The 55,982-nt window shown below is 40.6% G+C and carries 64 protein-coding genes (1 of these 64 only partly in view); 39 read left to right on the forward strand and 25 right to left on the reverse strand.

Annotated features, from left to right (window positions below; all coding sequences use genetic code 11):
• Positions 1-6: 6 nt before the first annotated feature.
• From ACFO0S_RS01000 to mgtE, 5 genes are read left to right on the forward strand one after another with little or no spacing between them, the layout of a single operon-like run.
• Positions 7-390 carry a UPF0738 family protein gene (locus tag ACFO0S_RS01000; protein WP_378139227.1) on the forward strand — a complete coding sequence of 128 codons (384 nt, stop codon included), beginning with the start codon at positions 7-9 and terminating at the stop codon, positions 388-390.
• 14 nt (positions 391-404) lie between these two features.
• Positions 405-1,076 (forward strand): GTP diphosphokinase, encoded by a 672-nt coding sequence (gene yjbM, locus ACFO0S_RS01005; RefSeq protein WP_378139229.1) that lies wholly within the window; start codon positions 405-407, stop codon positions 1,074-1,076.
• Positions 1,073-1,879 (forward strand): NAD kinase, encoded by an 807-nt coding sequence (locus ACFO0S_RS01010; RefSeq protein ID WP_378139231.1) that lies wholly within the window; start codon positions 1,073-1,075, stop codon positions 1,877-1,879. The genes yjbM and ACFO0S_RS01010 overlap by 4 nt, the downstream gene beginning before the upstream one ends.
• Complete coding sequence (locus ACFO0S_RS01015; protein WP_378139233.1) at positions 1,845-2,792, forward strand: RluA family pseudouridine synthase; 948 nt, start codon at positions 1,845-1,847, stop codon at positions 2,790-2,792. The genes ACFO0S_RS01010 and ACFO0S_RS01015 overlap by 35 nt, the downstream gene beginning before the upstream one ends.
• Positions 2,773-4,137 carry a magnesium transporter gene (gene mgtE / locus ACFO0S_RS01020; protein WP_378139235.1) on the forward strand — a complete coding sequence of 455 codons (1,365 nt, stop codon included), beginning with the start codon at positions 2,773-2,775 and terminating at the stop codon, positions 4,135-4,137. Before ACFO0S_RS01015 ends, mgtE begins: the two co-directional genes overlap by 20 nt.
• A 57-nt stretch (positions 4,138-4,194) precedes the next feature.
• On the opposite strand, the gene ACFO0S_RS01025 is transcribed toward mgtE, so the two are convergent.
• Positions 4,195-4,713, reverse strand: coding sequence for a CotY/CotZ family spore coat protein (locus ACFO0S_RS01025; protein ID WP_378139237.1), 519 nt, complete (start codon positions 4,711-4,713; stop codon positions 4,195-4,197).
• Positions 4,714-4,845: 132 nt separating this feature from the next.
• Between ACFO0S_RS01025 and spoVAC the strand changes: the two genes are divergently transcribed.
• Genes spoVAC through ACFO0S_RS01045 form a run of 4 tightly spaced genes read left to right on the forward strand, consistent with a single transcriptional unit; the run spans position 4,846 to position 6,926 of the window.
• Entirely contained in the window at positions 4,846-5,295 is a 450-nt protein-coding gene (spoVAC, locus tag ACFO0S_RS01030; protein ID WP_378139239.1) for a stage V sporulation protein AC, read from the forward strand.
• Entirely contained in the window at positions 5,289-6,269 is a 981-nt protein-coding gene (locus ACFO0S_RS01035) for a stage V sporulation protein AD (protein WP_378139242.1), read from the forward strand. Before spoVAC ends, ACFO0S_RS01035 begins: the two co-directional genes overlap by 7 nt.
• A complete protein-coding gene (gene spoVAE, locus ACFO0S_RS01040) occupies positions 6,266-6,628 on the forward strand; it encodes a stage V sporulation protein AE (RefSeq protein ID WP_378139244.1) in 363 nt (120 codons plus the stop codon). The genes ACFO0S_RS01035 and spoVAE overlap by 4 nt, the downstream gene beginning before the upstream one ends.
• 49 nt (positions 6,629-6,677) lie before the next feature.
• Positions 6,678-6,926, forward strand: a complete 249-nt coding sequence (locus ACFO0S_RS01045) for a stage VI sporulation protein F (RefSeq protein WP_378139246.1) — start codon at positions 6,678-6,680, stop codon at positions 6,924-6,926.
• Between the two features lie 44 nt (positions 6,927-6,970).
• Here ACFO0S_RS01045 and ACFO0S_RS01050 read toward each other — a convergent pair whose 3' ends face one another.
• The 3 genes from ACFO0S_RS01050 to ACFO0S_RS01060 are packed head-to-tail and all read right to left on the reverse strand — an operon-like array spanning position 6,971 to position 8,685.
• On the reverse strand, positions 6,971-7,399 hold the full coding sequence (locus ACFO0S_RS01050) for a GNAT family N-acetyltransferase (protein ID WP_378139248.1): 429 nt from the start codon (positions 7,397-7,399) through the stop codon (positions 6,971-6,973).
• A 1-nt stretch (position 7,400) separates the two neighbouring features.
• On the reverse strand, positions 7,401-7,913 hold the full coding sequence (locus ACFO0S_RS01055) for a YjcG family protein (protein ID WP_378139250.1): 513 nt from the start codon (positions 7,911-7,913) through the stop codon (positions 7,401-7,403).
• 52 nt (positions 7,914-7,965) lie between these two features.
• Complete coding sequence (locus tag ACFO0S_RS01060) at positions 7,966-8,685, reverse strand: alpha/beta hydrolase (RefSeq protein WP_378139252.1); 720 nt, start codon at positions 8,683-8,685, stop codon at positions 7,966-7,968.
• A gap of 86 nt (positions 8,686-8,771) precedes the next feature.
• On the opposite strand from ACFO0S_RS01060, the gene ACFO0S_RS01065 reads away from it, so the two are divergent.
• Positions 8,772-9,362 (forward strand): phosphatidylglycerophosphatase A family protein, encoded by a 591-nt coding sequence (locus tag ACFO0S_RS01065; RefSeq protein ID WP_378139254.1) that lies wholly within the window; start codon positions 8,772-8,774, stop codon positions 9,360-9,362.
• Between the two features lie 23 nt (positions 9,363-9,385).
• Here ACFO0S_RS01065 and ACFO0S_RS01070 read toward each other — a convergent pair whose 3' ends face one another.
• Positions 9,386-10,075 (reverse strand): thermonuclease family protein, encoded by a 690-nt coding sequence (locus tag ACFO0S_RS01070; protein WP_378139256.1) that lies wholly within the window; start codon positions 10,073-10,075, stop codon positions 9,386-9,388.
• An 87-nt stretch (positions 10,076-10,162) separates the two neighbouring features.
• A complete protein-coding gene (locus tag ACFO0S_RS01075) occupies positions 10,163-10,306 on the reverse strand; it encodes a hypothetical protein (RefSeq protein ID WP_378139258.1) in 144 nt (47 codons plus the stop codon).
• A gap of 194 nt (positions 10,307-10,500) precedes the next feature.
• On the opposite strand from ACFO0S_RS01075, the gene ACFO0S_RS01080 reads away from it, so the two are divergent.
• Positions 10,501-11,889 carry an aldehyde dehydrogenase gene (locus ACFO0S_RS01080; protein ID WP_378139260.1) on the forward strand — a complete coding sequence of 463 codons (1,389 nt, stop codon included), beginning with the start codon at positions 10,501-10,503 and terminating at the stop codon, positions 11,887-11,889.
• A gap of 49 nt (positions 11,890-11,938) precedes the next feature.
• On the opposite strand, the gene ACFO0S_RS01085 is transcribed toward ACFO0S_RS01080, so the two are convergent.
• On the reverse strand, positions 11,939-13,543 hold the full coding sequence (locus ACFO0S_RS01085; RefSeq protein WP_378139262.1) for a two-component system sensor histidine kinase NtrB: 1,605 nt from the start codon (positions 13,541-13,543) through the stop codon (positions 11,939-11,941).
• 88 nt (positions 13,544-13,631) lie between these two features.
• On the opposite strand from ACFO0S_RS01085, the gene ACFO0S_RS01090 reads away from it, so the two are divergent.
• The 5 genes from ACFO0S_RS01090 to ACFO0S_RS01110 all read left to right on the forward strand — a co-directional run bounded on the left by ACFO0S_RS01090 (position 13,632) and on the right by ACFO0S_RS01110 (position 21,923).
• Positions 13,632-14,681 carry a M42 family metallopeptidase gene (locus ACFO0S_RS01090; RefSeq protein WP_378139373.1) on the forward strand — a complete coding sequence of 350 codons (1,050 nt, stop codon included), beginning with the start codon at positions 13,632-13,634 and terminating at the stop codon, positions 14,679-14,681.
• A gap of 61 nt (positions 14,682-14,742) precedes the next feature.
• A complete protein-coding gene (locus ACFO0S_RS01095; protein ID WP_378139264.1) occupies positions 14,743-16,311 on the forward strand; it encodes a peptide chain release factor 3 in 1,569 nt (522 codons plus the stop codon).
• A 120-nt stretch (positions 16,312-16,431) separates the two neighbouring features.
• The gene (locus ACFO0S_RS01100) at positions 16,432-19,512 is read left to right on the forward strand and encodes an efflux RND transporter permease subunit (protein ID WP_378139266.1); all 3,081 of its coding nucleotides are present in this window, start codon (positions 16,432-16,434) and stop codon (positions 19,510-19,512) included.
• 206 nt (positions 19,513-19,718) lie between these two features.
• Complete coding sequence (locus tag ACFO0S_RS01105; RefSeq protein ID WP_378139269.1) at positions 19,719-20,492, forward strand: TerC family protein; 774 nt, start codon at positions 19,719-19,721, stop codon at positions 20,490-20,492.
• Positions 20,493-20,570: 78 nt separating this feature from the next.
• Positions 20,571-21,923, forward strand: a complete 1,353-nt coding sequence (locus tag ACFO0S_RS01110) for a TrkH family potassium uptake protein (RefSeq protein WP_378139271.1) — start codon at positions 20,571-20,573, stop codon at positions 21,921-21,923.
• A gap of 35 nt (positions 21,924-21,958) precedes the next feature.
• Here the strand turns inward: ACFO0S_RS01110 and ACFO0S_RS01115 are convergent, their stop codons facing one another.
• A complete protein-coding gene (locus ACFO0S_RS01115; RefSeq protein ID WP_378139273.1) occupies positions 21,959-23,668 on the reverse strand; it encodes a B12-binding domain-containing radical SAM protein in 1,710 nt (569 codons plus the stop codon).
• Between the two features lie 145 nt (positions 23,669-23,813).
• On the opposite strand from ACFO0S_RS01115, the gene ACFO0S_RS01120 reads away from it, so the two are divergent.
• Both ACFO0S_RS01120 and ACFO0S_RS01125 read left to right on the forward strand, forming a co-directional pair.
• Positions 23,814-24,872: an ATP-binding protein gene (locus ACFO0S_RS01120; protein WP_378139275.1), complete on the forward strand. Its 1,059-nt coding sequence runs from the start codon at positions 23,814-23,816 to the stop codon at positions 24,870-24,872.
• 54 nt (positions 24,873-24,926) lie between these two features.
• Entirely contained in the window at positions 24,927-25,376 is a 450-nt protein-coding gene (locus ACFO0S_RS01125) for a MarR family winged helix-turn-helix transcriptional regulator (protein ID WP_378139277.1), read from the forward strand.
• A gap of 38 nt (positions 25,377-25,414) precedes the next feature.
• Here the strand turns inward: ACFO0S_RS01125 and ACFO0S_RS01130 are convergent, their stop codons facing one another.
• The 3 genes from ACFO0S_RS01130 to ACFO0S_RS01140 form a co-directional block, all read right to left on the reverse strand.
• Positions 25,415-26,029 (reverse strand): hypothetical protein, encoded by a 615-nt coding sequence (locus ACFO0S_RS01130; RefSeq protein ID WP_378139279.1) that lies wholly within the window; start codon positions 26,027-26,029, stop codon positions 25,415-25,417.
• A gap of 48 nt (positions 26,030-26,077) precedes the next feature.
• A complete protein-coding gene (locus tag ACFO0S_RS01135) occupies positions 26,078-26,686 on the reverse strand; it encodes a CPBP family glutamic-type intramembrane protease (protein ID WP_378139281.1) in 609 nt (202 codons plus the stop codon).
• Positions 26,687-26,787: 101 nt separating this feature from the next.
• Positions 26,788-26,979, reverse strand: coding sequence for a YkvS family protein (locus ACFO0S_RS01140; RefSeq protein ID WP_378139283.1), 192 nt, complete (start codon positions 26,977-26,979; stop codon positions 26,788-26,790).
• Between the two features lie 92 nt (positions 26,980-27,071).
• On the opposite strand from ACFO0S_RS01140, the gene ACFO0S_RS01145 reads away from it, so the two are divergent.
• The 3 genes from ACFO0S_RS01145 to ACFO0S_RS01155 all read left to right on the forward strand — a co-directional run bounded on the left by ACFO0S_RS01145 (position 27,072) and on the right by ACFO0S_RS01155 (position 28,488).
• On the forward strand, positions 27,072-27,248 hold the full coding sequence (locus tag ACFO0S_RS01145; protein ID WP_378139285.1) for a hypothetical protein: 177 nt from the start codon (positions 27,072-27,074) through the stop codon (positions 27,246-27,248).
• A 53-nt stretch (positions 27,249-27,301) separates the two neighbouring features.
• Positions 27,302-27,457 (forward strand): aspartyl-phosphate phosphatase Spo0E family protein, encoded by a 156-nt coding sequence (locus ACFO0S_RS01150; RefSeq protein ID WP_378139287.1) that lies wholly within the window; start codon positions 27,302-27,304, stop codon positions 27,455-27,457.
• A gap of 167 nt (positions 27,458-27,624) precedes the next feature.
• Entirely contained in the window at positions 27,625-28,488 is an 864-nt protein-coding gene (locus ACFO0S_RS01155; protein ID WP_378139289.1) for an NAD(P)-dependent oxidoreductase, read from the forward strand.
• Between the two features lie 23 nt (positions 28,489-28,511).
• Here ACFO0S_RS01155 and ACFO0S_RS01160 read toward each other — a convergent pair whose 3' ends face one another.
• On the reverse strand, positions 28,512-28,979 hold the full coding sequence (locus tag ACFO0S_RS01160; RefSeq protein WP_378139291.1) for a YkyB family protein: 468 nt from the start codon (positions 28,977-28,979) through the stop codon (positions 28,512-28,514).
• A 103-nt stretch (positions 28,980-29,082) separates the two neighbouring features.
• Between ACFO0S_RS01160 and fadH the strand changes: the two genes are divergently transcribed.
• The 3 genes from fadH (at position 29,083) to ACFO0S_RS01175 (ending at position 31,258) form a co-directional block, all read left to right on the forward strand.
• Positions 29,083-29,838, forward strand: a complete 756-nt coding sequence (gene fadH / locus ACFO0S_RS01165) for a 2,4-dienoyl-CoA reductase (RefSeq protein WP_378139293.1) — start codon at positions 29,083-29,085, stop codon at positions 29,836-29,838.
• Between the two features lie 65 nt (positions 29,839-29,903).
• Entirely contained in the window at positions 29,904-30,347 is a 444-nt protein-coding gene (cbpB, locus tag ACFO0S_RS01170; protein ID WP_378139295.1) for a cyclic-di-AMP-binding protein CbpB, read from the forward strand.
• A gap of 50 nt (positions 30,348-30,397) precedes the next feature.
• Positions 30,398-31,258, forward strand: coding sequence for a LysR family transcriptional regulator (locus ACFO0S_RS01175; protein ID WP_378139297.1), 861 nt, complete (start codon positions 30,398-30,400; stop codon positions 31,256-31,258).
• Positions 31,259-31,292: 34 nt separating this feature from the next.
• Here the strand turns inward: ACFO0S_RS01175 and ACFO0S_RS01180 are convergent, their stop codons facing one another.
• Genes ACFO0S_RS01180 through ACFO0S_RS01200 form a run of 5 tightly spaced genes read right to left on the reverse strand, consistent with a single transcriptional unit; the run spans position 31,293 to position 36,388 of the window.
• Positions 31,293-32,594, reverse strand: coding sequence for an MFS transporter (locus tag ACFO0S_RS01180; protein ID WP_378139299.1), 1,302 nt, complete (start codon positions 32,592-32,594; stop codon positions 31,293-31,295).
• A gap of 13 nt (positions 32,595-32,607) precedes the next feature.
• A complete protein-coding gene (locus tag ACFO0S_RS01185) occupies positions 32,608-33,687 on the reverse strand; it encodes an ABC transporter substrate-binding protein (protein ID WP_378139301.1) in 1,080 nt (359 codons plus the stop codon).
• On the reverse strand, positions 33,684-34,493 hold the full coding sequence (locus ACFO0S_RS01190; protein WP_378139303.1) for an ABC transporter permease: 810 nt from the start codon (positions 34,491-34,493) through the stop codon (positions 33,684-33,686). The genes ACFO0S_RS01185 and ACFO0S_RS01190 overlap by 4 nt, the downstream gene beginning before the upstream one ends.
• The gene (locus ACFO0S_RS01195) at positions 34,474-35,292 is read right to left on the reverse strand and encodes an ABC transporter permease (RefSeq protein ID WP_378139305.1); all 819 of its coding nucleotides are present in this window, start codon (positions 35,290-35,292) and stop codon (positions 34,474-34,476) included. Before ACFO0S_RS01195 ends, ACFO0S_RS01190 begins: the two co-directional genes overlap by 20 nt.
• Positions 35,282-36,388, reverse strand: a complete 1,107-nt coding sequence (locus ACFO0S_RS01200) for an ABC transporter ATP-binding protein (RefSeq protein WP_378139307.1) — start codon at positions 36,386-36,388, stop codon at positions 35,282-35,284. Before ACFO0S_RS01200 ends, ACFO0S_RS01195 begins: the two co-directional genes overlap by 11 nt.
• A 121-nt stretch (positions 36,389-36,509) precedes the next feature.
• On the opposite strand from ACFO0S_RS01200, the gene ACFO0S_RS01205 reads away from it, so the two are divergent.
• A complete protein-coding gene (locus tag ACFO0S_RS01205) occupies positions 36,510-37,169 on the forward strand; it encodes a potassium channel family protein (RefSeq protein ID WP_378139309.1) in 660 nt (219 codons plus the stop codon).
• A gap of 36 nt (positions 37,170-37,205) precedes the next feature.
• Here the strand turns inward: ACFO0S_RS01205 and rnjA are convergent, their stop codons facing one another.
• The 3 genes from rnjA to def form a co-directional block, all read right to left on the reverse strand.
• Complete coding sequence (rnjA, locus tag ACFO0S_RS01210; RefSeq protein ID WP_378139311.1) at positions 37,206-38,873, reverse strand: ribonuclease J1; 1,668 nt, start codon at positions 38,871-38,873, stop codon at positions 37,206-37,208.
• 5 nt (positions 38,874-38,878) lie between these two features.
• Positions 38,879-39,085: a DNA-dependent RNA polymerase subunit epsilon gene (locus ACFO0S_RS01215; RefSeq protein WP_378139313.1), complete on the reverse strand. Its 207-nt coding sequence runs from the start codon at positions 39,083-39,085 to the stop codon at positions 38,879-38,881.
• Positions 39,086-39,348: 263 nt separating this feature from the next.
• Positions 39,349-39,924, reverse strand: a complete 576-nt coding sequence (def, locus tag ACFO0S_RS01220) for a peptide deformylase (protein WP_378139315.1) — start codon at positions 39,922-39,924, stop codon at positions 39,349-39,351.
• Positions 39,925-40,031: 107 nt separating this feature from the next.
• Between def and ACFO0S_RS01225 the strand changes: the two genes are divergently transcribed.
• The 6 genes from ACFO0S_RS01225 to ACFO0S_RS01250 all read left to right on the forward strand — a co-directional run bounded on the left by ACFO0S_RS01225 (position 40,032) and on the right by ACFO0S_RS01250 (position 46,718).
• Positions 40,032-40,661 carry a YkyA family protein gene (locus ACFO0S_RS01225; protein ID WP_378139317.1) on the forward strand — a complete coding sequence of 210 codons (630 nt, stop codon included), beginning with the start codon at positions 40,032-40,034 and terminating at the stop codon, positions 40,659-40,661.
• A 258-nt stretch (positions 40,662-40,919) separates the two neighbouring features.
• On the forward strand, positions 40,920-42,032 hold the full coding sequence (pdhA, locus tag ACFO0S_RS01230) for a pyruvate dehydrogenase (acetyl-transferring) E1 component subunit alpha (protein WP_378139319.1): 1,113 nt from the start codon (positions 40,920-40,922) through the stop codon (positions 42,030-42,032).
• Positions 42,033-42,035: 3 nt separating this feature from the next.
• Positions 42,036-43,013 (forward strand): alpha-ketoacid dehydrogenase subunit beta, encoded by a 978-nt coding sequence (locus ACFO0S_RS01235; protein WP_378139322.1) that lies wholly within the window; start codon positions 42,036-42,038, stop codon positions 43,011-43,013.
• A 19-nt stretch (positions 43,014-43,032) separates the two neighbouring features.
• Positions 43,033-44,409, forward strand: coding sequence for a dihydrolipoamide acetyltransferase family protein (locus ACFO0S_RS01240; RefSeq protein ID WP_378139324.1), 1,377 nt, complete (start codon positions 43,033-43,035; stop codon positions 44,407-44,409).
• Between the two features lie 4 nt (positions 44,410-44,413).
• Positions 44,414-45,826 (forward strand): dihydrolipoyl dehydrogenase, encoded by a 1,413-nt coding sequence (lpdA, locus tag ACFO0S_RS01245; RefSeq protein WP_378139326.1) that lies wholly within the window; start codon positions 44,414-44,416, stop codon positions 45,824-45,826.
• Between the two features lie 85 nt (positions 45,827-45,911).
• Complete coding sequence (locus tag ACFO0S_RS01250) at positions 45,912-46,718, forward strand: polysaccharide deacetylase family protein (RefSeq protein WP_378139328.1); 807 nt, start codon at positions 45,912-45,914, stop codon at positions 46,716-46,718.
• Between the two features lie 25 nt (positions 46,719-46,743).
• On the opposite strand, the gene ACFO0S_RS01255 is transcribed toward ACFO0S_RS01250, so the two are convergent.
• The gene (locus tag ACFO0S_RS01255) at positions 46,744-48,213 is read right to left on the reverse strand and encodes an aminotransferase class I/II-fold pyridoxal phosphate-dependent enzyme (RefSeq protein WP_378139330.1); all 1,470 of its coding nucleotides are present in this window, start codon (positions 48,211-48,213) and stop codon (positions 46,744-46,746) included.
• Positions 48,214-48,320: 107 nt separating this feature from the next.
• Between ACFO0S_RS01255 and ACFO0S_RS01260 the strand changes: the two genes are divergently transcribed.
• The gene (locus tag ACFO0S_RS01260) at positions 48,321-49,280 is read left to right on the forward strand and encodes an NAD(P)H-dependent flavin oxidoreductase (RefSeq protein ID WP_378139332.1); all 960 of its coding nucleotides are present in this window, start codon (positions 48,321-48,323) and stop codon (positions 49,278-49,280) included.
• Entirely contained in the window at positions 49,273-49,548 is a 276-nt protein-coding gene (locus ACFO0S_RS01265; RefSeq protein ID WP_378139334.1) for a UPF0223 family protein, read from the forward strand. Before ACFO0S_RS01260 ends, ACFO0S_RS01265 begins: the two co-directional genes overlap by 8 nt.
• Positions 49,549-49,595: 47 nt before the next feature.
• On the opposite strand, the gene ACFO0S_RS01270 is transcribed toward ACFO0S_RS01265, so the two are convergent.
• The gene (locus ACFO0S_RS01270) at positions 49,596-50,207 is read right to left on the reverse strand and encodes a YktB family protein (protein ID WP_378139336.1); all 612 of its coding nucleotides are present in this window, start codon (positions 50,205-50,207) and stop codon (positions 49,596-49,598) included.
• Positions 50,208-50,294: 87 nt separating this feature from the next.
• Between ACFO0S_RS01270 and ACFO0S_RS01275 the strand changes: the two genes are divergently transcribed.
• Both ACFO0S_RS01275 and ACFO0S_RS01280 read left to right on the forward strand, forming a co-directional pair.
• Positions 50,295-50,486, forward strand: a complete 192-nt coding sequence (locus ACFO0S_RS01275; RefSeq protein WP_378139338.1) for a hypothetical protein — start codon at positions 50,295-50,297, stop codon at positions 50,484-50,486.
• 100 nt (positions 50,487-50,586) lie between these two features.
• Positions 50,587-51,375, forward strand: coding sequence for an inositol monophosphatase family protein (locus tag ACFO0S_RS01280; RefSeq protein WP_378139340.1), 789 nt, complete (start codon positions 50,587-50,589; stop codon positions 51,373-51,375).
• A 22-nt stretch (positions 51,376-51,397) separates the two neighbouring features.
• On the opposite strand, the gene ACFO0S_RS01285 is transcribed toward ACFO0S_RS01280, so the two are convergent.
• Positions 51,398-51,586: a YlaF family protein gene (locus ACFO0S_RS01285; protein ID WP_378139342.1), complete on the reverse strand. Its 189-nt coding sequence runs from the start codon at positions 51,584-51,586 to the stop codon at positions 51,398-51,400.
• Between the two features lie 105 nt (positions 51,587-51,691).
• Here ACFO0S_RS01285 and typA point away from each other — a divergent pair, with 105 nt between their 5' ends.
• Both typA and ACFO0S_RS01295 read left to right on the forward strand, forming a co-directional pair.
• Complete coding sequence (gene typA / locus ACFO0S_RS01290) at positions 51,692-53,539, forward strand: translational GTPase TypA (RefSeq protein ID WP_378139344.1); 1,848 nt, start codon at positions 51,692-51,694, stop codon at positions 53,537-53,539.
• 15 nt (positions 53,540-53,554) lie between these two features.
• Complete coding sequence (locus tag ACFO0S_RS01295) at positions 53,555-53,878, forward strand: YlaH-like family protein (protein ID WP_378139346.1); 324 nt, start codon at positions 53,555-53,557, stop codon at positions 53,876-53,878.
• A gap of 34 nt (positions 53,879-53,912) precedes the next feature.
• Here the strand turns inward: ACFO0S_RS01295 and ACFO0S_RS01300 are convergent, their stop codons facing one another.
• Positions 53,913-54,116 carry a YlaI family protein gene (locus tag ACFO0S_RS01300; RefSeq protein WP_378139348.1) on the reverse strand — a complete coding sequence of 68 codons (204 nt, stop codon included), beginning with the start codon at positions 54,114-54,116 and terminating at the stop codon, positions 53,913-53,915.
• Position 54,117: 1 nt separating this feature from the next.
• Entirely contained in the window at positions 54,118-54,612 is a 495-nt protein-coding gene (locus ACFO0S_RS01305) for a peptidyl-prolyl cis-trans isomerase (protein WP_378139351.1), read from the reverse strand.
• Positions 54,613-54,776: 164 nt separating this feature from the next.
• Here ACFO0S_RS01305 and ACFO0S_RS01310 point away from each other — a divergent pair, with 164 nt between their 5' ends.
• Positions 54,777-55,061 carry an Fpa/YlaN family protein gene (locus ACFO0S_RS01310; RefSeq protein ID WP_378139353.1) on the forward strand — a complete coding sequence of 95 codons (285 nt, stop codon included), beginning with the start codon at positions 54,777-54,779 and terminating at the stop codon, positions 55,059-55,061.
• An 83-nt stretch (positions 55,062-55,144) separates the two neighbouring features.
• Positions 55,145-55,982: the 5' portion of an FtsW/RodA/SpoVE family cell cycle protein gene (locus ACFO0S_RS01315; RefSeq protein WP_378139355.1), read on the forward strand. 329 nt of this gene lie beyond the right edge of the window; only the first 838 of its 1,167 coding nucleotides appear in the window; its start codon is at positions 55,145-55,147; the stop codon falls past the right edge of the window.

Raw genomic sequence — 55,982 nt, forward strand, 5'->3', positions numbered from 1 at the left:
ATAAGGATGAATACTTTAGACGTTTTGGCCATTATTCATGAAGACACCAAATGGACAGTTACTGTAGAACATCTTGAGGCGGCGATGACTGCCAGTAGTCGCATGATTACCGATACAGATCGAATGAGTTTTGTTTATTTAATTGAAAATGGAGATCAGTATACATATCTTCATTTTGATTATAAAGATTGGGGTGCGCTCAGCCTTATCGCAAAAGAGCCTGGCCCTGTTTTTCTGAGTGATGGAAGTCATAAGATTGAACTTCTCGACTTTAACAATGAGTTGACTATGCTGCTGACGAATATTGAAGGCAATGACAATTATGGGCAACATTTTATTGAAGAAGTGGAAAAAACATTTAAGACCTTTTATGAGAAGACTGAAGAGTAAGGTGGTGAGTGGAAGTGGGTCAATGGGAACAATTTTTAGATCCCTATAAACAAGCGGTTAGTGAGTTGAAAGTAAAGCTAAAGGGAGTGCGTGCGCAATATACCGTACATAATGCGACTTCCCCGATTGAATTTGTTACCGGTCGTTTGAAGCCACTCGCAAGTATATATGACAAGACATTAGAGAAAAAGATCCCTTTCATTCCATCTCCTCAACTTGCTGCAGAAATTCCAGATATCGCAGGACTTCGACTTATGTGTCAATTTGTAGATGATATTGAATCTGTTGTTGCTCTTATTCGAGAACGTCAAGATATGAGGATTGTTGAGGAAAGGGACTATATTTCAAACAAAAAACAAAGTGGCTATCGTTCGTATCATTTGATTGTGGAATATCCCGTTCAAACGATTAACGGAGAAATAAAGATTCTTGCAGAAATTCAAATTCGAACACTTGCCATGAATTTTTGGTCATCGATTGAGCATTCATTAAATTATAAATACAAAGGTGACTTTCCTGAAAATATCAAGAAACGTTTACAATCTGCCGCTGAAGCAGCATTCCGTTTAGATGAAGAAATGTCTCTAATACGGCATGAGATTCAAGAAGCACAAGTGTACTTCACCGAATTTAAAGAACAATCAACACCAGGATGGAGAGATCAGAGGGAGGAGGGAGATTCATGAGATTTGCGATTCAATCACGTGGGGACGAGTTATCCAACCGATTAAGCGAAACGGCCCGAAAATATTTAGAGAGCTTTGAGCTGGTTTACGATGAAAAGGCACCAGACGTCGTTTTATCTATCGGGGGAGATGGGACCCTACTTCACGCGTTTCATAAATATAAAGACAGTTCATCCAAAGTAGCTTTTGTGGGACTTCACACAGGACATCTTGGGTTTTATGCGGACTGGAAGCCAAATGAAATAGAAAAGCTTGTCATTAGCATAGCGAAAGAGGAGTTCAATTTTATTGAATACCCACTCCTTGAAGTAACCGTTCATTATCAATCGAATGAGGATCATGCGACCTACTTAGCTTTAAATGAATCTACTGTAAAATCTCCGGATGTGACACTTGTTATGGACGTCTTTTTAAATGATATGCACTTTGAAACATTCCGTGGGGACGGATTATGTATGTCTACACCTTCCGGGTCAACAGCTTACAACAAAGCACTTGGTGGCGCTATCGTCCACCCTTCACTGGATGCTATGCAGCTTTCTGAGATTGCATCGATTAATAACCGTGTTTTCCGAACTGTAGGATCACCTTTGGTCTTGCCAAAGCATCATACGTGTACATTAAAACCAGTAAAAGCTGTTGATTTCATGGTAACTGTTGATCATCTGCAACTCTTACATAAGGATGTATCCTCCATCAGTTACAAAGTGGCGGAAGAGAAAATTCGATTTGCCCGTTTCCGTCCCTTCCCGTTTTGGAAAAGAGTACATGATTCATTCATCGATTCGGATCATGAAGAATAACTTTGAATTTCGTCTTGTTCATAGAGGGCCCGATCAACTTCTTAGAGAAGTCGTACGGCAAGCAGGTATCTCTAAACGCGCATTGACAGATATTAAATTTCAAGGGGGAACGCTTCTTGTCAATGGGCAAGAGCATACCGTACGTAAGCGAATTACTGATGGGGACGTGGTGACAATCGTCTTTCCTCCAGAAAAAATGAGTGATGGATTAATTACAGTAAATAAACCGCTGGTAATTGTATATGAAGATGATCATTTACTGATTGTGGATAAGCCTCCGGGATTACCATCAATTCCTTCAAAGGACCATCCTCACGATTCTCTCGCCAATCGAATCGCTGGGTATTATATAAAGAAGGAATATCTAGCGACCGTCCATATGGTGACTCGACTTGACCGTGATACATCAGGTCTTGTTCTCGTGGCGAAACATCGGCATGCTCACCATCAGTTAAGTCTACAATTACAAAATCATCGGATTGATAAACGCTATTATGCGGTTGTGGAAGGTCATGTAAAAAAAGAAACGGATGTCTTGATTGCGCCTATAGCTAGAAAGGGCGATTCTATCATTGAACGACATGTTTCTCCCGATGGGAAATTTGCGAAAACGGAATATCGAGTGAAGATGAGGTTATCTGGTGATTTCCAAGCTACGCTTGTCGATATTAAACTTTGGACAGGAAGGACACATCAGATTCGAGTTCATATGGCATATATGGGCCACCCTTTACTTGGAGATGATTTGTACGGGGGGTCTATGAAGTGGCTGAATAGACAAGCGTTGCATGCCTATTCATTGATGTTTCAACATCCCCTCACACTAGAAACTTGTCTGTTTACGAGCCCGTTTCCACCTGACATAGAAAACGTTGTGAAAGGAGGCTACTTCCATGGCAGAAGAGAAAATTGAATTAGAACAGCGAGAAGAGCTTTTATTTCACTATCTAGAATCCCAGCAGATTGATGCCTTCCGTGATAAATTCATGGAGCTTCATCCCTACGATCAGTCTGTCTTTTTTGATAAGGCGACTCCAGAACAGCGTAAGACCATTTTCACGTTTCTGTCACCTGAAGAAGTAGCTGATATTTTTGAAGCGAATAATTTTGATGATGAAGAGTATCAGGGACTTCTTGAGGAAATGGACCCGTCTTACGCAGCAGATATGTTAGCTAACATGTACGCGGATAATGCAGTAGATGTCTTGAATGAATTAGACAAAGATCAAGTAGTCAGTTACTTAAGTATGATGGATGCGGAATCTGCTCAGGAAATCAAAGACTTGCTTCATTACGAAGAGTACACGGCTGGCTCAATAATGACTACGGAATATGTTTCTATTCCACAAAGCTCGACGGTGCGCTCGGCTATGACAATTTTAAGAAATGAAGCGCCTAAAGCGGAAACCATTTATTATCTCTTTGTAGTTGATGATGACCATTTCTTGACTGGCGTTATTTCGTTACGCGATTTAATTATTGCAGAAGAAGATACATTAATTAAAGACATCATGAATGACCGAGTCGTCAGTGTTCTCGTATCAGAAGACCAAGAAGAAGTCGCACGCATGATGAAAGACTATGACTTTTTAGCACTTCCCGTCGTAGATCATAGAAAGTATTTACTCGGAATCATTACAGTGGATGACATCATTGACGTGCTAGACGAAGAGGCATCTGACGATTACTCCAAGTTAGCTGCAGTCTCGGACATGGACACATTCGATAAAAGCCCATTCCAAGCTGCAAAAAAACGATTGCCATGGTTATTGATCCTATTATTTCTCGGCATGTTTACAGCAAACATTATCGGTGTTTTCGAAGAGACGCTAGATCAAGTCGCTCTGCTCGCTGTCTTTATCCCGCTCATTGCTGGGATGGCTGGAAATAGCGGAACGCAAGCGCTCGCGGTAGCGGTACGGGGAATTGCGACGGGTGATATTGAAGAAGAGTCCAAATTAAAACTGTTATTCCGTGAAGCGGGAACAGGTCTAATCACTGGGGTGACCAGTGGAATACTAGTTGTCTTCTTAGTTTATTTTTGGAAAGGTGATTTCCTAATTGGACTTCTTGTCGGCGCTGCAATCTCGTCATCGATTATCGTAGCGACAATCGCTGGATCATTTATTCCGCTCCTTATTCATCGCATGAACATTGATCCTGCGGTCGCCTCAGGACCCTTTATCACAACCATCAATGACATCATCAGTATCTTAATTTATTTAGGCTTAGCAACCATGTTTATTTCAGGGCTATAGGAAAAGGGCACGCCACAATTGGCGTGCCCTGTTTAGAAGCAATCATCTGCGCATGGATTAATCACACACATCTAAGAAAACGTCTGCGATACAGTTGATTCCGCAGAAACAACGAAGGTCAACCGTGATACACGTACCTGTCAGCTCAAAGTGACGTACTTTACACAATTTTCTTAAATTTAAGCCAGTACCGTATTCATTGAGTAAATCAACTTCCTGTTTTTGGGTATTTAGTGGACGTAATACAGATAATGTGACGCAACAATCATCAACGAAATCATTGACACGGAAAAATACAGACACACAGTCACAATCCGGACCATTTTCATCTAGGAATGTTGAGAAAAATGGCGTGCCGTCTTTAGTAAGCAATGTAAAAACCCGTGTATCGGCTTGATTTCGTGTAGGGCTCACTAATCCGCCAAGTGGTTCTGAGAAACATGTGAACCCACAAGGGTTGCAGTCGTTATTCGTAGCAGCATCTTGAATTCTCTTGATTTCTCGAACAACTTCACATACACAATTTCTGTGTCCTCCTCCGAAGGACTCGACATCTGAACAATTTGAACAACTCATATTTTCACCTCCTCTACGCTTAAGATATGCATGTATTTTTAATGCGACAGGGCACTTTTTAACGCAAAGAAATAATTATGTTTATGAAATACTTCATCTATCCATACTGACGGGTAAAAGGGAGGTAGAATGATGCAACGTTATCAGCAAGTAGTAGACCAAGTCATACCGAAACCACCCTATCTCAAAAATGTCATCAAGGCTTTTTTGGTAGGAGGAACGATTTGTTTGATAGGACAATGTATGCAATGGGGATATATGAAGTGGTTTGGCTTCACAGAAAAAGAAGCGGGAGATCCCGTTGTCGCCACATTAGTGTTTCTGTCGATGATTGCCACAGGTCTTGGCTACTATAAAAAACTCGGTCAATTTGGAGGAGCAGGTTCTGCCGTACCTGTAACTGGCTTCGGGAATGCCATGATTTCTGCTGCTATTGAACATCGAACAGAAGGATATGTATTAGGAACAGCAGCAAACATGTTCAAACTTGCCGGGTCGGTCATCGCTTTTGGGGTTTTGGCAGCATTTATCGTAGGGATTGTTAAAACGACACTGGTTACATTTGGGTGGATTGAATGGTAGAAACCTTATATTTTCCTAAGATGATGGGAGTGCTCGCCGCATCTGTCACGGCAGGTCCAATGGAAAAGAATAGTGCATTTGCTTCTTATTTTGATGAATTTTTACATGAAGAAAATAATAAAAAGTTTTCGTATGAAGATCTTCATCAAGTTTTATTTGATAAATCACGACATCGAGCTCTTGAAAAAGCTGAATTGCAAGCGAATGAAATTGCCTATGCGGTCGGAGGGGATCTCATTAATCAAATGACGCCAACGACATTTTCAGCAGCAGGTCATGGTATACCGATGTATCCTTTGTTTTCAGCGTGCGCGACAAGCGTACAAGCTTCTATTCAAGCAGCTATTTTTGGTCAACTTACCCAATCTCCTATCTTGATGACAACAGGAAGCTTCCATGCAGCTGTCGAACGCCAATTTCGCTATCCAATTGAATATGGGTCTCAAAAACCAGATACAGCCCAGTGGACAGTGACGGCAGGAGTTTCTGCCATCTGGGGGAGAGTTGAAAAGGGTCCTTATCTTTCCCATGCGACAATCGGCAAAGTAATGGATGCCAATCAATCGAATCCTTATGACATGGGTTCTGCAATGGCTCCTGCTGCCATTGATACGATAGAGCGGCACCTTAAAGGAATGAACGCCGAACTCTCAGATTACGATGCCATTATTACTGGTGATCTTGGGAAATACGGTTTAGAGATTGTAAAGACTCTTCTTTCAGATCAAGAAGGCGTGATACGAGATGCAGGGGCGTTGTTTTACGGAAAAGAAACATTTTGTAATGCTGGGGGAAGTGGAGCGGGGTGCAGTGCAGCTGTTTACTTTACCCATGTACTCGACAATATGCAGAAGGAAAAATGGAAGCGAGTATTACTTGTTGCAACAGGCGCATTATTGTCTCCACTTACTTTTCAACAAGGCAAAACAATTCCGTCAATCGCACATGCGATGGAATGGAGAGTGAAACCATGACATTTTTATGGGCATTTTTAATTGGAGGAGCAATCTGTGTCATTGGACAACTGTTATTAGACGTTGGTAAAATGACTCCGGCACATATGTTAACGACATTAGTTGTGTCTGGTGCGATTCTAGATGGCCTTGGCCTCTATGAACCGCTGATTGATTTCGCTGGAGCTGGTGCAACTGTTCCTATTACGTCTTTTGGCAACGCACTTGTTCATGGTGTTTTAACAGAAGCAAAGGAAAATGGCTATATTGGTGTTTTGACAGGCATGTTTCAAGTCACGAGTGCAGGGATTAGTTCCGCAATTCTTTTCGGTATGATAGGAGCCATTATCTTTAAAAACCGTCCAGTCCACTATGATTGACCTAGACGCTCTCTCTTCTCGTACATAAGATACAGAAGAGGAGGAGAATATGAATTCAAAACTTTGGCGTATGATTGAGTCGCGAACTGGCTTGACTATGGATCAGATTATTGAGGTTGTTCATTCGGTGTCAGCAGCTGATTTTACGAACGAACGACATGTCCGGAAAGTTATTCGTAAAGTGGGCAGATTGACAGGCAAACCAATTTCTCAAAAAGTAGAAGATGAATTAACACAGTCCATCCTGAAGTCCGGAAATGGACTCACCATGGAACATATTGAAAAAATGCTCAATTAAAAAAAGACGGATCGCTTCTTTTATGGGAGCGATTCGTCTTTTTATTAAAGTTCTTTATTCATAACGCGGTGCGGAATGCCAGCGTCCATAAACTCAGGTGACGTGATGGTATATCCACGCTTTTCATAAAATGGAATGGCATTACTTTGTGAGTTGAGACGGACACTTGCATAGTCTTGCTGTTTCGCTATACGTTCGATTTCATTCATCAATAGATTACCAAGATGACGTCCCCTGAAGTCAGGTAGTATACAAATTCGTTCCACTTTTGCTACATGATCTGCATACTTCCGGAACCGCCCCGCCCCTATTGGATGGTCTTCTTCATAAACGACAAAGTGTACGGCGTCTTCTTCAAATTCATCAAGTTCCAGATGCGGGGGAACCCCTTGCTCGAAGGTAAAGACTCTACGTCGTATGGCGAGCGCATCCTGATATTCCTGTTCAGTAGAGACTTGCTTTGCTTGTATCATTTTATTTTCCAGAAAGACGGAAAGTTTCATGGACAGTCCATGAGCCATCTTCTAATTGGTAGAGTAAATGGATGCGATCAATGATTTCTTCAAAAGAAGCACCAATCATTTTTAATTGTGGATAAATGTCGTCATGTTCACTCGAAGTTAATTTTTGGGCAATCGTAATGTGTGGAACAAAGGCATATTGCTCGGAATCTTTATAGTCAACGTCTGCTAATTTCTTATGCAAGGATAACAATTCATTTGTTGCTTCCACTTTGAAATAAATGGCATTTGTTACAGGTGCAAACGAACTGATTCCTGTAGTTTTAAGAGTAAAAGGCTTTTGAGATGAAGCGACATCTGCTACTTTCGCAGCGATGGTCTTAATTTCTTGATCATCAGCTTCGAACACACCTTTCAACGTCATATGTGGTGTGATGAGCGCATAATGTGGATCATAGCGTTTGCGATACGAGTTCGCAAAATCTTGAACAGTTTTTGATGGAAATGCAACAATACCAAACTTCATGTCAAATCCCTCCATATCTTTTCTTTCTTTTCTTAGTATACCAAAAATACAGTTATTTCGTGTAATTATCGTGTAAAGCCCGCGTCATATCTTTTTGCCAAGTTTTCCATGTATGGTTACCATCTACTTCGAGGTAGGTGTACTGAAATCCTTTTTCTTGAAACACCAAAGACAATTCACGATTTTCTTCCAAGAAGTTTTTGTTCACCCCATCACCTGTTGGAACGTCCGTTTCTGCTAGACCGATGACATGATCTACACTAAATGAATGCGCTGGAACTTTTTTAACGGCTTCCATCACTTTTAAATTGACATAAGGTGAATGTAAGATTACTTTTCCAAAGGTATGAGGGTAACGGCTAGCTGTCATCAAAGAAATGGTCCCTGCCAACGAATCTCCAATTAATCCTCGGCCCATCCCAATTTGATACGTAGGAAACTCGGCGTCTAAATAAGGAACGAGTTCTTGAGCTAAAAAACGCATATACGCATCAAACTTCGTTCCTTCTGGATGGTACTTTGAACGACGATCTTTGACGTTTTCATAAGGGACCCCGACAATAATTACGTTTTCAATTTTTTCTTCATCAAGCAACTCATCTGCGACACGTGATAGTCGTCCTAATTGGAAGTAATCTCTTCCGTCGGAAGCAATGAGCAATGAGTATTTATACAAAGGAGAAAAAGTAGCTGGCAAGTATATGAGGAGCGTAATTTCTTCATCGAGTGCTGTACTATAAAATTTGCGTTCTTCTATTTTCCCACGGATCATGCAGTTCACCTCAATCGTAGTAGTATTCAAATTGTATCAAATCATCTACAATTAGACTAATGCAGAAAAGTCAGGAGGAATCATTTATGGATTCAAATACAACAAAAAGTCGTGTCCACTCCGATACGGTGTACCAAGCAACAAAAAGTGCGTTAGAGCGAAGAGGCGTTACGCTTGAAGATATAGCTAGTATTGTTTATGAAATGCAAGTTCCCTATAACGATGGACTGACTATGGAACACTGTGAAGAGTCCGTGAAATCGGTCTTGAAAAAACGTGAAATGCAACATGCGATTCTGGTTGGAATTGAACTCGATGAGCTGGCTGAGAAGAAAAAGTTATCAGAACCACTCCAATCAATTGTCGAAAGTGATGAAGGATTATTCGGTGTAGATGAGACCATTGCTTTAGGTTCAGTCTTCACATATGGAAGTATCGCAGTGACGACTTTTGGCCACTTAGACAAAAATAAAATTGGCATCATCTCGAAACTGGATACAAAAGCAGGGGAACAGGTTCATACATTCTTAGATGACTTGGCAGCTAGCATTGCAGCTAGTGCTGCATCGCGTATCGCTCACCGTACAAGAGACTTAGAGGAGCAAAATGAAACGTTTCACGATATCTCTCCAGAAGAGACAGCACCAGAAACCAATGTGGAAGGCGCAACTACTTAAAAAAACCTCCGGCTGGAGGTTTTTTATTGTCCTGATTTCCGGAAGCCCGCATCTCGGGCCTGTCTTTCAGAGCAAAACCATTCTTCTGGATTCGTCTGACTGTAGTATCGACCTTCGGGAACATGATAAATTTTTTCACCTTGTCTATTAATATTTCCTTTGATAGTACATTCTGGATTATCACTCTCTTGCAAATCATAGCTGGCCGCATCAAACCCTCGATCTGTTACATAATAGTCGTAAGCCCAGACACCCAACTGTTGACCTTTCGCTAATTTTTGCGCTTCTTCTAATTCATCTAAATAGCGTGTATTTGGTGGATAGACATATGCTACTCTTGCCACCCCAGCAGCCACCAGTTGATCCTGTACTCGTTCACCATCCGCATAAACATAAGCAAGGAGTCGTCCGTAATCATCGTATCGTTCTCCAATGTCAAACTCGATAGATACGGATGCATTCTTCAATAACTCCTCATTTAAAGCCTTTGCTTCTTCTCCAAAAGGTTGTTTCCCTAGACGAGGGTGATTCGTTTCGGGCGTATCAATTAAGAGATAACGTACAAGTTTATTATCACCTTGCCATTTGATGCGAATCGTATCCCCGTCTACGACCTCTACGATTTCTACTTCTTCGGAAGAAGTGGAGGTCTCAAATAGTTGGCACCCTGAAAGTAGGGCGACAATTACAAGCAATCCTATCCATGTTTTCATTTTCATCACCTGCTCTAGCATAGCACACACTACTATCTACATGAAAAAAGACACTACGAGAGTGTCTAGATAGTTATTTTACAATTATCAAGATGGTTTATCTTCAGTAATATTGTCCGTTTGGAAATAAATGAATGATTCTTCTTCAAGTTCCGCTAAGCGTTCTTTATTGATGCCAAGTGCCATTGGTCCAGTAAAAACTTCATCCCACCATTTTGTTGTTTCATTCATGTCGTTTCCTCCTCCGATAATCATTACTTTTTATTTGTATATGTAGTTATCTGAAAATTACCCCTAAAAGTTACAAAGAAAACCTACTATCTTTAAAAATGAGTCCAAAGTTGGAGGAGTGAATAGCTATTCATTGTGAAACATTCGTAAAGCCCGTATACTTTTAATTAGATAGTGAGGGAGGGAAGTATGGGATGAATTTTACAGATGAGCAATTGGATGTATGGATACGTACACAAAAATATTTTGTTTATAGTGGGGAAACGAAATCACTTGAATTTCGATTACAACACTTAGATGTTTTGAAATCAGCCATTAAAAAGTATGAGTCTGCCATACTGGAAGCACTGTATAAAGATCTTCGAAAAGGGGAATTTGAAGCGTTTACAACGGAAGTGGGCATAATTTACGAATCAATTAATTATATGAAAAAGCACTTGGCCGATTGGGTGAAACCAGAGAGCAAAAAGACACCTCCTTATTTACAACCGGCAAAAAGCTATATTGTTTCTGAGCCGTATGGAAGCTGTTTGATTATTGCTCCTTACAATTATCCATTCCAGCTTGTCATGGAACCATTGATTGGAGCCATCATTGGAGGAAATGCAGCGATTGTTAAGCCATCTGAAGCAACACCACATGTGGCAGCTATTGTGAAAGAATTAATTGAAGAGACGTTCCCACCGGAATATGTCCGAGTAGTAGAAGGCGAAAAAGAAGAAACATCGACATTAATCCATGCGCCGTTTGATTTTATCTTCTTCACAGGAAGTGTTGCTGTTGGAAAAATCGTCATGAAAGCAGCTGCAGAACGACTCACGCCCATCGCGCTCGAGCTTGGGGGGAAATCCCCTGCAGTCATTGACCACACAGCAAACTTAGAAGTTGCTGCCAAACGTATTGCTTGGGGAAAATTTTCTAATGCTGGCCAGACGTGTGTCGCACCAGATTATGTAATGGTCCATGAAGATGTCAAAGAAGAGTTTATCCAACGTTTAGGACAGACAATCGAAGAATTCTATGGAGCTAATCGTCAACAGAGTCCAGATTTTGCACGAATCGTGAGTGACAAACAATTTGACCGGTTAGCTAAATTAATGGACCGTTCTCAAACTGAATTAATATTTGGAGGAGAAAAAGACAAAGTTGATCTTTTTGTCGAACCATCTATCTACGAGATTGAAAGTTTTGATCACCCTCTCATGGAAGATGAAATTTTTGGACCGATTCTTCCTATATTAGCTTATAAAGATTTAAGTCAAGCCATCTATCAAATTCGTAAACTACCAAAACCGCTCGCAGCCTACTTCTTCAGTGAACATGAAAAGGCTCAAGATTACTTTATTGAATCTCTTCCATACGGAGGTGGCTGTATCAATGATACGGTCAGTCACGTTGGTAGTGTTGGTTTGCCGTTTGGTGGTGTAGGACCTTCCGGACAAGGGGCTTATCACGGAAAAGCGAGTTTTGATCAATTTACTCATAAAAAATCTGTATTACGAAAGAATACAAAACTTCCTGTCAAACTACTATTTCCGCCATACAAATCAAAAGCTAAACTAGTCCGTACCGTCTTTCGTTGATAACAAGAGAGCTCACCCTTGAACTGCCCCATAAAAGTTAGACACTAGTCTAACTTTTTTGGTTCAGTTCACCTGAGCTCTCTTTTGCTTTCTTAAAATGGAGATATACAGTTGTTCCTTTACCAGGTTGAGATTGTACTTCGATTCGCCCACCTACATCTGCCATGATTTTTTGACAAATCATCATACCTAGGCCAAAGCCTTCTGCTTTCGTCGTATAGAAAGGTTTAAAGAGATTTTCAATGACTTCTTCTGTCATTCCTGTGCCTGTGTCGCGAATGACAACAATGTAGTCAACGTGATTTTTTGAATAGCTATATAGATGCAGCTCTCTTTGCGATGACATGGATTCAATAGCATTTTTTACAAGGTTGATGACTACTTGTTTGATATGCGCGGCATCTCCTTGCAACCAACTATTGTGCGCATTCCACTCGTGATGTAACTTGATGTCATTTGCTTTAATTTGATGCTCAAAGAGGGTCAGAACATCATTCAATATATCTCGTAGCAAAAATTTATCTTCAGGCGAAGGTGTTGGTTTTGATAATAATAGAAACTCACTGATAATGTATTCGATTCTTTTAATTTCACTTTCAATCAGGGAGGTATAACGGTAAGAAGGAGAGTCTTTGTGTTCATTCATCATTTGAATAAAACCAGAAATGATAGTCATTGGATTCCGAATCTCATGTGCTACCCCAGCGGCAATTTCGCCGGCAAGATGTAGCTTTTCTGTTTCTAGTTTCAATCGCTCCGCTTCTTTTTGTAAGCTGATGTCACGAGAAATCACAGACATCGCAATTATGTCCCCCTTTTTATTGTGTATAGGGGACAGCGTTAGTTGGACATCGATTAATGTGCCATCTTTTCTCATATCTTGGGTTTGCAGGTGATTGAAACTCTCGCCCGCACGAATACGGTTGGTCAGCTCGATTGCTTCGTTTACCCTGTGCGGGGGAAAAAAGAAGACTTGTTTCCCAATGACTTCCTGACGTTTGTAGCCATATAATTCTTCAAAAGCGGGATTTAAATCGATTAATCTATTGTCTAAATCAAACACGGCAATTCCATCACGGGCTGTATCAAAAAATAAACGTAAATAGCCTTCTTTCGAAAGAAGCTGACTCTTCATCAGTTGGTTTTGTGATTGTATAAAAGTCATTACTCGTCTTTCTATCCAAATGTGTAGTATTGTTGTACTTAGCAACAAGAAGAAGAAGAAGAGCAGTAGTTCCATATCACCTTTAGTTAACCGGGTGGAAAAAGAACCAGATATGAAAGCTAAAATAAAGAAGAGTTCAATATACGTGGCGACCATAACCACAAAGATTAAAGGCAAAAGTTGGAAATAAGCAGCTAATAAAATAGGGTAGGCTAAGAAGATTATGTAAATGTACGTACTGCTCACAGAGTATTCATAAACAACATAGAAATTGATACCTAATACAAACAGGTAGACCGACCAGCTTGGTAAATCCCGCATTAGATAGAAGAATAAAAATCCAAGGACAAAGAGAATGTTCACTATATAAAATGTCAGACCATATATATTCGGGTGAAGGCTAGCATACATCATATGAAGTGCAATATAAAGGATGATCAAAAGTGAAAAATACTTCATACGCATTTGTGTGGGGATTCGATTTCCCATAACATCATCCTTTCCAAACAAACATCGGACTCTTTCTAAAGTTTAGCAGGAATGATACAGATTGACTATAACTTCTGCTATGATAAGGATGGAAAGGGGTTATTATATGAAAGAAATCATTCATGTAGTGGAAAAATTAGTGAATAAACCAAGTCCAACGGGATATACAACTCAAATCATGAAGTGGGTGCAAGGTTACATAGAAAATTTAGACTATACGGTTGAAAAAACGAACAAAGGATCCGTCCTATTTAAACTAGCTGGCAAGTCCTCATCTTCCGCACGACTTTTGACAGCTCACGTAGATACACTCGGAGCGATGGTTCGAGAAGTGAAAGCGGATGGCCGACTAAAATTAAATCGAGTAGGCGGATTTACATGGAATGCAGTGGAGAATGAAGGGTGTTCAATTCATACTCGCGATGGTCGTACATACAGAGGAACCATTCTCATGCATCAGTCTTCCGTCCATGTCTATGCAAAGTCAGGAACAATAGACCGTTCCGACGAACATATTGAAGTTCGTATAGATGAAAAGACCACCTCAAAAGATCAAACGTCTGCACTTGGAATTAGCGTAGGTGATGTTGTGAGTTTTGATGCACGCTTTGAACATACAGCTTCTGGGTTCATCAAATCCCGCCACCTAGATGACAAATTGAGTGTAGCTCTTTTACTATCTTTAGCGAAAAAGGTAAAAGATGAATCTCTATCACTGCCAGTAGATACGTATATCTATATTTCAAATAATGAAGAAATCGGCTATGGGGGTAATTCCTCCATTCCGTCGAACGTCTCCGAATACTTAGCTGTTGACATGGGAGCACTCGGAGATGGCCAAGCGTCCAATGAATACACCGTGTCTATCTGTGCGAAAGACGGGTCTGGACCTTATCACTATGAATTGACATCACATTTGATATCGCTAGCAAAAGAACACGACATCCCACATGCTGTCGATATTTACCCTTATTACGCTTCAGATGCTTCTGCAGCAGTGAAAGCGGGAGCAGATGTAAAACATGCATTATGTGGAGCAGGGATAGAATCTTCTCACGCATATGAACGAACGCATGAAGATTCGATGAACGCTACGTATCGCTTACTTGAGAAATATATATTGTCTCCGCTTGTCTAACTTGCCTTGAGACGTAAAAATACGTATGATTAGATAGGCAAAAATGAAGGAGATTAAATGAATGACGACAATAGATGAAATTCAAAAACGAAGAACTTTTGCTATCATCTCTCACCCAGATGCCGGTAAAACAACCATGACAGAAAAGCTTCTATACTTCGGTGGAGCCATTCGTGATGCAGGGACAGTCAAAGGAAAAAAGACAGGTAAATTCGCAACATCTGACTGGATGGAAATTGAGAAACAGCGGGGAATTTCTGTTACTTCGTCTGTGATGCAATTTGATTACAGAGGAAACCGTATTAATATCCTAGATACACCTGGGCACCAAGATTTCAGTGAAGATACATACCGCACACTGATGGCAGTAGATAGTGCAGTTATGATCGTAGATGCCGCGAAAGGAATTGAAGCACAGACGCTTAAACTGTTTAAAGTCTGTCGTATGCGTGGTATTCCAATATTCACATTTATTAACAAATTGGACCGGCAAGGGAAAGAACCTCTGGAACTAATGGAAGAGATTGAAGAGGTTCTTGAAATTGAATCATACGCAATGAACTGGCCGATTGGAATGGGGAAAGAGTTTCTTGGAATATATGATCGATACAACAACCGAATTGAGCAGTTCCGGACAGAAGAACAAGACCGCTTCTTAGAAATTGACGAAGAGGGGAACTTGGTACAAGATCATCCTATGAAAGCGACATCCTATTATCAGCAGGCACTAGAAGACATTCAACTGCTAAGTGAAGCAGGGAATGATTTTGATGTCGAGCGCGTGAAAAAAGGGGAGCTTACTCCTGTATTCTTTGGGAGTGCCTTAACCAACTTCGGTGTACAAACTTTCTTAGAAACCTATCTCGACTTTGCGCCAAAGCCACAGCCACGGATGACTGCAGATGGTGAAATCGTAGACCCAGCGACAAATGAATTTGCTGGGTTTATCTTTAAGATTCAAGCCAATATGAACCCGGCTCACCGAGACCGTATCGCCTTTGTTCGTATTGTTTCTGGAGAATTTAATCGTGGAATGAACATTACACTTGCACGTACCGGGAAGTCATTTAAAGTTACTTCTTCCACACAGTTCTTAGCAGATGATCGTGAAACGGTAGAATCAGCAGTAGCTGGAGACATTATCGGACTTTATGACGTGGGGAATTATCAAATTGGAGACACGGTAGTTGGAGGGAAAAAAGCATTCGAATTTGAGAAGCTTCCTCAGTTCACACCGGAATTGTTTATGAAAGTCACAGCCAAAAATGTCATGAAGTCTAAGCATTTCCACAAAGGGATCTTGCAGCTTGTACAAGAAGGCGCAATTCAATATTATAAGACTCTTCACACGGAAGATGTCATTCTCGGTGCGGTTGGTCAACTTCAGTTCGAGGTTTTTGAGCATCGCATGAAAAACGAATACAATGTGGAGGTACGTATGGAGCCGATTGGCTCTAAAGTGGCTCGCTGGATTGAAAATGAAGAAGATGTGAAAGAATCTATGACAAGCCCACGAAGTATGCTGGTGCGTGACCGCTACGATCGTTATGTTTTCTTATTTGAAAATGATTTTGCGATGCGTTGGTTCCAGGACAAATATGAGCATATGAAACTCTATAACTTGCTTTAATATAAACTTGAACAACTTTTGACGAAGTTGTTCTTTTTAATTCCATTTGGTTTCTGTCATTTGTATTCTTATGTTCGACTCTCTATGATTAAAGTAATGCACGTGGAAGGAGCCACATTAATGAACTTAAGCCGTTTTTCTATTCGCCGGCCTGTATTTACAGTTGTGACGATGCTCGTCATTTTGATACTTGGCGGTGTGTCTTTAACAAAAATACCGGTCACTTTAATTCCAAATTTAAATCCACCCATTGGTGTTGTTGTCACGAACTATTCCGGTGCATCACCGCTGGAAGTAAATGAAAAAATCACCAAACCGTTAGAATCACAATTTAGTACATTACCAGGAATTGAAACGGTTAGCAGCACTTCACAAGAGGGAGCGAATTTTATTCTCCTCCAATTTGACTGGTCAACAAATATTGAAGATGTACAACTCGACATCCTTCAACGCATCGATCTAATTCCTCTTCCTGAAGGTGCGCAGGAACCTCGCTTTTTAAAATTTGATCCATCTCAATTTCCAATCATTCAATTAGCCATTAACTCGGAGGGGCAAGAAAATATTGTAGACTTGGCGGACGAGATCGAACAACAACTGCTCCGAACAGAAGGAGTCGCCAGTGTGAGTATCTCTGGTACGATGATTGAGGATGTCATTATTGAAACAGATCCCAATGCACTTGAAGAACGTGGGTTAACGCTGACTGATGTCGTTCAATCGATTCAAGCTTCTAACGTCTCACTTCCCGGTGATCCGATTGAGACCGAAGACAATCAATTATTAACCACACGTGTCATCTCTAATCTCCAATCAACGGAGGAGATTTCTCAACTTGCCATTACTGTGAATCCGCTAACAGGTGAATCTGTAACCATTGGGGATGTCGCAGAAGTGACAATTGGCGAACGAAATCAAAGTACGATTACACGTGCAAATGATGAGCCAGCCATCCTTGTTTCCGTATTCCAAGAGTCGAGCGCCAACACTGCCAGCGTATCGACAAACTTCCAGAACAATCTCAATGAATTGTTGGACGAAGAACGATTTCAAGACGTCCATGCATCCACCCTTTTTGATCAAGGTGACTATGTAAAGCTTGCTATCAATAACATAGGACAATCCTTATTGTTTGGTGCCCTTTTTGCAATGATTGTGCTGTTTTTATTCCTTCGTGGCATCCGTAGTCCAATTATAGTCGGAGCTGCAATTCCGTATTCTGTTGTTGTGACTTTCGTTCTTATGTACTTTACGGGCTTTTCCTTGAACATCATGACATTAGGTGCTCTTGCACTAGGAATTGGAATGCTTGTGGATAATTCCATTGTGGTAATTGAGAACATTGAGCGTCATATGGGGCTAGGTAAAGAAAAAAAAGAAGCTGCACTCATCGGAACGAAAGAAATGGCGGGTGCCATTACGGCGTCCACACTTACGACGATAGCTGTATTTGTACCCGTTATCTTTTTGTCAGGGCTCATTGGGCAGCTGTTCACAGAATTTGCTATGACCATCTCATTTAGTTTATTTGCTTCTCTAGTTGTTGCTTTAACCATTATTCCGATGGCTGCAAGTATTTTCTTAAAGAAGCCAAAAGGCAATATCGAAGCGCGTCGCAAACGCTCAAAGGCGTATAACAATTATGAACGATCCATTCGTTGGGCACTTGGTCATCGTCTTGTTGTCATGCTAATTACAACTGTCTTGATCGGTGTATCTGCCTTCGGATTATTCCGTGTTGGAACAGAGTTTTTGCCGCCGACGGATGAAGGCTTTGTCACGGTACGGGCAGAATTACCAAACGGGGCATCTCTAAATGCTACAGAAGAAGTGGTTACAGATATTGAAGACCTTTTCCGTAACCAACCGGATGTCGATGTCTATACTTCGCTCATCGGCAGCACACAGCAGGGTCAGAACCAAGGTTCGGGATCACAAAATCAAGCGGAAATCTATGTCAAACTAAAAGATCTTGGAGACCGTGAACGTTCTGTCTTTGAATTTGTCGATGAATTAAAACCAGAGGTTGAAGAAAAGATAGGGGAACGAGCGGAAATTGAGTTTGCCTTACAAACAGCAGCAGGATCTACGCCGAACACGTTAACCTTTACTATGACTTCTACGAACAACGACGAACTTGAAGCAGCCGTAAAAGATATCGAAGAGCGGATTGCTTTACTAGATTATGTAACGGAAGTGACAAGTGATCTGTCTGATACGATTGAAGAAGTCATTATCGAAGTAGACAGGGAAAAAGCATTAGAGTATGGATTTGTTCCTGCACAGTTAGCTCAGTCCGTTACAGAGGCAACACGAGGAGTATTGTCAACTCAAATCGTTACCCCAGAAGATGATGTATATAGTGTATACGTTCAGTATCCAAAGGATCTGTATACTTCTGTCAGTGATCTTGTACAGTTCAAGCTCCGTGCCCCTTCAGGAAGTTTTGTAGCGCTTAATGAAGTCGCAACTGTAGATATCGCAGATTCACCTGTTTCAATACGCCAAGTAGACCAGCAACGTGCCGTGACTGTCGAACTTGCATATGAATCCAGCCAAACCTTAGGGGACATGTCTACGCGCGTGGATGAGGTCATTGAACAAGCCAATATGCCTGAAACTGTAGAGATTACATTTGGTGGAGATCGTGAACTTTTAGAAGATGCTGCTGGAGATATGGCACTTGCTGTTGTATTAGCCATAGTTTTAGTCTACCTGGTCATGGCCGCACAATTTGAATCATTCAAATATCCATTTGTCATCATCTTCACTGTTCCGCTCATTATTATCGGGATTGGAATTGGTTTATTTGCAACGAGTACCCCGGTTAGTATTCCTGCCGTGATTGGAATCTTGATTCTAGTGGGAATTGTGGTGAATAACGGAATCGTTCTTGTGGACACCATCAATAGCCGCAAGGCACAAGGCATGGGGTCGTATGATGCAATTATTTCGACTTCTCGAGACCGGATTCGACCGATTCTCATGACAGCTTTAACAACGATTCTAGGTCTAATTCCACTGGCCCTTGGACTTGGGGAAGGAACTGAGATCAATCAGCCAATGGCGATTGCAGTCATTGGCGGACTGACATCGAGTACATTTTTAACACTCTTTATTGTACCTATCATCTACAGCCTACTTGATAAAGAAACCCGTACAGCTGCGAAACCTACAAGTGGAAAAACTGGTTTACAATAGATACGTTTGTGGTATACTATTTTCATAATAAAATAGACCTTGACTCGCGTCAAAGGGGAGTAGCTTTAGGGTAGACCCTATTTCATAGTCGTCAAGACATGGCTTAGCCATCGGTTATGATTGGTAGAAATGATTCTGCTTAGCAAGACCTTTGCCTTTTTTAGGCATAGGTCTTTTTTTGTGTTCAAAATTGGAGGAGTGAGAAAATGGAAGCAATAATATTGGAATATGGTTGGGTGTTACTTGTCCTCATCATACTAGAAGGCTTGTTGGCTGCTGATAACGCAGTCGTAATGGCCGTCATGGTAAAACATTTACCTAAAGAACAGCAAAAGAAAGCCTTGTTTTATGGATTAATGGGTGCTTTTGTATTCCGGTTGGCAGCCCTATTCTTAATTACATTCTTAGTTAACATTTGGCAAGTACAAGCACTCGGAGCCGCCTATTTGCTCTTTATTTCCATAAAGCATTTATGGGACCAGCGAAAACATAAAGAAGAGCTCGCTGATACACATCAGATTGAAACAAAAGGTTCAAGTTTTTGGGTGACAGTACTTAAAATAGAGCTAGCGGATATTGCCTTTGCTATTGACTCGATGCTTGCTGCCGTAGCAATTGCTGTAACGCTTCCTGAAGTAGGAAATTTTGATGTAGGTGGAATTAATGGTGGTCAGTTTGCTGTCATGTTCTTTGGTGGTGTGGTTGGTCTGATCATTATGCGATTTGCAGCTCATAAATTTGTCCAATTACTTGCAAAATATCCATCTCTTGAAACAGCAGCCTTTTTAATTGTTGGATGGGTAGGGGTAAAGCTGTTGGTTCTTACATTATCACACCCAGGTGTTGGTATCCTAGATGAACATTTCCCGCACTCAACTGTGTGGAAATCCATTTTCTGGTCTGTTCTTATTATCATTGCAGTCGGCGCATATTTCATAGGTGTTCTTCAGAATAAAAAGATTGAAGGGTCTAAGATGTAAAAAAGGTAGGAGAAATCCTATCTTTTTTTTCGTATGTTTTCTATACTGAAATGTATAGAAATTGAGGAGACTGGTGATATGAAACAAGTTCCAATCCCATCCACAAAGAAATTTACACCCGCACAGATAATTGTATCGTATTATTTTATTGCGATTGCCATTTCTGTGGGTTTGCTATCGCTTCCTGGTGTAAAAGAACAAGACGTCCAAATTTCATTTATCGATACGATATTTATAGCAGTGAGTGCAGTAAGCGTAACCGGCCTATCCCCCGTAAATATAGCGGATACTTACACCGCTTTCGGATATATAATCATCATTGTGATTCTGCAATTGGGTGGAATTGGAATTATGTCAATCGGAACATTTATTTGGCTAATTGCAGGTAAAAAGATAGGTCTACGTGAGCGTCAATTGATTATGATTGACCATAACCAGCCCAATTTATCTGGGGTTGTAAAACTGATTCGAGAAATTGTGAAAATCCTGTTGCTTATTCAACTAATTGGTGCGACCATTCTTTCCTTATACTATTTACAGTTTTATGAAAATCCTCGATTTGCCATTTTGAATGGAGTCTTCTCGACGGTATCCGCAACCACAAATGGCGGGTTCGATATTAATGGAAACTCCCTCCAATCGTTTCATCAAGATTACTTTGTTCAAGTGATTCATATGATTTTAATTGTTATGGGAGCCATTGGCTTTCCTGTATTGATTGAAGTGAAAGAATTTTTATCGAATAAAAATAAAGCGTTCCGTTTTTCATTGTTCACCAAAATCACAACGGTTACATATGGATTGTTGCTCATAATTGGCGCAATCGGTATTTATGTTCTTGAATACTTTAATACGTTTCGCTATTTGCCATGGCACGAGGCTATTTTTGGTGCTCTCTTTCATTCAGTATCGTCTCGTTCAGGTGGATTGACGACAATGAATGTGGAGATGTTTGACCAAGGAACTAATTTTTTCATGTCTTTCCTGATGTTTATTGGTGCGTCTCCCAGCTCAGTTGGTGGAGGAATCCGAACAACTACCTTGGCGATTGCCCTATTATTCTTAATCAATTTTTCTCGAGGTAAAAATCAAATCCAAATCTTTGGGCGAGAAATTCATTTAATTGATGTGTTCAGGTCCTACGCTGTTATTTTACTCGCTGCTTTAATGGTGATTTTTTCTGCTATCCTTTTAACGGTGACAGAGCCTACCATTCCCATTACAGCACTTATCTTTGAAATCACTTCCGCTTTCGGTACATGTGGAATGTCACTAGGTGTAACAGACGATTTGTCTGGTATAGGAAAAGTGACCATTATGATTCTCATGTTTATCGGACGAGTCGGATTAATATCATTCCTCTTTACATTAGGTGGGAAGTCCAATTCAACGAACTATCATTATCCGAAAGAACGTGTCATTATAGGATAAAGAAAATCGGGGTCTCAGATGAGATCCCGATTTTTTTATGCATCAAGCGAGAGGATAGTTTGGTCCTTGTCGAATAGATACAGGACAGGGACAGGGCCCTGTTCTTTCCCTACAACTCGTCCATCCATTTCAGTTACATACGCTTTTTTAAATAAATCTCGCTCTAGTAAGCCTTGTTTGGATAATTCTGGGTAGTGTTTGATGGATTGAAGTACTTCTTTTAATAGCACTGTTCGCAACTCCGGTGTCACAGTCTCTGTCCACCAAACATTACGTGGGATGAACTTTTGATGAGATAAGTAGTCTAGTTTCATATACGATAGTGCAAGATCTGTATTTATTCCACATGATGCAAGAAAAGCTTGAAGGCGAATAAATAGATCATCGAACTGATGACCAATTCGTGACCAATTATGGGAATCCCAATAGGTGCCATACTCTTGGAAGAAATCAAACGGTGTCTCAAATAAATCGGTGACGATATATTCGATAGAGCGAGTGAATTTTTGACTATTCCAGTATTTCTCTAAAATATCTTCTACTTGTTTGATGCGGACGATATCTTCAAATGAGAGAACGGAATTCCCTACAATTTCATAAGGAGCTTGATCTACAAATTGATAGCCATATTTCTCCGCATCGATCCGAAGCCCCGTCCCTCTAAGCAGTTTTAAAAATCCGAGTTGTAACTCTTCAGGTCTCATTGCAAATACGTCATTAAACGTTTTCTTGAACGATTGATAGTCTTCTTCCGGTAGCCCTGCGATTAAATCCAGATGCTGATCTATTTTTCCACCTTCTTTTACCATCGTGACCGTGCGTTTCAACTTTTCAAAATTCTGTCGGCGTTTAACGAGGTCATTCGTTAAATCATTGGTGGATTGCACGCCAATTTCAAATCGGAATAATCCCGGAGGTGCATGTGTATTCAAGTACTCAATCACTTCAGGACGCATAATATCTGCCGTAATTTCAAATTGAAAGACGACACCGGGTTGGTGCTCATTGATTAAGAATTCAAACATTTCCATTGCATAGCTCCGTGAAATATTAAACGTCCGATCAACAAATTTAATGACACGTGCTCCGTTATCCATTAAGTAGCGAATGTCTTCTTTCACATGTTCTCTAGCAAAGTATCGAACACCCACTTCGATAGAAGATAGACAGAATTGACAGGAAAACGGGCAGCCACGACTTGTCTCAATGTATGTGATTCGTTTGGCAAAAGAGTCTTTATCCTGTTCGAAGAGGTAGGGAGAGGGGCTAGTACGTAAATCAAGTTTAGGTGGCAACATGTGAATTTTATATGCCCCTTCAAGAAGGTAGGCAATACCAGCAACTTCATTTAATTCCCGCTCACCAGCTCTATATTCTAAAAACTGTTTAAAAGCTTCTTCGCCTTCCCCTACTACAATAAAATCGATTTCGGGATAGTCTTTTATCCACTTGTCAGTGTCGTAAGAAACTTCTGGGCCACCTAATACAATCGTTGTTTGAGGAGAAATCGTTTTATAAAGTCGAATCACTTTAATCGTCTCTTCAATATTCCAGATATAACAGCTAAAGCCTAAAATGGCAGGCTTATGTTGATAGATGTCGCTTACTATCGATAGTGTGGGATCTTTAATGGTGAATTCTTTAATGGCTATGTCAAAATAAGTACCAACATAAGCAGCTAAATGACGAATAGCTAAATTCGTATGAATGTATTTTGCGTTTAAAGTGGTCAAAAGTGTATTCATGTCATCTTCCTTTCACATTTTTATTTTAGCAGGAGAAACCTGTCGACAATATAGGTAAAATAGACTATGCCAAAATGTCCGTAAATATGGAATAATCAGAATATGGAGAATTATTTTAGTTATAATGGGAAGGGGATCGGGTATAGTGATTGTAGAAGGAGCTTTTCAACGGAAGTATGAATACATTTTTGATAAATTTTCAATGGGTATTCTGGTCATAGATGCAAACGGTTGCATCCGTGAAGTAAATGAGAACGCGTTAACTCTCTTAGGCGTTTTGAAAAGTGATATCCAAGATCAATTCATTCGATATCTTACAACTAAATTTAAAATCGAAACTACTATAGTAAATCAAGTAGCAAGACATTTAAAAAATACACAATTAGCAACTGAAGTATTTCCAGTTATGAACGGAAAAGGAGTCTTTAAATCTCTGAAAATAACTATCCATTGGATGATAACTGATCAAATGTATTTCATCCTAATAGAAGATTTGACAGAACAACTCTCGTTAAAAGAACGGCTAGCCCAATCTGAGTCATTAAATAATCTCGGGCAACTTGCCGCGAGTATTGCTCATGAAATCCGAAATCCAATGACATCTTTAAAAGGATTTGCTCAATTAATGGAAACCGAAACGTCAGACCGTGGCACCAGATATATACGTATTATTGAACAAGAATTAGATCGGATTGATAAGATCTTAAATGAGTTTTTAACGCTATCTAAGCCCAAACCGTTAAATATCGAAGTGATTGAGGCAAATGAACTAATTCAATGTATTATCGATTTTATGAGTCCGCAAGCATTACTAACAGGGGTTATAATTGATTTTGATCATAAAGAACCGATTTACTTCGAAGCAGACCGCCTTCTTACCAAACAGCTACTTATCAATAGTATCAAAAATGCCTTGGAAGCCATGCATGATGGAGGTACCATTTGTGTATCCCTTTCAAAGAGAGATAATGAAGTCCTCATTAGTGTGCAAGATCAAGGGACTGGCTTAGACTTAGAAAATCTACCTATGTATTTTGAAGCGTTTTATACAACAAAAGAAAATGGCACTGGTCTAGGTCTAGCTCATGCTGCTCAAGTGATGAAAGATTTAAACGGTCGAATCGAAATTGATAACAATCTATCTGGCGGAGCTAGTTTTTACTATTATTTCCCAATTAAGCATCGCTCATGTGTTTTGACATAACATTTCATTCCTACTATAATTATAGCATTGTATAGGAGATGGGTGGGCGGAAGTATGGCTTCTGAAAAAGAACGGCTTGAAGCACTCAAACTATTTATAGTGCTTTCACGGTCACATAAAGTATTACATGAAGCAACGAATCAATTTTTTCAAGATAATGGATTAAATCCGACAGAATTTGCAGTGCTTGAACTTCTTTTTCATAAGGGGAGACAACCGCTTCAAAAAATCGGTAACAAAATTTTATTAGCCAGTGGGTCCATCACATATGTAGTCGATAAACTTGAAAGACGTGGATTTATTCGACGGATTGCTAGCGAAGAGGATCGTAGAGTAACGTATGCAGAGATTTCTGAAGAGGGAAAGGCATACATGGATGAACTGTTTCCACGTCATGAACTTCAGTTAGTTGAACTACTAAACGTTTTGGATGACAAGGAAAAGGCTACCTTAACAGAGCTACTTAAAAAGCTTGGTTTATCTATAAAAAATTTATCGAATTAAAAGGAGAGAGCCTGTTTATCTCTCTCCTTTTTTGTGAATTATTCCGTTTCTAGTGTTTCTAACATCATTAAGAATTCCCCGGTCTTTGGTGTGTCTGTAGAATCATAAATCATAGCACGCACGATATGTCCTTCTGTTTCAAAGACATATCCAGATACTTTTCCATTTTCGAAATCCATCTCATATCCTTGTGCCATATCTTGGTTCGGTAATTTGGTAGGAGAAGAAATCTCCATCACTGTGGCTCCTGACTCAGATGCTTGAATCGTATCTTGCAAAGTCTGGACAAGTTGCGTGCGGTCTGTGCCTTCTTTAGCAAATGTCTCGATTCGCATAAATAAACCATCGTTTTCTTTGAAAAAAACCACATCTTTGTTTGGTTCTTCGCCTGTCAACTCATACCCTTCCATTAATTCAAGAGAAAATGGTTGATTGTCACTGGCAATTCGTTCCCCTAAAGCTTCATTTGTTTCCTCTGTTTCTTCTGTATTCTCTTCATTTGTTTCTTCCGTTTCCGTTGTATCTGTATCTTCTACTAGATTCGTATCAGATCCCGAAACTTGTTCTTCTGATTCTTCCGATGTGGTCGTGCCACAAGCAGATAACAATAAAATAAGTGCAGATGAAGTTGTAAGATGTTTCCATTTGTTCATTCTAACATCACTCCTTTTCATAGTAGACGATTATAAGCATAAAACGTTTCACTCGATGGGCAAGATGAGGAATAGAAGGGCGAGAGCTGTGATATGCGTCACAATCAAAAGTGGCATGCTTTTTTTCCACTCATATAACAATCCCCATAAAGTACCTACGACGAAACCTGCAATTGCCCCGTAAAAGAATCCTCCTACACCAAGAGAAATGGCAAAAAGAGCAGCGGCGGCTAGTACAGCATAAAATGTCGGTAAATATTTCTTTAAATATTGCTGTACAAACCCTCTCCAAAAAATTTCTTCTGCAGGTGCAATAAGAAAGAACAATAAGAGATAATGCCAAATTGTAGAAGGTCCATAACTTACTAAAAATGAGTGGATGGACTGAACGGACAGGAAAGGTAGCCAATCGATTATCCAATAGCTTGCTGCAAAGATAGCATACGTGATTGTTCCATACCCCACGCCAAGAAGCAAATATTCAAGTGTTTGGACGTCATCTTCAAGGGAAGCGAAGAAAAACGAGACCCCCATGAGAAATAAGATAGCAAACGTATAGAAATACCAAAAAGTAGAGCTACTTTGGAACGTGAAAAAAAATAATAAATAGGCTATAGCCAATATTGCGAAAAATTTATAAAATTGTAATGATTGCATTCTGGTCGCCTCCTTACCTTCATAGTATACTATGTTGTACAGGTCAAGGGGAGAGAAGTTGAAGAGAAAGAAAAAATCGCAAAACCTAAAGGTTCTGCGACTTATTCCGAGTCACTGCCATGAATAATTGTATAGCGTTTATGGTTGATGACTGTTTTTTCTTCCATCTCGAGTTCATCAAAATTCTCCATAAAAGTTAAATCCACGATAACGGAGTTTTCATTTACTTTTTCAACAATTCCTTGCAAACCGTCTTTAAATTCGACGATATTACCTACTTCTGCAATTTTCAATGGTTATGTCCCCCTTCTCTATAAAGACATTTTGCATGAATTTTGCAATTTCGTAAAGTGAAATCTACTAAAATAAGTCTTGAGGTATAGGTATGAATCCATTTGATGCACTAAAAAGAGGCGAGTTAAGAGAAATCGTCATGAGTAGTAAAGAATTTTTACTTGTTCGTGACGAATTAACAAAGCGACCAGATTTTAAACACTTTATTGGAACCGCCAGAAAAGGCGGAGAAGTATGTTTTATTTGGAGTGAAGAAGCTAGGACATAATTCGTAAACTATGGGGAAATAGGATATACTGTTAAATAGTGGGGGGGTGCACAGTGACTGATAATTTAATCGAAGAATTAGAAGAGGCGCGCAAACGGATGATTCAATGTGCATCTGAAAAAGGCCTCTCCGATCAATCTACTATTCAATTGAGTAAGGAACTCGACCAACTTTTGAATCAATATTATAAAGAATATCAAAAAAAATAATTTTTTCAATAAAGTAGGTTTAACTTTTTGACGGTGGGAAATACTAAATATGAACACAGCAATATTCTCATTTCCCCCTTTTTAAGAATCATTCAATTCGTTGAATGGTTCTCTTTTTTTGCCCTCATTCTTCTCTCATGTATACTAAAGAAAAGGGGGAATTGAGAATGCAGATAGGATTTATTGGAACAGGCGTCATGGGGAAAAGTATAGTTAGACATTTACGCAACGGTGGACACAACGTACATATATACACACGGACAAAATCAAAAGCACTCGATTTAATTGAAGAAGGTGCCATTTGGCAAGATTGCCCACGTGCTGTAGCCGATCACTCTGAAGTAGTTTTTACAATGGTAGGCTACCCGAATGACGTAGAAGAAGTTTATTTGAGCCAAGAAGGCATACTGGAATCATCTGCCCCTTCCTATTTCGTAGACTTAACTACTTCTACTCCTGAACTTGCCCAGCGTTTGGCTAAAGTGGCTGAACAAAAAGGAAAGACGTGTTTAGATGCTCCCGTATCTGGTGGAGATATCGGTGCTCAAAATGGAGTGTTGTCGATCATGATTGGTGGAGATGAAGAGGCAGTAATCGATTTAATGCCTCTATTTCAGTTATTTGGTAAAAATATCGTCTATCAGGGTCTTCCTGGTACGGGCCAACATACAAAGATGTGTAATCAAATTGCCATTGCTTCGACTATGGTTGCAGTTTGTGAATCACTCACATATGGTAGACGGGCGGGCCTCGATTTATCAAAGGTTTTACAGTCAATTACTCAAGGAGCAGCAGGGTCTTGGTCACTTTCCAATTTAGGACCTAAAATGATTGATGAGGATTATGCACCAGGTTTCTTTATCAAACACTTTATAAAAGATATGGGAATTGCGCTGGATGAAGCCAGCCGAATGGGGATACAATTACCAGGTTTAGAGGGAGCAAAACAATTGTACGATGAACTACTGGAAGAGGGATATGGAGAAGAAGGAACTCAAGCTATTGTGAGAAGCTACAAAAAGTATTGGTAAGAATAGGCAGACAATGTGTCTGCCTATTTTTTATAGGGATTTTTTTGCGAGCGTCGATATTCGGACGGAGAAGGAGTTGAGGTGAGGGATTGGAAACGAGGTTTTTTTCCCGTTTGAGATGATTGAAAATAGACATGAACATACTTTGCAATGATCCTTTTTGCTGTGGTGAGATTCATATAAGTAGAAGGATTTGCATAGGAAAAGTCCAGCTTTCCAAGATGAGGAAGCTGTTTGTCTTCCGGTGTCACAGGTAAGTGAAACAAATAGCCATGGAATTCAACAAGAGTAGTCGAGTGCTGTTTGCTATTAGACGGATTTTCAGAAAAATGAAGACCGATTTTTTTTGCGTATCCAGAGTCAATTAGTTTCTCTAAGGTTTCCTTTTTTGCTTGGTATAATGGTTTTTTATCAAGTGCTGTCTTTGCATGTCGATTGATTGAATAAAGAGCTTGAGCAATTTCTATGCACTGAGATTTTGTTAATTTCATTGGTGACCCCTTTTTTATTCAGTATACCAAATTATTCTCGCACGAAGAAGTAGAATACGGTATGATATGAGTGAATATTCATTCAACTTTAGGGGGTTATGACTTGAAAACGTTTATTATTACAGGTGGTTCATCAGGAATGGGAAAATATATGGCGAAAAAGTTTCTACAAGAAGGAAACAATGTAGTCGTTACAGGGAGAGATTTAGAGAAGTTACATCATGTTAAAGCTGAGTTTGAGTCACTCGGACCGATTGAAATATTTCAAATGGATGTTCGAGAGCCTGAGCATTGCGCAGCTATGGCAGCGTTTACCATTAAAAAGTTCGGCACGATCGATGGGCTCATCAATAATGCAGCAGGAAACTTTATCGTTGCTGCAGAGAAATTAAGTCCCAATGGATGGAAAGCAGTAATCGATATCGTGTTAAATGGTTCCTTTTACTGTTCACAAGCTGTGGGGAAGTATTGGATTGAAAATGACAAAAAAGGATGTATTCTCAATATGCTTGCAACGTATGCGTGGGGGGCAGGGGCAGGGGTTATCCATTCTGCAGCTGCTAAAGCTGGTGTCATGTCTCTGACGCGTACGCTAGCTGTAGAGTGGGGTTCTCAATATGGTATACGTGTAAATGCTATTGCTCCAGGTCCTATTGAGCGGACAGGAGGAGCAGACAAGCTATGGGAGTCAGAAGAAGCTGCTGAGCGTACTTTAAAATCTGTGCCGCTAGGACGGTTAGGAAAGCCCGAGGAAATTGCAGAGCTTGCTTATTTTATCTTATCTGACAAAGCGTCCTATATGAACGGGGAAATTGTTACACTTGATGGAGGACAATGGTTAAATAGTCACCCTTTCTGATGTATGTTTCGTTTTCATGAAATATCTGTGATATGATGAAAAAGTAGAAAAAGGAGTAGATTGCTATGCTTTCAGTTAGCTCGAAAGAGTTTTTGAAACTTCCTATTACTGACTTCATCATCTCAGCAGATAAGGTAGCTCACGTTCAATTAGGAAATTACGCAGAACATGCATTACTAGTATTAACAAAGACCGGTTATTCTTCCATTCCCGTCTTGGATATGAGTTATCGGATGCACGGTATGATATCGGTCCAACAAATTACAGATGAGATTCTTGGTCTTGATCGAATCGAATACGAGCGCTTAGCGGAAATTAAAGTGGATTCCATTATGTCGAAAGAATTTGTGAAAATCCATATTAATGATACGTTTCAAAAAGGGTTAGATCTCTTAATTAATCATCCATACATCTGTGTTGTCGATGATCAACAAACTTTCTTAGGCATTTTAACGCGACGTGTCGTGATGAAGCAACTGAAAAAACATTTATATGTCTCCATGGTGTAAGACCCTTTCTTTGAAGGGTCTTTTCTTACGAGGTGAAAGGGGGGTGCGTGATGTATTCGGATGAAGAAGTTCTCATCACGCTTCACGATGAACAAAATATGAGAAAGGCGGCAGAGCGTTTATTCTTAACACAACCAGCCCTGTCACTCCGATTACAGGCTATTGAAAAACAATGGGGAGCTCAGCTCTTCATTCGTTCTCAAAAAGGGTTACTGCCGACTCCCGAAGGAGAGCTGGTCATTTCGTTTAGTCGCGATATTCTCCAGAAGAAAGAACATACACTTGATCAATTGCAACTGTTATCTTCTAAAGTGCATGGAACACTGAAAATAGCATGTGCCTCGATTGTCGGACAAAACTGGTTACCTTCCGTACTAAAGAAATATGTAGAGTTGTTCCCTGATGCGAAGATTTCGTTGCATACAGGGTGGAGTTCGGAAATTGTTCGGTCGATTTCTGATGGAGATGCTCAAATCGGAATCGTACGAGGGCAAACCGATTGGAAAGGTAAAAAGATTCATTTATTCCGTGATACATTGTATTTGGTTGATCAAGAGCTTACTTCTGTGGAAGATTTACAACAGACAAGTAAACCATTCATCCAATTTAAAAGTGATTCCAGTTATTATCAAGAGATTCAAAAGTGGTGGCAAAAAAACTTTTCTGTTACACCAAAACAACAAATTGTGGTGGATCAAATTGAAACGTGTAAACAGATGGCTTTAAACGGACTAGGCTATGCGATTTTACCAGCAATCACCTTGTCTGAATATGATCACATCAATAAAATACCACTTCTCCATGATGATGCAACGTTTGAATTAACAAGAGACACATGGCTGATTGGCTATGATGCAGCTTTTGAACTTCCACAAGTTGCCGCTTTTGTCGATGTAGCAACTGAAAAGTAAAAGGATGATCCCTCAGGTGAAGGGATCATCCTTTTTAAGTGTTTACAGAAGTTGAGTGCAAGTCGAGCTGCTTGCGTCGCATCCAAATAGCTGTTAAGAAAAATGTGCCAAGTAAGACGAGTGAGCCGACGACGAAAGGTAAATTGTAATTCCAGTCGAAAAGCAATCCAGCGAGAGCTGGTCCCACCATATTACCCAAACTCATATACGCATTATTCATACCTGCGGCAAAGCCCTGTTCTGTACCTGCAAGCTTGGAAACGACCGTGTTCACAGCCGGACGGATTAATGTAACAGCAATTGAGAAAAGTGTCGCGACGAGTAGGATGCTAAAGAATTGATGGACAAACAACATCCCAAATAACGTAACAGCCGCAAAGACTAGGCTACTAAGAATGATTTGCATCTCTCCAAAACGTTTAAACAAACGGTCAATCATAAACATTTGGATCACGACGCCAACAAAACCACCGGCTGTTAAGACAATCGCAATTTGTTCAGGTGAAAAACTAAACTTATAGTTCATATAGAGGGCAAATGTTGCTTGGAAATTAGCGATTCCAAATGAAAAGACAAAAATAATCAGAAGCATCATGAAATACGGTGTATAAAAGGATCTTCGCATCTGCTGAACAATATTTTCTCGCGATTTCGTCGGATCGACAATTTCTTTATTTCGTATGTCAGGCAAGACGAAGAGAGAGAACACCATGGCAAGTAGCGCTGTCGCGGATGAGACATAAAAAGGGAAATTTAAACTGATCGCAGAAAATAATCCACCAATACCAGGTCCAATCATGAACCCAAGTGACATGGCGGCTCCAATATACCCCATTCCTTTTCCACGATCTTCATATGTTGTAATATCTGCCACAAAAGCCATCGTTGGAGGAATTAAAAAAGCTCCACCAATTCCGCTGACGAAACGTGCAGCGTATAACATCCATTCGTGTGTCGCTGTTCCAAACCAGAGCTGAGATAGTCCGAATAATGCAAGGCCAATGACAATCAATTTTTTTCTGCCGTATTTGTCGGATAAATCACCAGCTATTGGAGAAAACACAAATTGGGCAAATGCAAACGCTGCAATGATAAGACCTAACGCTTGACCTGCCGCTCCAAACGTCTCCAAATACTTTGGCATGATGGGCACGATGAGCCCGATACCTGCCATGATGATGAACATATTGAACATTAATAAATAAATGATGAATGGATTTGATTTCTTCATCTGACTCCTGCTTTCTGCGTGTGTTCGATGAAAGAAGTATAGCATAATTACATGAGAATAAATAATTCGGACGTTCAATAGAAAACGTGCATGCGATACCCGCATGCACGTCAAACGATTAATTCGAATTCATACTCATTTTAAATTCAAGGAACAACTCATTATACTTACCGAGCATTTTTGGCCCTAAATTTTGATAGACTTCTAAACGGTCACGCATTTCTTCAGTTGGGTAGAAGCGATCGTCACCCGTCACTTCGGGGTCCATCAAATCAATAGCACTAAGATTCGGAGTGGAATAACCGACATAATCTGCATTTTGCGCAGCAACTTCAGGGTCCAACATAAAGTTGATAAATTTGTGAGCACCTTCCACATTCCCAGCTGTCTTAGGAATAATCATATTATCAAACCATAAGTTCGAACCTTCTTCAGGAACGCTGTAATCAATATCTTCATTCACCCACATAATATCTGCTGCCTGACCAGACCAAACGAGTGCAATTGCAGCTTCACCGCGACGCATCGTTTCCACGATTTCATCACCAATAATTGCTTTTACATTCGGGCCAAGTTCAATGAGACGGTCCGTTGCTTCACGTAATTCCTCTTCATCAGTGGAGTTAAGTGAATATCCTTGTGAATTTAACCCCATCCCAATCACTTCACGTGCACCATCGACTAAAATAACTTGTTGCTTTAATTCAGGAGACCATAAGTCATTCCAACTTTCAAAAGTTTGTCCATCTAAAAGAGTTGGATTGAATGCAATTCCTACCGTACCCCAAAAGTAGGGGATGGAGTATTGATTTCCGGGATCAAATGGTAAATCAAGAAAGTACGGATCAATATGATCTAAGTTCGTAAGCTTCGATTGATCGATGGGATGTAATAAATCTTCTTCTCTCATTTTTTCAATCATATACTCCGAAGGCATCGCTACATCAAATCGTGTCCCACCTTGTTGAATTTTTGTTAGCATCGCTTCGTTCGAATCAAAAGTCTCATAAATAACACGAATGCCTGTTTCTTCTTCGAATCGATCGACTAGCTCAGGGTCAATATATTCCCCCCAGTTAAAGACGGTAATCGTATCAGAGCTTGCTCGGCTCGAAGTATCCGTTAATTGAGTGTTGATATAAAATAACACAACTACGACGGCAAGTAAGCCACTCGTCATTTGAATAATTGATTTCATTTAGGCACCCCCGCTTGGAAAGGTGTCTTTGCCCGGCTGACCACAAAGTAGTAACCTAGCACAAGAACCATCGTAACAATAAACAGTAATCCTGATAATGCATTGATTGTTAATGTAATTCCTGAACGAGCCATCGAGTAGATCTCGACAGAAAGAGTAGCGAAGCCATTCCCAGTCACGAAGAACGTAACAGCAAAGTCATCAAGAGAATATGTGAGGGCTAAGAAAAAGCCTGCAAAGATTCCGGGCTTGATGTATGGAATGATGACTCGTGTAAAGACGTCTCGGCGAGTTGCGCCAAGATCTCGCGCGGCATCCACCAGTGTTGCACTCATTTCTTGAAGTTTTGGAAGTACCATGATGACGACGATCGGCACACTGAATGCGATATGCGAAATCAGTACGGATGCAAATCCTAATCGTATCCCAATCATCGTAAAGAGAATTAAGAAAGATGCTCCAATAATGACGTCTGGTGACACGATTAATACATTGTTTAACGAAAGTAAAGATTGGCGTAATCGTTTATTCGTTACATAAACTATACCCACTGCTCCTAGAACACCAATGGCTGTTGAAATGAGAGCTGATAATAATGCAATAATCAATGTATTAACAACAATGGTTAGTAAACGCGTATCTTGGAAGACTGCCGCATAGTGTTCCCAAGTAAATCCTTCAAAGTTTGACATGTTGCCTGCACTATTGAAGGAATAAAAGATTAAGTAAAAAATAGGCGCATATAGGACAATAAACACTAAAGCTAAATATACTTTTGCGAATTTACTAGTAGTTCCCACGGCCATTCACTCCTTTCTCACGGTCACCCGTCAGAATCATAATAATGACCATGAACACGATGAGGAACACAGCAATGGTAGATCCCATTCCCCAGTTTTGTGTCACAAGGAATTGTTGTTCAATCGCTGTTCCAAGTGTAATGACTTTGTTACCAGCAATCAGTCGCGTAATCATGAAGAGTGAGAGGGCAGGAATAAATGTGGCTTGAATACCTGCTTTAACTCCGCCAATTGCGAGCGGCCAAATCACTTTACGAAACGTTACCCACGAGGAAGCGCCTAAATCTTTCGAAGCATCAAGTAGGGCGGGATTTAATTTATCCAATGAATTGAAAATCGGTAACAACATAAATGGAATGAAAATATAGACAGAAACAAACACAAAACTAAAGTCTGTATAAAGAATCTGTTGTCTTTCAAGGCCTAAAAAGGATAAGAAATTGTTAACGGATCCATTCATTCCAAAAATTCCAATGAATGCATACGTTTTTAATAACAAGTTGATCCAAGATGGAATGATAATCATCAGTAACCACAGTTGTTTCTGCTTCGTCTTCGTAATAAAATACGCAGCAGGATAGGCAATTAATAACGTAAAGAATGTGATAAGAAATGCATACCAAAAAGAACTTAGAGTTAATGAGAGATACGTTCCACTAAAAAAGTTTTGATAATTCTCTAAAGTGAAGTTGCCTTGGATATCAAAGAACGAGTAATATCCTACTAAGACGAGTGGAGCGAGTACAAAAAGCACCATCCATATGTAGTACGGAATCATGAGAAATGTGCGTGATTTAGTTTCCATGGCCTTCAACCCCGTACGACTCCAGTCGGCGATCAAAATCTTCTTCCGATTCATTTAAACGCATAATGTGAATCGCTTCTGGATCGAAATCAAGACCTATGGTTGCACCGACTTCTGCTTTTCTCGTTGAATGAACCAGCCACTCGTTGCCTTCATCATCGTAAGTGGATAGTTCGTAGTGAACGCCACGGAATAATTGTGTATCCACGCGAACATTCATCTTTCCTTGATCAACGAAAGTAATTTCTAAATCTTCTGGACGAATAACGACGTCGACTTTTTCACCAGGCGTTAATCCTTTATCGACACATTCGAATTCTTTCGTACCGATTTGAACTCGGTAATCTGCAATCATCAGGCCTTCGACAATATTTGATTCCCCAATAAAATCGGCAACAAAACGGTTGATTGGCTCGTCATAGATATCGAGTGGTGTACCACTTTGGATTATCTGACCTGCGTCCATAACAAAAATCTCATCGGACATAGCGAGTGCTTCTTCTTGATCGTGCGTTACAAAAATAAATGTCTTTCCGAGACGTTGTTGAAGTTCGCGTAATTCGTATTGCATTTCTGTACGTAATTTTAAATCCAGTGCGGATAGTGGTTCATCGAGTAGAATGATTTCAGGGTCATTGACTATAGCGCGAGCTATGGCCACACGTTGCTTTTGACCTCCAGACATTTCACTGATTTCTCTTTTTTCATAGCCACTCAAATTGACAAATTTAAGAGCTTCATTGACTTTTTGATCGATTTCAGTCGATTTCATTTTTTTTATACGCAATCCAAACGCAATATTCTCATACACATTCAAGTGCGGGAACAAAGCATAGTCTTGAAAGACGGTATTGACTTGACGATGGTTCGCTGGAACGTCATTGATCAATTTTCCATTTAAGTAAATGGAACCGGAAGAAGGTTGGATAAATCCAGCAATTAATCGCAAGATGGTCGTTTTTCCACAACCAGATGGGCCTAGTAGGGTATAAAATTTACCGCGTTCTAGTTCGAAATTAATTGTATGTAAAACGGGCTGTGCATTTGCATACGCCTTGCTCACATTTTCAAAGCGAATAATGGGTTCATTCGACACGTTTCTACCTCCATAAGTTGACAAAGATTAGAATTTATTTTATCACAACTTTCCTTCGATATCGAAAGTATTTTCATGTATGATTACTATAGCAGCAAGAAATGGGATTGGGGGAGAGAGTATGAAGCAAGAATTCGTTGTCATTGGTCTGGGTCGCTTTGGGGGGAGTATCGTTAAAGAGCTCATCGAACAGGGTGCTGACGTCATGGCGATTGATATAGAAAGTGAACGAGTAGATGAGTTTGCTCCGATTGCAACACAAGCAGTCGTTGCAGATACGACGGATGAAGCTGTGTTGAAATCGTTAGGTATTCGCAATTTTGATCACGTGATTGTTGCGATAGGAGACAATATTCAATCGAGTATTTTGACAACATTGATGTTAAAAGAACTTGGTGTGAAACGAATCACAGTAAAAGCGCAAAATGATTACCATGAAAAAGTCTTAAGTAAAATTGGGGCAGATAATGTTGTTCACCCTGAACGAGATATGGGTATTCGAATTGCGAATAATATTTTGTCGAACAATGTCCTCGATTATTTAGAAATATCCGATGAACATTCCATCATGGAATTGATCGTGAATTCGAAGCTAGCTGGTAACTCTTTAATTGACTTAGATATCCGAGCAAAATATGGAATTAATATTGTTGCCATTAAACGAGGTAAATCCATTATTGTATCTCCACAGGCAGATGAAAAATTGCAGTTGAATGACATTATGATCATTATCGGAGCGGACGTAGATATTAACCGTTTCGAGAAAAAAGTATTTAATTAATGAAAAGAAGCACCCTTCCAAAGAAAGGTGCTTTTCTTATATTTCCATGATGATGGGTAAAATCATCGGTTTACGTTTTGTTTTTTCATACAGATGTGGTCCCAAAACATTGCTGATTTCTGACTTAAGGTCATCCCATCCTTCCGGGTTCTCTTTTACCAGACTCTTTAAATGTCGATTTAACATCTGCTGAGCTTCATTGATCATCATCCCAGACTCACGCATGTAGACAAACCCACGTGAAATAAGGTCAGGACCCGAAACGATTCGTTTTTTCTTCATGTCTGCTGTCACAACGACAATGACAAGTCCTTCTTCTGAAAGAACACGTCGATCGCGTAGCACGATATTACCGATGTCACCAATTCCGCTTCCGTCAATATAAACATCTCCAGAAGGAACGCGTCCTGCAACTGTTGCATCTTCAGCCGTCAGTGCAAGTACGTCTCCATTTTCCATGATAAATGTATTTTCTTCCGGCACATCACAATCGACTGCAAGCTCACTGTGTAGCTTCAACATACGATATTCCCCGTGGATTGGCATAAAGAATTTTGGTTTCATCAAACGAAGCATTAGTTTTTGTTCTTCTTGCGAACCATGCCCTGAAGTATGAATATTGTTTAGCGAACCATGAATCACTTCGGCTCCAGCTCGGTACAACAAGTTGATTGTTCGGTTTACACTTCCTCGGTTCCCCGGAATCGGAGAAGAAGAGAAGATGACCGTGTCGCCAGGCTGAATTTGAATTTGTCGGTGCGTTCCATTGGCAATGCGAGATAGGGCAGCCATTGGTTCACCTTGTGATCCTGTACAAAGAATGAGCACTTCATTCGCCGGTAGACGGTTCAAAGTGTTGGTATCAACAAATGTTTCTTTTGGTGCTGTGATATACCCAAGTTCGCGCCCAATCGTTATAGCGTTATCCATACTACGACCAAACACAGCAATTTTTCTGCCGTATCGTACCGCTGCATCCGTCACTTGTTGGAGACGGTGAATATTAGATGCAAATGTTGCGAAAATAATGCGGGCATCTACACGACGGAAAATGCTGTCCATGCTATCGCCGACTTTACGCTCAGACATAGTGAAGTTTGGAACCTCTGCATTCGTTGAGTCTGAGAGTAGGCATAATACGCCTTCTTTACCGATTTCAGCCATTTTCGTTAAATTTGCCGGTGCCCCTACAGGTGTGAAATCAAATTTGAAATCTCCCGTGTGGACAATATTCCCAGACGGTGTTTTTACGACCATGCCGTAAGCATCCGGGATACTGTGTGTCGTTAAATAGAAGGAAACCGATGTTTTTCGAAATTTGATGACGTCATCTTCTGAGATTTCCGTCATCTTTGTTTGACGTAGTATGCCGTGTTCTTCTAATTTATTGCGAAGAAGGCCAAGCGCAAGTTTACCGCCATAAACAGGCATATTTACTTGTTTTAAGAGATAGGGTATGCCACCAATATGGTCTTCGTGACCGTGTGTGATGAAAAGCCCTTTAATTTTGTCTTGATTCCGTACAAGGTACGTATAGTCTGGAATGACATAATCAATGCCAAGTAAATCGTCTTCAGGAAACTTAATTCCTGCATCAATCACAATGATTTCATCTTGGAATTGTACCGCATACGTGTTTTTTCCGATTTCGCCCAGTCCGCCTAGTGCGAAAACCGCTGTTTGATCATTACGTACAAATTTCATAGGCTCTATTCTTCAACCTTATAGTTTTCACTTGCTTGTTCGTAGGCTAAGTGAGCACCTTCAAGCAATTGGACAAATTCAATCATCACTGGGCGGTCTTTTAACTTCGCACGTACGGCTTGTTCTGATTCTGCCTCTACATATATACTCTTTGTGTTTTCGCGGACGGGTACTTCTGTAGCGTTTTCTTGATAAAATACTTTGTAAATCATTTTTTCTTCTCCTTTTTCACGTTCAGATTCAATCAATTCTCTTTATCTTAGCATGTGCACCTTCTAAAATAAAGAAAACCCCTCCAAAAAATATTTGAGGGGCAATTTGGCTATGCAACTGATTTTTTTCCGAGGATTTCGCCGAGACGTTTGAGCATTTTTCTTCGTAAACGTTTTAACATACGACTCACTCCTTAACATCCATTATAAACGAAAATTAATAAATAGTAAAGTAATTATTCCGAAAAGTCAAATAAAAACACTTAAGATTCAGCATCCATTCGTGGTGCCCTTTCATAAGGGATTGCATTCGGTATCGGAGAGAAGGGGTCATTTTTATTAATATGGTCATAGAACATGATTCCGTTTAAATGATCCAGTTCGTGCTGAAACGCAATCGCTTTTAACCCTTTCAATCGCATCGTGAAATCTTCTCCGTCTATATTCTGTGCACTGATGGTAATTCGAGCATAGCGCGGTACATATCCTTCTATCACTTCATCTACGGATAAACATCCTTCGCCCGCAGTAATGTAAGTCTTCTCGACCGAATGACTTTTGATTTTGGGATTAATAAAGATCTCACTAAGTTTGGAGCCGTCTTCTTCTAAATGGAGAGCAAAAATTCGTTTGGGTTTATTGACTTGAGGCGCAGCAATCCCAATACCGGGTCGAAGATCGTATTCTAAGGATAATTCAGGATTTTGACTGTTCTTCACATACTCTAATAAATCTTTAGCAAGGGTAGCATCTTCTTTTGATAGGGGAAACGGTACTTCGCTAGCTACTGAACGAAGGCCCGGGTGACCATCGCGTATAATATCTTTCATCTTAATCATTCTTATCATCCTCTCTCACTCTTAGTATAACAAATTCTATACCAATGTCTTATTGAAATGAGCCAGTAAAATAGGTATAGTGAGGAAGACTTGGGAGGTACATAGATATGAAAAAATGGCTCGCAGTAACATTATTATCAGTCTTCGTCTTAACTGGCTGTACATTTGGAGATTCTGCAGAACAACAAATCTCCGGTGTCCTTCAGTCGATGCATGATGCAGAAGAACCGTATCGTTCCGTACAAAGTGAAATGAATAAGGCGGAGCAACAAGAAGTACAATTATTTGAAGAGATTCTTGCTCTTACACAAGAACAACAATCCGAACTTCAACAAAAAGTGACAGAGTTGCAGGAGCTAACTGCTAACCGAAAAGACTATCTGGCTAATGAACGCGAAAGCTTAGAAGAGGCACTGGCCAAAAGTGACTTTTCCGCTCTAGATTTATCAGAGGTAGAACGTGCACTTGCTGATCGAGTGGATAAAGCCTACGATGCTCGATATGAAAGTTATGAAGATGTATATACGAAATATGAGGAATTGATTCGTTTACAAGATGCGCTTTATGTGGAAATGCTTGTAGAGGATGTCTCAATTGAAACTGTGCGAGAATTGATTCAACAAGTAAATGCACAGAATGAAGTGGTCCAAGCAGCCGTAGCTACTATGAATGAAAAAACGGAACAGTTCAATTCCATTACATCAGATGTGTTTGAAACACTTCAATCAGAGGAATAATAAGAAATAGCATATTAAAGCAGCTCTCCAGAGGGCTGCTTTTGTGTTATATAGAGAAGTATCAATTATCTTCCTGATATAATACAGTATGCAAATTACGATTAATACAGTTTTTAATTCATGGTTAATTCTGAACTTTTAATGCGATGTTCAAACGATTGACCACTGGAAATGACTAAGATATACTTAATATCGAGACTTTTGTGTATCACTCGACAACAAAATTATTCTAATACAGAACTAAAGGAGAGTTGTTTTATGGCGGAAAGTAAAAACACGCAATTCGATCCAATGAAAGTACTTCATGAAATCGAAGAAAAATTTGAAATGGTACAAGTTTTAGATGAAGAAGGAAACGTGGTAAATGAGGATTTAATGCCAGACTTAACTGACGAACAATTGGTCGAATTAATGTCTCGTATGGTGTACACACGTATCCTTGATCAACGCTCAATTTCTTTAAACCGCCAAGGCCGCCTCGGATTCTATGCACCCACTGCTGGTCAAGAAGCGTCTCAACTTGCTTCTCAATTCGCTCTTGAGAAAGAAGATTTCATATTACCTGGATACAGAGACGTACCACAAATTGTTTGGCACGGACTGCCGTTGTATCAAGCCTTCCTATTTAGCCGTGGGCACTTTATGGGGAACCAAATTCCTGAAGGTGTAAATGTTTTCCCACCACAAATCATCATTGGGGCGCAGTTTATCCAGGCTGCAGGAGTAGCTATGGGCTTCCAGAAAAAAGGAACAAAAGCTGTTGCTGTAACGTACACGGGAGATGGTGGTTCATCGCAAGGTGATTTCTATGAGGGGTTAAACTTTGCGGGTGCTTTTAAAGTTCCTGCTATCTTCTTCGTTCAAAACAATCAGTTTGCAATTTCTACACCACGCTCATTACAAACAGCTGCGAAAACAATTGCACAAAAAGGAGTCGCTGCAGGTATGCCTTCCGTTTTAGTGGATGGAATGGATGCACTAGCTGTATATGCAGTAACGAAAGAAGCCCGCGACCGCGCGATTGCTGGAGATGGCCCGACATTTATTGAAGCACTCTGCTACCGCTATGGTCCACATACGATGGCTGGAGATGACCCAACTCGTTACCGCACATCAGATACGGATTCAGAGTGGGAAAAGCGTGATCCATTAATTCGTTTCCGTACCTTCTTAACGAACAAAGGGTTATGGACAGAAGAGAAAGAAAACGAAGTGATTGAACGTGCAAAAGAAGAGATTAAAGAAGCGGTTAAGAAAGCCGATGCTGCTCCAAAACAAAAAGTAACAGACTTGATTAATATTATGTATGAAGAAAACCCATTTAACCTAGAAGAGCAAAAAACGTACTACTCAGAAAAGGAGTCGAACTAAACAATGGCACAAATGACCATGATTCAAGCAATCACAGACGCATTACGCTGTGAATTAAAAGATGACGAAAACGTTCTTGTATTTGGAGAAGACGTTGGCGTAAATGGTGGAGTATTCCGTGCAACTGAAGGACTCCAAAAAGAATTCGGTGTAGACCGTGTATTTGACACGCCTCTTGCAGAGTCGGGTATCGGTGGGCTTGCTGTAGGTCTTTCGCTGACAGGTTTCCGTCCGGTACCTGAAATTCAGTTCTTCGGTTTCGTATTTGAAGTAATGGATTCAATTAGTGGGCAACTTGCTCGTATGCGTTTCCGTACAGGCGGAAGCTTTAATGCACCCGTGACAATTCGTTCACCATTTGGTGGAGGTGTACACACACCTGAGATGCACGCAGATAGCTTAGAGTTACTCATGACATCTACTCCAGGTGTAAAAGTAGTTATTCCATCGACACCATACGATGCGAAAGGATTGTTGATTTCCTCAATTCGTGATAACGATCCGGTAATTTTTTTAGAGCATATGAAACTTTACCGTTCGTTCCGCGGAGAAGTACCTGAAGAGTCCTATACGATTCCACTTGGAAAAGCAGATGTGAAACGTGAAGGTACAGATATTACAATTATTGCGTACGGAGCAATGGTACACGAAGCTCTAAAAGCAGCAGATGAACTAGAAAAAGAGGGTAAGTCGGCTGAAGTCATCGACTTGCGTACAGTTCAACCATTAGACATCGAAACAATTATTGCCTCTGTTGAAAAAACAAACCGTGCAATGGTTGTACAAGAAGCTCAAAAGCAAGCAGGAATTGCAGCAAACGTTGTTGCTGAAATCACAGAGCGTGCAATCTTAAGTCTAGACGCACCTGTCCTACGTGTTACAGCGCCGGATACCGTTTTCCCATTCTCACAAGCTGAAAATGTATGGCTTCCAAATTATAAAGATGTACTTGCAACAGCGAAAAAAGTATTAGAATTTTAATTCGAAAGGGTGAGGCATAGTGGCATTTGAATTTCGTTTACCAGATATCGGTGAAGGTATTCACGAAGGAGAAATCGTAAAGTGGTTCGTAAAAGCGGGCGATGAGATCAACGAAGACGACATCCTTTGTGAAGTACAAAATGATAAAGCTGTCGTAGAGATTCCTTCTCCAGTAAAAGGGAAAGTCGAAGAAGTTTTAGTCGAGGAAGGTACAGTTGCTGTCGTAGGTGATGTACTTGTTCGCATCGACGCACCAGGTTATGAAGATTTGAAATTCAAGGGAGACGACAAAGACGACGCCCCTGCTAAAAAAGAAGAAGCATCTAAAACAGAAGAACAAGTTCAAGCAACGGCTGAAGCTGGCCAAGATATTGACAAGAAGGAAGCACCTGCAGAAGAAAAAGACACTTCAGTAGACGTGCCAGATGACACCACTTCACAGGAGAAACCTAAAGGTTCAGAGCGTATTATAGCAATGCCGTCTGTACGCAAATTCGCACGTGACAACGATGTTGCGATTACGGAAGTAACAGGCAGCGGAAAAAATGGCCGCATCATGAAAGAAGATGTGGAAAGTTTTATGAATGGAGAGCAGAAATCTCCTGCGTCTGAAACAACAGAAGCCCCAAAAGAAGCTTCACAAGAATCAAGCGCGACAGAGAAAAAATCATCGCCACAAGTTTCTGAAGGTGAGTTCCCAGAAACACGTGAGAAAATCTCAGGTATTCGTAAAGCAATCGCAAAAGCAATGGTGCACTCAAAACATACAGCTCCACATGTTACGTTAATGGACGAAGTGGATGTAACGGAACTTGTTGCACACCGCAAGAAATTTAAAGAGATTGCAGCTGAGAAAGAAGTCAAATTGACGTACCTTCCATATGTAGTGAAAGCACTTGTGAGCACGCTTCGTGAATTCCCAGCGCTAAATGTTTCCTATGATGATGATTCACAAGAAATCGTTCACAAGCACTACTACAACATCGGAATTGCAGCAGATACTGAGAGAGGGCTCCTAGTCCCAGTTATCAAAAATGCAGATCGCAAATCGATGTTTGCAATTTCTGACGAAATCAATACATTAGCAACGAAAGCACGTGACGGAAAATTAAGTCCACAGGAGATGAAAGGTGCCTCTTGTTCAATTACGAATATCGGATCAGCAGGTGGCCAGTGGTTCACTCCGGTTATCAATCATCCAGAAGTAGCTATTCTCGGAATTGGTCGAATTTCTGAGAAGCCTGTCATTAAAAATGGTGAAATTGTAGCAGCACCTGTGTTAGCATTATCATTGAGCTTTGATCACCGTATGGTGGATGGTGCAACTGCCCAACATGCGCTGAATCATATCAAACGATTACTGGGTAACCCAGAACATCTATTAATGGAGGCGTAAAACTATGGTAGTAGGAGATTTCCCAATCGAAGTAGATACACTGGTCATTGGATCAGGCCCTGGAGGATACGTAGCGGCAATTCGTGCAGCGCAAACTGGACAAAAGGTTACAGTTGTAGAGAAAGAACATATTGGTGGCGTTTGTTTAAACGTTGGTTGTATTCCATCTAAAGCATTGATTTCTGTCGGTCACCGCTTCGAACAAGCAAAACACTCCGACAACATGGGGATTACAGCTTCTGACGTTAAAATTGATTTCTCAAAAGCACAAGAATTCAAAAATAGCGTTGTGAAAAAGTTAACTGGCGGTGTATCAGGTCTTCTTAAAGGTAATGGTGTAGAAGTTGTGGAAGGCGAAGCTTACTTTGTGGATGCCAACACAGTTCGCATCATGAAAGAGGACAGTGCGCAAACATATAAATTTAAAAACGCGATTATCGCAACAGGATCACGTCCGGTTGAGATTCCATCATTTAAATATTCGAAACGTGTCATCAACTCTACAGGTGCCCTCGCACTTGAAGAAGTTCCAGCGAAACTCGTTGTTATCGGCGGTGGGTACATCGGTACTGAATTAGGTACTGCGTATGCAAACCTCGGTTCAGAAGTAACCATCATCGAAGGTGGAAATGATATCTTAGCTGGTTTCGAAAAACAAATGACACAAATCGTAAAAAAAGGCTTGAAGAAAAAAGGCGTTGAAGTCGTTGTCAAAGCATCTGCTAAAGGTGTAGTAGAAACAGACTCTGGCGTTACTGTCACATATGAAGTAGGCGGAGAAGAAAAAACAGTAGAAGCAGACTATGCTTTAGTCACTGTTGGTCGCCGTCCAAACACAGATGAAATCGGACTGGAAGAAGTGGGTATCAAATTCGGTGAGCGTGGACTGATCGAAGTTGACAACCAGTGCCGTACAAGTGTAGATAACATCTATGCAATTGGAGATATCGTGGCAGGACCTCAGCTTGCACACAAGGCTTCTTATGAAGGTAAAGTGGCAGCTGAAGCGATCGCTGGAGAAAAATCAGTTGTTGATTACCTAGCGATTCCTGCTGTATGTTTCACAGATCCAGAACTTGCGACAGTTGGTTTATCTGAAGAGCAGGCAAAAGCAGAAGGTTATGAAGTACAAGCAGGGAAATTCCCGTTCGGTGCAAATGGCCGTGCGCTTGCACTCGACGCTACAGAAGGTTTCGTGAAACTTGTTTCACGTAAAGAAGATGGCTTGTTATTAGGTGCACAAATCGTAGGTCAAGGGGCATCTGATATGATTGCTGAACTTGGTCTGGCAATCGAAGCTGGCATGACAGTTGAAGACATCGCTATGACAATCCATGCTCACCCAACGCTTGGTGAGATTTCAATGGAAGCTGCAGAAGTGGTTATGGGTCACCCAATCCACATCTTAAGTAAATAAGTTCTTTTTTGTCCTGCCCGATGTGGCAGGACTTTTTTTGTGCTACAGTAAGAAGTGGAATCTTAACTTTTGGAGGAATACATCTATGAAAAAGCATCTTGTCTCATCCGCTGCGCTCGTGCTATTCCTAGCAGCTTGTGGAAATGAAGAAGGACAACAATTAGAAGAGCAGCAAAAAGTGGAAGAAGTAGAAGAAGCGGTGGAAGATACAGAAGAAGCGCCGGAACCAGAAGAGCAAGTTGAAGAAGAGCCACAAGCACCACTCTATGAGATTTCAGAAGCGAACTGGACGCTAAAGCCGATTGCGGATGCAAATGAAAAAGTGGTTTTACTTACAATTGATGATGCACCTGATACATATAGCGTTGAGATGGCTGAAACATTGAAGCAATTGGATGTACCTGCAATCTTCTTTGTCAATGGTCATTTTATAGACACAGATGAAGAAAAAGAACGATTGAAAGCCATTCATGAAATGGGATTTGCAATTGGTAACCATACACAAACACATGCCAATTTAAAAGATAGTAGTGAAGAACAGCAACAACAAGAAATTCTTGTTCTCAATCAAACAATTGAAGAGGTCCTTGGTGAAAAACCTAAATTCTTCCGTGCGCCATTTGGAGTTAACACGGACTTCAGTCGAGCACTTGTGCAGCAAGAAGGAATGCTACTGATGAACTGGACTTACGGGTATGACTGGGAAAAATACTACCGGGACCCTAAAGCACTAGCGGATATTATGGTAAATACACCTTACTTAACAAATGGTGCCAACCTCTTGATGCATGATCGTGAATGGACGGCTGCTGCACTAGAAACCATCGTAACTGGATTAAAAGAACAAGGGTATTCCTTCGTCGATCCAACTACAATTTCAGTACCTGAATAAAAAAGAACCCGGAGGGGTTCTTTTTTTAGTAGATAGCTTTCGCTTCTTTAATAACATGAATGGTTTTTAAAGTATCATCTTCCGGGCCTTGGACAGGAAGGCCTGCTTCGATATTCATATGGATATAGTCAATATTGTCTTGTGTAATGATTTCCCCTGGAATGAATATTGGAATCCCAGGTGGGTAGACCATGACGAACTCTGCAGAAATTCTACCAGCACTCTCTGTCAGTTCAATGGTTTCTGTTTCAGCATAGAAAGCATCGCGTGGAGACATTGCAAGTGCAGGAATCTCAGGAATGGTGACAAGTGATTCTTTGACTGTTGCTTCTGACTCATAGGCATCTGCCATACGTTTAAGTGCATTGACTAAAAGATTCACCTCTTTGCGTGTATCTCCCAGTGTAATTAAACAAAGAATATTATATAGGTCGGAAAGTTCAACTTCAATATTCGCTTTTTCGCGTAACCATTTCTCTGCTTCATATCCAGTGATGCCTAAATCTTTCACACTAATTAAGATTTTTGTCGGATCCATATCGTACGTAGCTGAGGTTGTTAACTTTTCAGTTCCTGCACAATATAGGTGAGGAATGAGATTGATTCGCTTGCGTGCATCTTTCGCAATGCGGACAGCTTGTTCCAACAAATCATGACCGTGGATGGCCAGTTGGCGCCTTGCTGTATCGAGTGATGCAAGTAACGGGTAAGAAGTCGATGTAGTCGTTAACATGGATAGGATGGATTGCACACGTTTCGATGACACAAGACCTTCTCGTACATTCAATACCGAGGTCTGCGTCATTGAACCACCAAGTTTATGCACAGACGTTGCTGCCATATCGGCACCTGCTGCCATGGCGGAAATCGGCAATTTATCGTAAAAGTGTATGTGGACACCATGTGCTTCATCCACGACTACCGGAACGCCGCGGCTATGCGCAAGATCTACAATCCGCTTTAAGTCTGCTGCAAATCCAAAATAAGTTGGATTGATCACCAGTAATCCACTCGCGTCTGGGTGGGCATTTAAGGCCTTTTCCACAGATTCAGCAGAAATTCCGTGCGAAATACCTAGTTCTGTATCCACTTCTGGGTGAATGAAAATAGGAATTGCTCCGGCAAAAACAATGGCGGACATGATGGATTTGTGTACGTTTCTAGGGACAAGAATTTTATCTCCAGGACCGCAGATCGTTAAAATCATCGTCATAATGGCACCGCTTGTTCCTTGGACAGAGAAAAATGTAGCATCTGCCCCAAAGGCTTCAGCTGCAAGGTGTTGTGCTTTTTTAATTGCCCCTTTTGGCGAGTGAAGATCATCTAAAGGGGCAATATTAATTAAATCGATCGACAATACATTATCGCCAACGAACTCTCGAAAAGCCGGGTCAATTCCCTGCCCCTTTTTATGGCCAGGAATGTGGAACTGAATCGGATGCCTGTTACGGTGCTTGAGAAGTGCATCGAACAAGGGAGTTTCTAATTGTGACAACGTGCTAACCACCTAACTTGTTAGAATTGAAAACAAGTGAAGTATAGCATTTCCAAGCTATTATTGAAAGAAAAAAATTGATAGACTGAGGAAAAGGAGGGGATGTCATGAAGACACGTATAACGGATTTATTATCTATCAAATTGCCGATTATCCAAGGAGGACTTGCCTATTTAGCCTACTCCGATTTATGTGGTGCTGTATCCAATGCGGGAGGCCTTGGACAGATTACTGCGATGAGTTTACCGAGCCCGGAAGCATTGCGCGATGAGATTCAACGTGTGCGTACGTTGACCAATCAACCGTTCGGTGTTAATTTTGCGATTGGTCAACATGGTCGTCCGTTTGAGCATATGGTGCAAGTGGCGATTGATGAGGATGTTCCTGTCGTCACGATGACTGGAGGAAATCCTGCGCCAATTTTTGAGATGCTAGAAGGGACTTCGATAAAGAAGCTGGTTCTTGTGGCTGCTGTTCGACAAGCAATAAAAGCGGAATCATTGGGCGCAGATGCAGTTATGGTTGTCGGACAAGAAGGTGGTGGCCATTTAGGACGAGATGATGTGGGCACACAAGTTCTGATTCGAAAAGTCGCCCAATCTGTCTCCATTCCTGTGATTGCTTCAGGTGGCATAGCGGACGGTTACGGGGTAATGGCTGCACTTGCATTAGGAGCAGAAGGGGTTGAGATGGGGACGCGGTTTATTGCGACCAAAGAGTGTGTTCATGCGTCAGAAGCGTATAAAGAAGCAATCCTTCAAGCGTCTGAACAGGACACGGTTGTTATTAAAAGGTCCATTGGTGCACCAGCTCGTGTATTAAAATCCTCTTTTACAGAACGCATACTTGAGATAGAAAAAGTATCGCCAACGTATGAAGCATTAAAAGACTTTATAAGTGGAGAAGCGAATAAACAATTTATTTATGAGGGAAATGAAGAAAAAGGATTTGGTTGGGCAGGGCAGGTAGTTGGTTTAATTGATGATTGTCCAACCGTTGCAGACTTGTTTGCTCAGTTTACAGAAGAAATCAACGAAGTGAAAAGAAAGTGGTGTGAACATGAGTAAAGAATATAGTTATCCTCTTGATTTTGATTGGACAACCGAAGAAATTATCAAAGTGGTCAGCTTTTATGAGACCATCGAAAAAGTGTATGAACAAGGTGTGACTGGAGAAACATTTATGAAGAAGTATCGGGATTTTAAAACGGTGGTGCGATCGATTGCCGAAGAAAAGACTGTGTTTCGAGAGTTTGAAGAAGTCAGTGGGTACGCTGCATATCCTGCTGTGAAAGCTGCGAAAGAGGGACAAACCCCGATTAAGTTGAGAAAATAAACGAACTTCGCTTTCAAGAGATGAGTCTCTTTTGAAAGCGAAGCTTTTTAGACTTCCGTCATTTTTTGATAGAGAGGAAGCAACTCTTCAAATGTATCACTTACAAGTTGTTTAAACTCTTTCTTTGATAGTTTAACCGCCTCTTCACGGGCAATGTGTCTTCCTATGACAAGTTCCGCCTTTTTCACTGTAGAAAGCCCTGTGAGGTAATGAGCGACATGATCTTTCGTGATGCTCTCCGCATCCGGTTTCATATGGTCGCCAGATATCACGAAGTCACCTGGTAGATTAGTTACTAAGGAAGTTTGTTTCATCAGTTTGTCAGCAATGGCTGTCTTAGAGGGCACTTCATAAATGACAGCTAGAACGATGAACAGATGACTTTCCCATAATCCAATTTGGAAGTGGGGAAGTGCTTTATAGCCTCTTTTATAAGGAGCGAACGCGACCCAACTATCCTTAGGTGGGTTGACTGTTCGACGGGCATGTTTTGCTACATGGGGAAACATCTCACGGCCAAGCTTTGCCGCCAGTTCTTCGGAAAATTCTTCGCCAAGCTCATGAAATTTTGGACGGATTTGCATATCCAAGCCTTCCATGCGTGCGTCGAGCCCTTCTTTCTTAAATACATTAAAATCTTTCGTTGTCCAATATCCCATAAAAAAACTCCTTTCCACTAGGTTTAGTGTAAATCAAATGCGGGTAAAAATCCTGTAATAAGAACTTCGAGAAGAGGGGGGAGTAAAATGCGCCAAGTCATTCACATCGTCAGAAAAGATGAAATGGACCGTGAACGTAAATATCTGTTAGAACTTGACTTAGATTATTTCCTGGCTACTCTTCATGACGCAATGTCTCGAAACGATGTCGCTGAGATCGAAGGGGTCAAACATAAATTAAGAGACATCACAAATGAAATTCAGGAGCTATCGGTGTAAAATGAACATATGTCATCTATAAAGTACTCGCTGACATGCAGATGCCAGAGAGTGCTTTTTTTGTTTCATAGAAACGAGAAGAGATTGAGGAGGGAAGTTTGTGGATGTTCACGCAATTGATCAATTTGCTCAAAAAACCATTCGAGAAGCGGGAGAGCGAATTAAACACTCCCTAAACGAAACTATAAAGGTCATGGAAAAATCATCGTCCTCTGACCTCGTGACAAATATGGATATGGAAATTGAACAATTTTTCGTTAAGGAAGTAAATGAAGCTTATCCGGAACATCGCATTTTAGGGGAAGAAGGGTTTGGTGATTCGATCCAACATTTAAATGGAGTGGTTTGGATTGTCGATCCAATTGACGGGACTACAAATTTTATTAATCAGCACCGAAACTTCTGTATTACGTTAGGGGTTTATGTGGACGGTATGGGTATGCTCGGGTATATCTATCAAGTGATGACAGGAGAAATGATTGCTGCAGTACAAGGGCAAGGGGCTACCATCAATGGACAACCGATTCCAAAACTTCCACCTGTGCGATTTGAAGACGCGCTAATTGGGGTCAATGCTTCGTGGGTAGCTCCGAATCGGCATATTGACCATGAGCGGGTTACGAAACTCATTCAGCGAGTTCGGGGAACACGTTCCTACGGTTCAGCTGCTTTAGAAATCAGTTATGTCGTGACAGGTCGGCTTGATGCTTATTTCTCGATGCGATTGTCCGCATGGGATGTGGCAGGAGGTATGGTGATTGCACAAGAAGTAGGGGCGATTTGTGGAACACTTCACGGGAAGCCGTTTGATTTGATGAAAAAACAACCTTTTATTATAGCGAACGCTTCGCTATATAAGGAACTTATCGAGGACTATTTGGTAAAATAAAAAGCTGCCATCGGCAGCTTTTTTAATCGAGTAATCCTTTTTCGCGGTACTCTTTTTTCTTTTTAAAGCCCATGCCCATTACAGCAACAAGCAAGAGGATTGCAAGTAGAATAAACGGTACACTACGGAAAGAAACAGCAACCCCAATGGATGCCATCGCAAAGATGGCAAGGAATGAATACATAACAAATATCCATTTGACGTTTTTCATGGATGTTTTCCTCCTTATAGGAAAAACTCTAAGGGTGTTTTTCTCTATTCATCTGTGCTATAATATCACAGTTATGGACTCGAAAAAAGAATATGGAGTGGAAAAATGACTAATACTCGTCAAGATTTACGTAATATCGCTATTATTGCTCACGTTGACCATGGTAAAACAACGTTAGTAGACCAATTGTTAAAACAATCAGGTACGTTTCGTTCAAATGAACATGTGGAAGAGCGTGCAATGGACTCAAATGACATCGAGAGAGAGCGCGGAATTACGATTTTAGCTAAAAATACCGCGATTCAGTATAAAGATACGAAAATTAACATTCTAGATACACCTGGTCACGCTGACTTTGGTGGAGAAGTAGAACGTATCATGAAAATGGTAGATGGTGTTCTATTAATTGTTGATGCATACGAAGGTTGTATGCCACAAACACGTTTCGTATTGAAAAAAGCTTTAGAACAAAACCTACAGCCTATCGTTGTTGTTAATAAAATTGACCGTGATTTCGCGCGTCCTGAAGAAGTAGTTGACGAAGTTCTTGAATTATTTATTGAACTTGATGCGAACGATGACCAATTAGAATTCCCTGTTATCTATGCATCTGGAATCAACGGTACAGCTAGTCTTTCTTCTGACCCTGCAGATCAAGAAGAAAACATGCAGGTCATCTATGACGCTATTGTAGAAAAAATCCCAGCACCAATCGATAACAGCGACGAAGGACTTCAGTTCCAAGTTGCTTTACTTGATTATAATGATTACGTGGGGCGTATTGGTATCGGACGTGTGTTCCGTGGAACGATGACAGTGGGTCAACAAGTTTCACTTATGAAACTTGATGGCACGGTGAAGAATTTCCGAGTAACCAAAATGTTTGGTTTCATGGGTCTTAAACGTATTGAAATCCAAGAAGCGAAAGCTGGAGATTTGATTGCAGTTTCAGGAATGGAAGACATTAACGTAGGAGAAACCGTGTGTCCAATCGAACATCCGGAGGCATTGCCAATTCTTCGTATTGATGAGCCAACTCTTCAAATGACGTTCCTAGTGAACAATAGTCCATTTGCAGGCCGCGAAGGGAAATGGGTAACTGCTCGTAAGATTGAAGAGCGTCTTCTTGCACAACTTGAAACAGATGTTTCTTTACGTGTAGAAGAGACAGACTCTCCAGACGCATGGGTCGTTTCAGGACGCGGAGAGCTTCACTTATCCATCTTGATTGAGAACATGCGCCGTGAAGGATTTGAAATCCAAGTTTCAAAACCAGAAGTTATCGTTCGTTTGATTGACGGCGTTCGTATGGAGCCAGTTGAACGTGTACAAATTGATATTCCAGAAGAACATACAGGTTCAATTATTGAATCGATGGGTGAGCGTAAAGGTGAAATGCTCGATATGGTTAACAATGGATCAGGTCAAGTGCGTTTGATCTTCATGGTACCTGCTCGTGGATTGATTGGGTACACAACTGATTTCCTTACACTGACACGTGGATACGGAATCATCAACCACACATTCGATAGCTACCAGCCAATGGCTTCAGGTCGTGTAGGTGGACGTTCGAAAGGTGTTCTTGTTTCTATGGAGACAGGAAAAGCTTCAGAATATGGAATTCTAGGTGTAGAAGACCGTGGTACCATCTTTGTTGAGCCAGGTACAGACATTTATGAAGGGATGATTGTTGGGGAGCACACGCGTGACAACGACTTAACTGTTAACATCACGAAAGTGAAAGCTGCGAACAACATTCGTTCAGCCAATAAAGAAGCTACAACAACGCGTAAAAAGCCACGTATCATGACTCTTGAAGAAGCTCTTGAATACTTAAATGACGATGAGTACTGTGAAATCACACCTCAATCGATCCGTTTACGTAAAAAGCTACTTGATAAGAATGAACGTGAGCGCATTGCAAAGAAACAAAAGTACGCTGAGCAATCCTAGAAAGGAGTGACTCCTGTGGAAGAACAAGAATTTGTCTTTGGCCGGATGTCCGCACTTTCCCGGTTTATCTATGAGCAGATGCCCAATTTTGATGTTGCAGGATATGTTTTGTTTCTCATCATATTTGCATTGTCCGTGCTCGTATACAAACTTGGGTTTGCCAAACGTTTACGTTTAGGTCAAAACATTGTGATTTACTTGTTTTTGTTCATCGGTTGTTTAGTTCTCACATTTTTGGCATTTTTCTTGCCAATTGTAGAAGGGCTGATCGTCGCCGCTATGATTTTAATTATTTATAAAGTGCGTATGCGTCTTGAGAAACGAGGCAGTGCGGCATAAAGAAATCCCAAGAGACTCGGTCTCTTGGGATTTTTTAAAACTCTGATTCAGCTGGATGCGAACTTCTATAAAAGTGAAAATTTCCTGTGGCAAGTCGTGCTTCTGTACGTTCTCTAATACGTTCCGAACATGTCGGGCACATGTACGTATGAATGGGCCGATTGCGAAGCTTTTTGGCAAGCGGCAAGTTATCATCTAGGCGTCCTATCTCATCACAAATCACACATTTTACTCTCATATCATTCTACCCGGAATGCACGGACGTGTTTTAATGGAGCAGTTAAATTGCTCCCATCTTTATGAAGCAGATAAACAGGCCCGTCTTCTTTTAGTGGTTTTCCTTTTTCACTGAATTGAACAAGGAGAGAAGCTATCTCACTAAGTGGATAGCGAACTTCCTCTTCTCCTTCGACGACTAAATAAGTTGCTGAAGATAGGGGCTCTGCATTTTGGATGAATGGTTGAATGGCCATCGCATATGAGTTTGTTAAGAGTTTCGTCCGCTCATATTTTTTTTCGGATTTGAGTGTCGGAGGAAACACAGCGCCTTCGGTGATTTCGCGTGACCATTGCTTAGAAGTCACGTCTGTATACTCCTCTTCTGCATTCACTTCTTTATATTGTTCGCTGAAAAATTCATCTAAATCTACTTTGCGATCATCAAAAATCCATACTGTTGGATCAATTGTGATTGGAAATTTAACGTTACCTTTTACCGGAATAATCATTTCCATTTTAATACCCTCCAAATTTCATGTCTTTTGTAAGTATACCTTGAAAAAGAGATGTGACAAAGTATTTTTCCTTCCAAGCAACTTATCCTTACTTGCAATTTTACTGCTAGAAAGATACACTTTAATAAGTTAAACTAGAAATTTTATGATGGGGGCGTCCTCATATGGATATACAAATGGAGCAATCATATCGTGAAAAAGCACTCGAACTTTTACAAGGTGACGCGGATAAAATTGCTCAATTGATTCGAGTACAGCTGGACAATTTAACGATGCCACAATGTCCTCTCTATGAAGAGGTTTTAGATACCCAAATGTTTGGGTTATCCAGAGAAATTGATTTTGCCGTAAAACTCGGCTTAATTCAACGTGAAGAAGGAAAAGTCATTCTCGATTGCCTTGAGAAAGAAATGTCACTGCTTCATGAAACGTATACGGATCGTAAATGAACTCAAACACCATTGTTTGAGTTTTTTTACTATGCAAAACCTTACCCATACTACTCAATCCAACAAGATAAGGTGAATAAATGATGAAAACTTATTTGAAACGATATTTTGCGAATGCCGATTTTTCAATCGCATTTGTCTACATACTTCTCTGTGCATTTGGCCTCGTGATGATCTATAGCTCTTCTTATTTTTGGGCTGTCGACCGGTATGATCGAAGTCCAGATTTTTTCTATCAGCAGCAAAAAATGAATTTATTTATCGCAGTTCCTGTGTTCTTTCTAATGTCCCTTTTTCCATATAAACATTACAAGAATAAATGGATGATGCTGTTGATGTTGACTGTGATGTTTTCGCTACTGGTTCTCGTTCATTTGATTGGAAGTGGTGGAGCGAGTGGGTCGCAGAGTTGGCTATATCTCGGACCGTTGAATTTACAGCCTTCTGAAGTCGCTAAGATTGTTCTGATACTTTATTTTTCTGGCTTGTTCGCTAAAAAAATTCAAAAAGGGACGTTAAACAGTTTAAAAGATTCCATTTATCCTCCGATTATTGTGATGGCACTCGCTGTGATGTCCATTATGTTAGAGACGGATGTTGGGAATTCTATCATTATCATTTTCACTTGTATTACAGTGATTATTGCCAGTGGAGTTCGTTTTAATGTGTTCTCAAAATTACTCGGACTAATAATTGGCGCTTTTCTGATAATTGGTGTTTTGCTATACTTCTTTAAAGATACTATCATTACTGAAAGACGAATGGGCCGATTAGAAGCATTCTTGAACCCTTTTGCATATGAAGATACGTTTGGGTATCAGATTGTCAATGGGTACCTCGCGATTGGTTCTGGAGGGTTAACGGGTCTTGGACTTGGGAACTCGAATCAAAAATATGGGTATCTTCCTGAACCGCATACGG

It is taken from the genome of Chryseomicrobium palamuruense (assembly GCF_042649045.1).
Taxonomy (GTDB): Bacteria; Bacillota; Bacilli; order Bacillales_A; family Planococcaceae; genus Chryseomicrobium; species Chryseomicrobium palamuruense.

What these genes read in the sequence shown, in the direction of transcription:
- ACFO0S_RS01225 (WP_378139317.1), top strand. Translation starts at nt 40,032, where the DNA reads ATGAAAAAATGGCTCGCAGTAACATTATTATCAGTCTTCGTCTTAACT.
- ACFO0S_RS01300 (WP_378139348.1), bottom strand. Translation starts at nt 54,116, where the DNA reads ATGAGAGTAAAATGTGTGATTTGTGATGAGATAGGACGCCTAGATGAT.
- spoVAC (WP_378139239.1), top strand. Translation starts at nt 4,846, where the DNA reads ATGCAACGTTATCAGCAAGTAGTAGACCAAGTCATACCGAAACCACCC.
- ACFO0S_RS01235 (WP_378139322.1), top strand. Translation starts at nt 42,036, where the DNA reads ATGGCACAAATGACCATGATTCAAGCAATCACAGACGCATTACGCTGT.
- ACFO0S_RS01160 (WP_378139291.1), bottom strand. Translation starts at nt 28,979, where the DNA reads ATGAAATTAACAAAATCTCAGTGCATAGAAATTGCTCAAGCTCTTTAT.
- ACFO0S_RS01215 (WP_378139313.1), bottom strand. Translation starts at nt 39,085, where the DNA reads ATGATTTACAAAGTATTTTATCAAGAAAACGCTACAGAAGTACCCGTC.
- def (WP_378139315.1), bottom strand. Translation starts at nt 39,924, where the DNA reads ATGATTAAGATGAAAGATATTATACGCGATGGTCACCCGGGCCTTCGT.
- ACFO0S_RS01105 (WP_378139269.1), top strand. Translation starts at nt 19,719, where the DNA reads ATGGAAGCAATAATATTGGAATATGGTTGGGTGTTACTTGTCCTCATC.
- ACFO0S_RS01070 (WP_378139256.1), bottom strand. Translation starts at nt 10,075, where the DNA reads ATGAAAACATGGATAGGATTGCTTGTAATTGTCGCCCTACTTTCAGGG.
- ACFO0S_RS01305 (WP_378139351.1), bottom strand. Translation starts at nt 54,612, where the DNA reads ATGGAAATGATTATTCCGGTAAAAGGTAACGTTAAATTTCCAATCACA.
- ACFO0S_RS01110 (WP_378139271.1), top strand. Translation starts at nt 20,571, where the DNA reads ATGAAACAAGTTCCAATCCCATCCACAAAGAAATTTACACCCGCACAG.
- ACFO0S_RS01145 (WP_378139285.1), top strand. Translation starts at nt 27,072, where the DNA reads ATGAATCCATTTGATGCACTAAAAAGAGGCGAGTTAAGAGAAATCGTC.
- ACFO0S_RS01050 (WP_378139248.1), bottom strand. Translation starts at nt 7,399, where the DNA reads ATGATACAAGCAAAGCAAGTCTCTACTGAACAGGAATATCAGGATGCG.
- ACFO0S_RS01115 (WP_378139273.1), bottom strand. Translation starts at nt 23,668, where the DNA reads ATGAATACACTTTTGACCACTTTAAACGCAAAATACATTCATACGAAT.
- ACFO0S_RS01190 (WP_378139303.1), bottom strand. Translation starts at nt 34,493, where the DNA reads ATGGCCGTGGGAACTACTAGTAAATTCGCAAAAGTATATTTAGCTTTA.
- ACFO0S_RS01205 (WP_378139309.1), top strand. Translation starts at nt 36,510, where the DNA reads ATGAAGCAAGAATTCGTTGTCATTGGTCTGGGTCGCTTTGGGGGGAGT.
- ACFO0S_RS01180 (WP_378139299.1), bottom strand. Translation starts at nt 32,594, where the DNA reads ATGCGGGTATCGCATGCACGTTTTCTATTGAACGTCCGAATTATTTAT.
- ACFO0S_RS01055 (WP_378139250.1), bottom strand. Translation starts at nt 7,913, where the DNA reads ATGAAGTTTGGTATTGTTGCATTTCCATCAAAAACTGTTCAAGATTTT.
- ACFO0S_RS01060 (WP_378139252.1), bottom strand. Translation starts at nt 8,685, where the DNA reads ATGATCCGTGGGAAAATAGAAGAACGCAAATTTTATAGTACAGCACTC.
- pdhA (WP_378139319.1), top strand. Translation starts at nt 40,920, where the DNA reads ATGGCGGAAAGTAAAAACACGCAATTCGATCCAATGAAAGTACTTCAT.
- cbpB (WP_378139295.1), top strand. Translation starts at nt 29,904, where the DNA reads ATGCTTTCAGTTAGCTCGAAAGAGTTTTTGAAACTTCCTATTACTGAC.
- ACFO0S_RS01010 (WP_378139231.1), top strand. Translation starts at nt 1,073, where the DNA reads ATGAGATTTGCGATTCAATCACGTGGGGACGAGTTATCCAACCGATTA.
- ACFO0S_RS01195 (WP_378139305.1), bottom strand. Translation starts at nt 35,292, where the DNA reads ATGGAAACTAAATCACGCACATTTCTCATGATTCCGTACTACATATGG.
- ACFO0S_RS01310 (WP_378139353.1), top strand. Translation starts at nt 54,777, where the DNA reads ATGGATATACAAATGGAGCAATCATATCGTGAAAAAGCACTCGAACTT.
- ACFO0S_RS01125 (WP_378139277.1), top strand. Translation starts at nt 24,927, where the DNA reads ATGGCTTCTGAAAAAGAACGGCTTGAAGCACTCAAACTATTTATAGTG.
- ACFO0S_RS01065 (WP_378139254.1), top strand. Translation starts at nt 8,772, where the DNA reads ATGGATTCAAATACAACAAAAAGTCGTGTCCACTCCGATACGGTGTAC.
- ACFO0S_RS01095 (WP_378139264.1), top strand. Translation starts at nt 14,743, where the DNA reads ATGACGACAATAGATGAAATTCAAAAACGAAGAACTTTTGCTATCATC.
- ACFO0S_RS01100 (WP_378139266.1), top strand. Translation starts at nt 16,432, where the DNA reads ATGAACTTAAGCCGTTTTTCTATTCGCCGGCCTGTATTTACAGTTGTG.
- ACFO0S_RS01080 (WP_378139260.1), top strand. Translation starts at nt 10,501, where the DNA reads ATGAATTTTACAGATGAGCAATTGGATGTATGGATACGTACACAAAAA.
- ACFO0S_RS01130 (WP_378139279.1), bottom strand. Translation starts at nt 26,029, where the DNA reads ATGAACAAATGGAAACATCTTACAACTTCATCTGCACTTATTTTATTG.
- mgtE (WP_378139235.1), top strand. Translation starts at nt 2,773, where the DNA reads ATGGCAGAAGAGAAAATTGAATTAGAACAGCGAGAAGAGCTTTTATTT.
- ACFO0S_RS01155 (WP_378139289.1), top strand. Translation starts at nt 27,625, where the DNA reads ATGCAGATAGGATTTATTGGAACAGGCGTCATGGGGAAAAGTATAGTT.
- ACFO0S_RS01085 (WP_378139262.1), bottom strand. Translation starts at nt 13,543, where the DNA reads ATGGGAAATCGAATCCCCACACAAATGCGTATGAAGTATTTTTCACTT.
- ACFO0S_RS01175 (WP_378139297.1), top strand. Translation starts at nt 30,398, where the DNA reads ATGTATTCGGATGAAGAAGTTCTCATCACGCTTCACGATGAACAAAAT.
- rnjA (WP_378139311.1), bottom strand. Translation starts at nt 38,873, where the DNA reads ATGAAATTTGTACGTAATGATCAAACAGCGGTTTTCGCACTAGGCGGA.
- typA (WP_378139344.1), top strand. Translation starts at nt 51,692, where the DNA reads ATGACTAATACTCGTCAAGATTTACGTAATATCGCTATTATTGCTCAC.
- ACFO0S_RS01275 (WP_378139338.1), top strand. Translation starts at nt 50,295, where the DNA reads ATGCGCCAAGTCATTCACATCGTCAGAAAAGATGAAATGGACCGTGAA.
- ACFO0S_RS01285 (WP_378139342.1), bottom strand. Translation starts at nt 51,586, where the DNA reads ATGAAAAACGTCAAATGGATATTTGTTATGTATTCATTCCTTGCCATC.
- ACFO0S_RS01075 (WP_378139258.1), bottom strand. Translation starts at nt 10,306, where the DNA reads ATGAATGAAACAACAAAATGGTGGGATGAAGTTTTTACTGGACCAATG.
- spoVAE (WP_378139244.1), top strand. Translation starts at nt 6,266, where the DNA reads ATGACATTTTTATGGGCATTTTTAATTGGAGGAGCAATCTGTGTCATT.
- ACFO0S_RS01000 (WP_378139227.1), top strand. Translation starts at nt 7, where the DNA reads ATGAATACTTTAGACGTTTTGGCCATTATTCATGAAGACACCAAATGG.
- ACFO0S_RS01270 (WP_378139336.1), bottom strand. Translation starts at nt 50,207, where the DNA reads ATGGGATATTGGACAACGAAAGATTTTAATGTATTTAAGAAAGAAGGG.
- ACFO0S_RS01185 (WP_378139301.1), bottom strand. Translation starts at nt 33,687, where the DNA reads ATGAAATCAATTATTCAAATGACGAGTGGCTTACTTGCCGTCGTAGTT.
- ACFO0S_RS01135 (WP_378139281.1), bottom strand. Translation starts at nt 26,686, where the DNA reads ATGCAATCATTACAATTTTATAAATTTTTCGCAATATTGGCTATAGCC.
- lpdA (WP_378139326.1), top strand. Translation starts at nt 44,414, where the DNA reads ATGGTAGTAGGAGATTTCCCAATCGAAGTAGATACACTGGTCATTGGA.
- ACFO0S_RS01260 (WP_378139332.1), top strand. Translation starts at nt 48,321, where the DNA reads ATGAAGACACGTATAACGGATTTATTATCTATCAAATTGCCGATTATC.
- ACFO0S_RS01250 (WP_378139328.1), top strand. Translation starts at nt 45,912, where the DNA reads ATGAAAAAGCATCTTGTCTCATCCGCTGCGCTCGTGCTATTCCTAGCA.
- ACFO0S_RS01265 (WP_378139334.1), top strand. Translation starts at nt 49,273, where the DNA reads ATGAGTAAAGAATATAGTTATCCTCTTGATTTTGATTGGACAACCGAA.
- ACFO0S_RS01035 (WP_378139242.1), top strand. Translation starts at nt 5,289, where the DNA reads ATGGTAGAAACCTTATATTTTCCTAAGATGATGGGAGTGCTCGCCGCA.
- ACFO0S_RS01045 (WP_378139246.1), top strand. Translation starts at nt 6,678, where the DNA reads ATGAATTCAAAACTTTGGCGTATGATTGAGTCGCGAACTGGCTTGACT.
- ACFO0S_RS01090 (WP_378139373.1), top strand. Translation starts at nt 13,632, where the DNA reads ATGGAAAGGGGTTATTATATGAAAGAAATCATTCATGTAGTGGAAAAA.
- ACFO0S_RS01025 (WP_378139237.1), bottom strand. Translation starts at nt 4,713, where the DNA reads ATGAGTTGTTCAAATTGTTCAGATGTCGAGTCCTTCGGAGGAGGACAC.
- ACFO0S_RS01015 (WP_378139233.1), top strand. Translation starts at nt 1,845, where the DNA reads ATGATTCATTCATCGATTCGGATCATGAAGAATAACTTTGAATTTCGT.